This window comes from Vibrio aestuarianus, assembly GCF_012395185.1.
Taxonomy (GTDB): domain Bacteria; phylum Pseudomonadota; class Gammaproteobacteria; order Enterobacterales; family Vibrionaceae; genus Vibrio; species Vibrio aestuarianus.
The window spans coordinates 57,672-110,246 of the sequence record NZ_JAAZTU010000013.1 but is presented as its reverse complement, the minus strand read 5'-3'; the positions used below and the strand labels follow the sequence as shown (position 1 = coordinate 110,246).

At 42.2% G+C, this 52,575-nt stretch carries 40 protein-coding genes, 2 pseudogenes and 1 riboswitch; of the genes and pseudogenes, 12 read left to right on the top strand and 30 right to left on the bottom strand.

Annotated features, from left to right (window positions below; genetic code table 11):
* Nucleotides 1–340, top strand: a 340-nt coding sequence (locus HGG78_RS18860; protein WP_216835508.1) for a hypothetical protein, incomplete at its 5' end; no start/stop codon positions are given.
* Between the two features lie 241 nt (nt 341–581).
* Here HGG78_RS18860 and HGG78_RS08440 read toward each other — a convergent pair.
* Entirely contained in the window at nt 582–3,020 is a 2,439-nt protein-coding gene (locus HGG78_RS08440; protein WP_172532619.1) for a hypothetical protein, read from the bottom strand.
* 439 nt (nt 3,021–3,459) lie between these two features.
* On the opposite strand from HGG78_RS08440, the pseudogene HGG78_RS08435 reads away from it, so the two are divergent.
* Together HGG78_RS08435 and HGG78_RS08430 are read left to right on the top strand one after the other, a co-directional pair.
* Nucleotides 3,460–3,584 (top strand): annotated as a pseudogene (locus HGG78_RS08435) (transposase); the annotation flags it as partial.
* Between the two features lie 528 nt (nt 3,585–4,112).
* A complete protein-coding gene (locus tag HGG78_RS08430; protein ID WP_172532618.1) occupies nt 4,113–5,903 on the top strand; it encodes a lytic polysaccharide monooxygenase in 1,791 nt (596 codons plus the stop codon).
* Nucleotides 5,904–6,000: 97 nt separating this feature from the next.
* On the opposite strand, the gene HGG78_RS08425 is transcribed toward HGG78_RS08430, so the two are convergent.
* The 3 genes from HGG78_RS08425 to HGG78_RS08415 form a co-directional block, all read right to left on the bottom strand.
* Complete coding sequence (locus tag HGG78_RS08425) at nt 6,001–7,209, bottom strand: MFS transporter (protein WP_172532617.1); 1,209 nt, start codon at nt 7,207–7,209, stop codon at nt 6,001–6,003.
* Nucleotides 7,210–7,262: 53 nt separating this feature from the next.
* Nucleotides 7,263–7,463 (bottom strand): hypothetical protein, encoded by a 201-nt coding sequence (locus HGG78_RS08420; protein WP_172532616.1) that lies wholly within the window; start codon nt 7,461–7,463, stop codon nt 7,263–7,265.
* Nucleotides 7,464–7,628: 165 nt separating this feature from the next.
* The gene (locus HGG78_RS08415; RefSeq protein WP_172532615.1) at nt 7,629–8,024 is read right to left on the bottom strand and encodes a rhodanese-like domain-containing protein; all 396 of its coding nucleotides are present in this window, start codon (nt 8,022–8,024) and stop codon (nt 7,629–7,631) included.
* Nucleotides 8,025–8,304: 280 nt separating this feature from the next.
* On the opposite strand from HGG78_RS08415, the gene HGG78_RS08410 reads away from it, so the two are divergent.
* Nucleotides 8,305–9,240, top strand: a complete 936-nt coding sequence (locus HGG78_RS08410) for a helix-turn-helix domain-containing protein (RefSeq protein ID WP_172532614.1) — start codon at nt 8,305–8,307, stop codon at nt 9,238–9,240.
* A 35-nt stretch (nt 9,241–9,275) separates the two neighbouring features.
* Here the strand turns inward: HGG78_RS08410 and HGG78_RS08405 are convergent, their stop codons facing one another.
* On the bottom strand, nt 9,276–9,914 hold the full coding sequence (locus HGG78_RS08405; protein WP_172532613.1) for an NAD(P)-dependent oxidoreductase: 639 nt from the start codon (nt 9,912–9,914) through the stop codon (nt 9,276–9,278).
* A gap of 125 nt (nt 9,915–10,039) precedes the next feature.
* On the opposite strand from HGG78_RS08405, the gene HGG78_RS08400 reads away from it, so the two are divergent.
* Entirely contained in the window at nt 10,040–10,942 is a 903-nt protein-coding gene (locus tag HGG78_RS08400) for a LysR family transcriptional regulator (RefSeq protein ID WP_172532612.1), read from the top strand.
* 43 nt (nt 10,943–10,985) lie between these two features.
* On the opposite strand, the gene ribB is transcribed toward HGG78_RS08400, so the two are convergent.
* The 11 genes from ribB to HGG78_RS08345 all read right to left on the bottom strand — a co-directional run bounded on the left by ribB (nt 10,986) and on the right by HGG78_RS08345 (nt 26,457).
* A complete protein-coding gene (gene ribB, locus HGG78_RS08395) occupies nt 10,986–11,642 on the bottom strand; it encodes a 3,4-dihydroxy-2-butanone-4-phosphate synthase (RefSeq protein ID WP_172532611.1) in 657 nt (218 codons plus the stop codon).
* Nucleotides 11,643–11,734: 92 nt separating this feature from the next.
* A riboswitch (FMN riboswitch) is annotated at nt 11,735–11,896 on the bottom strand.
* A 175-nt stretch (nt 11,897–12,071) separates the two neighbouring features.
* Nucleotides 12,072–14,051: a methyl-accepting chemotaxis protein gene (locus tag HGG78_RS08390; protein ID WP_172532610.1), complete on the bottom strand. Its 1,980-nt coding sequence runs from the start codon at nt 14,049–14,051 to the stop codon at nt 12,072–12,074.
* 536 nt (nt 14,052–14,587) lie between these two features.
* Nucleotides 14,588–15,070 carry a YehS family protein gene (locus HGG78_RS08385; protein WP_172532609.1) on the bottom strand — a complete coding sequence of 161 codons (483 nt, stop codon included), beginning with the start codon at nt 15,068–15,070 and terminating at the stop codon, nt 14,588–14,590.
* 189 nt (nt 15,071–15,259) lie between these two features.
* Entirely contained in the window at nt 15,260–16,711 is a 1,452-nt protein-coding gene (locus tag HGG78_RS08380; protein ID WP_172532608.1) for a coniferyl aldehyde dehydrogenase, read from the bottom strand.
* A 16-nt stretch (nt 16,712–16,727) separates the two neighbouring features.
* Nucleotides 16,728–17,207, bottom strand: coding sequence for an Lrp/AsnC family transcriptional regulator (locus HGG78_RS08375; protein WP_172532607.1), 480 nt, complete (start codon nt 17,205–17,207; stop codon nt 16,728–16,730).
* A gap of 181 nt (nt 17,208–17,388) precedes the next feature.
* On the bottom strand, nt 17,389–19,278 hold the full coding sequence (locus HGG78_RS08370; protein ID WP_172532606.1) for a methyl-accepting chemotaxis protein: 1,890 nt from the start codon (nt 19,276–19,278) through the stop codon (nt 17,389–17,391).
* 260 nt (nt 19,279–19,538) lie between these two features.
* Complete coding sequence (locus HGG78_RS08365; RefSeq protein ID WP_080996275.1) at nt 19,539–19,766, bottom strand: hypothetical protein; 228 nt, start codon at nt 19,764–19,766, stop codon at nt 19,539–19,541.
* Between the two features lie 210 nt (nt 19,767–19,976).
* Complete coding sequence (gene putP, locus HGG78_RS08360; RefSeq protein WP_053308965.1) at nt 19,977–21,467, bottom strand: sodium/proline symporter PutP; 1,491 nt, start codon at nt 21,465–21,467, stop codon at nt 19,977–19,979.
* A gap of 68 nt (nt 21,468–21,535) precedes the next feature.
* Nucleotides 21,536–22,234 carry a 1-pyrroline-5-carboxylate dehydrogenase gene (locus HGG78_RS08355; protein ID WP_172532605.1) on the bottom strand — a complete coding sequence of 233 codons (699 nt, stop codon included), beginning with the start codon at nt 22,232–22,234 and terminating at the stop codon, nt 21,536–21,538.
* 21 nt (nt 22,235–22,255) lie between these two features.
* Nucleotides 22,256–25,378: a bifunctional proline dehydrogenase/L-glutamate gamma-semialdehyde dehydrogenase PutA gene (gene putA / locus HGG78_RS08350; RefSeq protein WP_172532604.1), complete on the bottom strand. Its 3,123-nt coding sequence runs from the start codon at nt 25,376–25,378 to the stop codon at nt 22,256–22,258.
* Between the two features lie 254 nt (nt 25,379–25,632).
* On the bottom strand, nt 25,633–26,457 hold the full coding sequence (locus tag HGG78_RS08345) for an AraC family transcriptional regulator (RefSeq protein WP_053308962.1): 825 nt from the start codon (nt 26,455–26,457) through the stop codon (nt 25,633–25,635).
* Nucleotides 26,458–26,882: 425 nt separating this feature from the next.
* On the opposite strand from HGG78_RS08345, the gene HGG78_RS08340 reads away from it, so the two are divergent.
* From HGG78_RS08340 to HGG78_RS08330, 3 genes are all read left to right on the top strand, one after another.
* Entirely contained in the window at nt 26,883–27,986 is a 1,104-nt protein-coding gene (locus tag HGG78_RS08340; protein ID WP_053309054.1) for a PEGA domain-containing protein, read from the top strand.
* A 157-nt stretch (nt 27,987–28,143) separates the two neighbouring features.
* The gene (locus HGG78_RS08335; protein ID WP_172532603.1) at nt 28,144–29,964 is read left to right on the top strand and encodes an SUMF1/EgtB/PvdO family nonheme iron enzyme; all 1,821 of its coding nucleotides are present in this window, start codon (nt 28,144–28,146) and stop codon (nt 29,962–29,964) included.
* Nucleotides 29,965–30,256: 292 nt separating this feature from the next.
* Nucleotides 30,257–30,973: a PAS domain-containing protein gene (locus HGG78_RS08330; protein ID WP_171979864.1), complete on the top strand. Its 717-nt coding sequence runs from the start codon at nt 30,257–30,259 to the stop codon at nt 30,971–30,973.
* 29 nt (nt 30,974–31,002) lie between these two features.
* Here HGG78_RS08330 and pdxH read toward each other — a convergent pair whose 3' ends face one another.
* A complete protein-coding gene (gene pdxH / locus HGG78_RS08325) occupies nt 31,003–31,638 on the bottom strand; it encodes a pyridoxamine 5'-phosphate oxidase (RefSeq protein ID WP_053308959.1) in 636 nt (211 codons plus the stop codon).
* A gap of 238 nt (nt 31,639–31,876) precedes the next feature.
* Here pdxH and HGG78_RS08320 point away from each other — a divergent pair.
* From HGG78_RS08320 to HGG78_RS08305, 4 genes and pseudogenes are all read left to right on the top strand, one after another.
* A pseudogene (locus HGG78_RS08320) lies at nt 31,877–33,268 on the top strand (HlyD family type I secretion periplasmic adaptor subunit).
* Between the two features lie 45 nt (nt 33,269–33,313).
* Nucleotides 33,314–33,976 (top strand): transglutaminase-like cysteine peptidase, encoded by a 663-nt coding sequence (locus HGG78_RS08315; RefSeq protein WP_171979863.1) that lies wholly within the window; start codon nt 33,314–33,316, stop codon nt 33,974–33,976.
* A gap of 5 nt (nt 33,977–33,981) precedes the next feature.
* On the top strand, nt 33,982–35,892 hold the full coding sequence (locus HGG78_RS08310; protein ID WP_172532602.1) for a bifunctional diguanylate cyclase/phosphodiesterase: 1,911 nt from the start codon (nt 33,982–33,984) through the stop codon (nt 35,890–35,892).
* Between the two features lie 17 nt (nt 35,893–35,909).
* Complete coding sequence (locus HGG78_RS08305) at nt 35,910–38,024, top strand: type I secretion system permease/ATPase (protein WP_172532601.1); 2,115 nt, start codon at nt 35,910–35,912, stop codon at nt 38,022–38,024.
* A gap of 78 nt (nt 38,025–38,102) precedes the next feature.
* On the opposite strand, the gene HGG78_RS08300 is transcribed toward HGG78_RS08305, so the two are convergent.
* The 13 genes from HGG78_RS08300 to HGG78_RS08240 form a co-directional block, all read right to left on the bottom strand.
* Nucleotides 38,103–39,779, bottom strand: coding sequence for a DUF342 domain-containing protein (locus HGG78_RS08300; protein WP_172532600.1), 1,677 nt, complete (start codon nt 39,777–39,779; stop codon nt 38,103–38,105).
* 223 nt (nt 39,780–40,002) lie between these two features.
* On the bottom strand, nt 40,003–41,676 hold the full coding sequence (locus tag HGG78_RS08295; protein ID WP_254068172.1) for an ATP-binding SpoIIE family protein phosphatase: 1,674 nt from the start codon (nt 41,674–41,676) through the stop codon (nt 40,003–40,005).
* Between the two features lie 19 nt (nt 41,677–41,695).
* Nucleotides 41,696–41,995: an STAS domain-containing protein gene (locus HGG78_RS08290; protein ID WP_053308952.1), complete on the bottom strand. Its 300-nt coding sequence runs from the start codon at nt 41,993–41,995 to the stop codon at nt 41,696–41,698.
* Nucleotides 41,996–42,006: 11 nt separating this feature from the next.
* Complete coding sequence (locus HGG78_RS08285; RefSeq protein WP_172532599.1) at nt 42,007–43,182, bottom strand: methyl-accepting chemotaxis protein; 1,176 nt, start codon at nt 43,180–43,182, stop codon at nt 42,007–42,009.
* Between the two features lie 31 nt (nt 43,183–43,213).
* Nucleotides 43,214–44,254 carry a protein-glutamate methylesterase/protein-glutamine glutaminase gene (locus HGG78_RS08280; protein ID WP_172532598.1) on the bottom strand — a complete coding sequence of 347 codons (1,041 nt, stop codon included), beginning with the start codon at nt 44,252–44,254 and terminating at the stop codon, nt 43,214–43,216.
* The gene (locus tag HGG78_RS08275) at nt 44,251–44,889 is read right to left on the bottom strand and encodes a chemotaxis protein CheD (protein WP_172532597.1); all 639 of its coding nucleotides are present in this window, start codon (nt 44,887–44,889) and stop codon (nt 44,251–44,253) included. Before HGG78_RS08275 ends, HGG78_RS08280 begins: the two co-directional genes overlap by 4 nt.
* Before the next feature lie 11 nt (nt 44,890–44,900).
* Nucleotides 44,901–45,755: a CheR family methyltransferase gene (locus HGG78_RS08270; protein WP_172532596.1), complete on the bottom strand. Its 855-nt coding sequence runs from the start codon at nt 45,753–45,755 to the stop codon at nt 44,901–44,903.
* On the bottom strand, nt 45,740–48,133 hold the full coding sequence (gene aer2 / locus HGG78_RS08265) for an aerotaxis transducer Aer2 (RefSeq protein WP_172532595.1): 2,394 nt from the start codon (nt 48,131–48,133) through the stop codon (nt 45,740–45,742). The genes HGG78_RS08270 and aer2 overlap by 16 nt, the downstream gene beginning before the upstream one ends.
* Before the next feature lie 10 nt (nt 48,134–48,143).
* Nucleotides 48,144–48,608 (bottom strand): chemotaxis protein CheW, encoded by a 465-nt coding sequence (locus HGG78_RS08260; protein ID WP_053308946.1) that lies wholly within the window; start codon nt 48,606–48,608, stop codon nt 48,144–48,146.
* Between the two features lie 3 nt (nt 48,609–48,611).
* The gene (locus tag HGG78_RS08255) at nt 48,612–49,139 is read right to left on the bottom strand and encodes a chemotaxis protein CheW (RefSeq protein ID WP_172532594.1); all 528 of its coding nucleotides are present in this window, start codon (nt 49,137–49,139) and stop codon (nt 48,612–48,614) included.
* 148 nt (nt 49,140–49,287) lie between these two features.
* A complete protein-coding gene (locus HGG78_RS08250) occupies nt 49,288–51,375 on the bottom strand; it encodes a chemotaxis protein CheA (RefSeq protein WP_172532593.1) in 2,088 nt (695 codons plus the stop codon).
* 60 nt (nt 51,376–51,435) lie between these two features.
* A complete protein-coding gene (locus HGG78_RS08245; protein WP_053308943.1) occupies nt 51,436–51,795 on the bottom strand; it encodes a response regulator in 360 nt (119 codons plus the stop codon).
* A 23-nt stretch (nt 51,796–51,818) separates the two neighbouring features.
* Nucleotides 51,819–52,082, bottom strand: a complete 264-nt coding sequence (locus tag HGG78_RS08240; protein WP_053308942.1) for an STAS domain-containing protein — start codon at nt 52,080–52,082, stop codon at nt 51,819–51,821.
* Nucleotides 52,083–52,575: the final 493 nt, after the last annotated feature.

Below are 52,575 nucleotides of genomic sequence, written 5' to 3'. Positions count from 1 at the left end.
TATCAAAACAGATAATGATGGAAACATTATTCAAAATATTATTTTAAAAGATGAAAGTATGAATTCACATAGTGCTTTTACTTTATCATTCAAAATAATTTATTGCTTCTTAAATAGATGCTACTTTTGGTTAAGAGAAGGTCGTAGTGCACTTAAGTCAAAAATAGAAAAATCCGTTTCTCATAGCGAATACATTTCATTATTAAGATATTATAATGATAGCACTGCATTCAACTTTGAAATCGGTTACGTTGATATATTATTTTCTGATGAGGAAAAGCTATATTATAAAGTTTACTATCATAATATGACAACGTATCAATTATATAGCAAGTTATAATTAATAAAAGCATACGAAATAGATTCGGGCTTTTTTTAGGCCGAATTACGCAACAAAACCTAAAATTTACCTGTTTCTATGTTATTTAAAAGGGCGTTGTTTCACAAATAATTAAACTAATCAACAACGCCCTTGATACATGCCGAAAATCGAACAATTATGCTTTCAAAAGATATAGATACTACCTTATTTAGCGGTACCTGATGGATATTAGAAAGTCAATGAATCGATTATAAGAAGGTTACCTAACATCTCCAATTTTTATCAGTGATAATCTTAGAGTTGCGCCACCATCACCATCTTCTTCTGTGCTAGAAAAAACCTCTTCTCTTCCATTGGGACTCAAACTCCAGGTGTAATCCATGTTTCCAATCATATCGTCACTGCCGCTGTCCTCTTCCATTATTTTGTTTTTGGTTTCTATCGTAATATCATCTGAGTACGATAAGAATTGCACTTTAAATGGAACTCTAAAGGTAGTATTCTCATTTACCGCCATCTTCCCCTGTGCAACACTCCATATAGGATAGCGAGTATCATTTATTAATACATAAATGTCACCATACGGTTCAATTTGATCACCCGCTCCATCTATTGTATTGAATGTTAGCTCACCTCGTAATTCATATTCTGCCTGACCAGCTATAGGTTCCTCTAATGCGCCGGTACGATGAATAGTTACGTAGCTGTTGGACTGTGGAAATTCACAGCGAGTAATTTCTGCGCTGTCTGATGCAGAGAAATCTAGGGTTTCGAAGCCAAAAATCTTTCCTTTAGCAAGGCAGTCATCTACCTCGAACATATCGATCTCACTATCACTGTAGTCCGCATCTGTTAACGTAGCAAAAACCATTAATTTATTCTTGTTAACATTAAAGCTTCCAGTTTTAAAGCCGTTAGCGTTTTCTCCGTCCATGTGAAACTCCGATGTTCTAGTTTCTAGACGGCTTCTATCGTAAAGAGGGATAGCGGGTCCCACAAGATAAGGGACAGTAATATTATCGAAAACCTCCACCAAATCATCGGGAAGTAGGTTTGCTATATTACCTATAAGCCTAGTGGCAGTAATCATTTGGGAGTCCGGCATAACATATAATTGACCAAACAACTCTGCTCCGGGAGATATCATGTCTTTATTTGATGGATCTGCGAAAAAACCATCGTTAAAGAAATCCCAATATCCACTATGAGTTACATACTTTTTATTTTCTGCTTCTAGATATTTGTCTTCTAATTTGTGTACGCTCGCACCTAGCATGAATACACCTGAGGCGTCGTTAAGGTAGGAATAGATAAGAGCCGCCGCCACTACTGGATCCATATCTTCCCAGTCTTCTCCTAAGGCCGAAAGTATCGAATCAATAACTTCTTCCATATCTCTATCACCATCACTGGTGCTTAGTTTATGGTAGCCTGACCTCGCTACAAGAGCCGCTAATACTCCGGGAATGTTGCCGTTATTATCGATTGTAGGGTCTACCAAGTACTTTAAGTCGTTATTATCTTGAATAGGAAGCATTGATAATAATGCAGAAATGGTTTCATCATCAATTTCAGGGTCTACCAAGTACTTTAAGTCGTTATAATCTTGAATAGGAAACATTGATAATAATGCAGAAATGGTTTCATCATCCATCTCAGAGTCTACCAAGTACTTTAAGTCGTTATTTTTTAACGGATGCTCATCATTGTCTATCGCATACTCTTCTACCCCATTACAGATGCTTGGCCTAGATAGGTCATCCAAAATGCCATCCACTTCATCATTAAGGTTGCACTCAATCTTCAATCTCGATGGTGGATTATCTCCCTCTGGAAGGGTAAATTGGACCGAGACTAATTGAGGTGACATAAAAGCTTGAGATTGTGGCCTATTGGAAGAGTCGTATACCGTTATAACTTTGTTTTCTTCCAAAGCATTCTCAGGGAGACGAATTTTAATTGTCCCCGATATTTCAGAATTCTGGAGGTACCCGTGCCCCTGCTGGTATAACTTCTCAGGATGCTCTAATAAATCTACATATGCTTCCGGAGGGGTTCCTACTCGCAACCCATCAAAGTTGGCAAATAGTAAAGCGGCATTAAATTGATACGTGGTTGCTTCCTCGGATACTGCTGGAGATACTTCAGGTTTCCAAAACACATAAACCCACTCATCATCGTCTATCTCGTCTTCAAACTTACATTTAGCTCTATTGTGGGCGTATAAAATGTATTTACCCTCAGTATTACTATCACAAACACTTTCTTGCTGTTGAATTGAGTAAGTATTCATCGTACCTTGACCATTAAATCTTATTCTTACGCTCCCGAAAGCGCTCGACTCATCATGATCTATTAAAGTGTAGTTTAGGGTAATCATCCCTTCGGCATTTATATCCTTAAATCTATGCTGCTCTCCCATTATCATCGTTCCCTCTGCGGTATTAGCCGGGATAGTCAAAACTTCTTCCTGCCAGAATCTAGTATCTACCATGTCAACAGTAACCCTAACATACCTCTCATAATCTACTGGTGCGGGAGCATATACAGCACCTGTAACAGCTGCATCTCCTGAGGGAAGTTTTTGCTGAGCAAAACTAGGGGTTGCACCAAGCATCCCCAAAAATAGCGAACAAAACAATACACTTATTTTACGCATATCCATTTTCCTATAAATTTGTTTAGAAAAAATTTTCATAACTCGACATTCCGCTAGGTCGAGCATATGAATTTTGATATTTAAACAAAATAAATAAACATATTAATTAATATTATTGATATATTTGACAATATAAATAAATATATTTAACAGTTAAGGATTCCAAGTGAAAAATCAAGTGCAATTAATTATTATTTAATGACCAAAGAAAAATTTGGTTATAGAGATTTAGTTTCTAATCAAGGGATAGCATTATCAAAAAATCCTATTCGACTATGCATGGAGCCTTACTACCGGAACAAAAATAAAGCATACATAGTCTTAGATTCGTACTGGAGAGTTTATTGCTAGGTGAAGAAGCTATATTAGCAATACCTAAGTATGGTTATAAAACATGAATGGACATTATTAATAAAGATAATATTTGAATAAGTATTATAGAAACATCATATTTTGTCTTTTCTTTATTTCCTAAATCATCAACTCTATTTTTAAGTTCGCTCAGCTACCGTTGTCACACTCTCATTATTCATGCATTAGCAAGCGAGCCAAAACGGTCAACGTCTCGTTCAAGAAACTAAGACTAAAGGAGTAACCAAGCATGAACGCAAGGATACTGTAATGACTAAGAGTAAATGGAGTTATCTTTTTTTGCTTTCAGATATCAGCAACTACCGCTCTTTGCAACAAAGTCGACCAACCTACAAAACTTATACTGATAATCCAAGATGTAATAATTATTCACAATTGGTCTCGTGATAATCCCAAATAGAAGTATTATTCATAATTAGCCTTGTGAAGACGATGTGAAAACGGTGTAAAAACAGAAAAGGAAATAGTGTAATGGCACCATTCAATAACAGGGCATCAACTCAATAAAAATCCAAGCAAGGAGCTAAATCTGAATATAGGTAAATCAAGCGATTAACATACAGTTCAATCTGAACTCACGAATACAGGTGATTAAATTATTTATTTAATCACCGTTTAAAATGATAACTATACCCAAACTAATTGAAGTTGCAGGTAGGTGGCAAGTTATTTCATCGCCATGAGCATAGAAAAACTATGTGATTAGGGTGAACGGATATAGTCAACATCGCTGTAGTTTCAAACAGGAAGTTAATAATAATGAATAAATATAAAAAAATCTTACCAGTGATTTTATTTTCAATAATAGGAATTCACTCATTACCGGCATATAGCCACGGTTACGTGAATAAACCCGCAGCACGACAAATAATGTGCAAATATCAAGGTGGGGGGAATTTTTGGAATGGGGGGCTAAATAATGCGGCCTGTAAACAAATACAAGGTAGTGCTTTTTTTACTACACCTCATGGTGTAAATCATAATGTGACTTCATATGATAATTTGAATAGTGTAAAAGCTAGTATCCCTAGAGGCACATTATGTTCTGCAAATAATGGAGCTTACACAGGCCTAGATACACCTCATCCAGATTGGATTAAAACCAAAGTCGAACCTGGTTCTACTTTACAATATGAGTTTATGGCAACGGTGCCTCATGATCCAAGTTTTTGGGAGTTTTATATTACAAAACCAAACTTTAATTCAGCAACAGATACTCTTGGTTGGGAGGACTTAGAATTAATTCATCAGGAAAGCTCACTTCGAGCGACGAACGGCATTTATAGAACACAATTTCAGCTACCCAGTAATCTAAGTGGTAATGCCATTCTTTATACACGTTGGCAACGTAAAGACATTGCTGGGGAAGGTTTTTACAATTGTAGTGATTTAGATTTTGGTGGAGATACTTCTAATAATCAGGACACATGGATACCGATAAATCAAAGTTTTGTAAGTATTGATGATCAAAGTTTAACTCTAGGTGATCGAGTTACGTTTCGAGTTTTTGATAACACAGGACATGAAATAATCACCGAGGAAGTGTTAATAAATTCAGCTAATATGATGGGATTAACATGGGCTAAAACCATTGCGGAAAATATCAACTCTCAGTCTGAGCACATTTCTGTGGGTATACTGAGTAATGGTACTGTTCAACTAAATATTCATGATGTTCTCTCAAATAAAGTTTACTCAAATGATACGTCTATCTCGAGAGCTGTAATGGAAGTTACTCCTCATGATACTTCGGGAGAGAATAGAGCTCCGATAGCTGATGCTGGAAGAAATAAAAGAAACATTATGTCACCAACGGAACAAAGCATTACGTTATCTGGACGGAAATCTTCAGATCCTGATAGGGACACATTAAGTTATAGCTGGCGACAAATTGCCGGTAACGCTGTAACACTCAAAAATAGAAATAAAAAAAATGCTCAAGTAGACATCCCTGCATTGAGTGAAGACCAGACATTTACATTTGAATTAATGGTAAGTGATGGCCAAATTACAGATACAGATACTGTTCAGATTAAAGCCCTAGCATCGAACTCTATCGTTGGTGAAAAACCTGAAGCGATTATTAATATAGTTGGAAAAACGATCAATAAAAGAACCAAATTTGATGGTAGTTCATCATCTGATAGCGATGGAAATATTATATCGTATAAGTGGTCATTAACTGGTCCTACTGGAGAAAATTTAACATCACAGATTAATAATCAAAATAGCCAAGCCACTTACTTTAAAGCAAAAGTTGCTGGTGAGTATAAAGTGTCATTAAAAGTAACAGATGACAGTGATAATGTATCATCAAAAGTTAAAACGTTTACTATTAAAGACAATAATGATGGCGGTGAGCTAGAAGGGCTACAACATTACCCCGATGGTTTAGAATCTTATACTTTTGGTACTAAAGTGATAGGCACTGATGGTTATAATTACCAATGTCAGCCATTTCCTCATGGCGGTTGGTGTAAACAGTCCCCACTTTACTACGCACCAGGGACAGGCCTTGCGTGGCAAGATGCATGGGTGAAAATTAATTAATCAGCCAACTAAGGCTTTGCTGCAGCGCTCAATATAGCAAGTCTTTTGATACAGCTAAACAGCTCGGTGGCTTTTAAGCATACCGAGCTGCTGTTATTTAGCTCGCAACGGCCAAGCGAGGCATGGGTTTGTCGTTAATTGGCAGATGTATCAAAGCGGCAAGCAATGCTAGCACCACCGTCGACCACCAAATAGGCTCATAAGAACCATAGTAATCATAAATACGACCACCAACCCATGCTCCTAGAAAGCTGCCCACTTGGTGGGTAAAGAATACTAAACCGTAAAGGGTAGAAAGGTAACGAGCACCGAAAATTTGACTTACCAAGCCTGAGGTTAATGGTACAGTCCCTAGCCAACAAAAACCAATCGCTGCGCCGAATATGGCTGCGGTTTGCTCAGTCACGGGTAATGTCACAAACCCGCCAATCACCACAGTTCGCATCAAATAAAGCGCAGTCATCACATAACGTTTATTAAAACGATCGCCCATGACTCCCCAAAAATAAGAACCAAAGATATTGAAGATACCCACATAGGCTAAGGCCATAGCCGCACTTGAGGCAGGTAACTGTTTGTCTGCCAAATAACTTGGTAAATGAGTAGCAATAAACATCACGTGGAAACCACATACAAAGAATCCAGCATGAATTAACCAATAACCTCGATGCGCAAATGCCTCTATTAAAGCTTGTTTCAATGTTTGTTGCTTGACCAAACTCTGTATTGAATTGGTTGGCGGATCTACTTTTTTCATAAATAGCGCAAAGGCAATCATAGCACTACATAACATCGCAAATATTTGCAAAGTGCCTTGCCATCCAGCATCAGCCAATAAAGTTTGCGCTCCGGGGATCATCACAAACATACCAAATGAGCCCGCGGCGGTGGTGAGTCCAAATGCTTTTGCCGCATGTTCTGCAGGAACCACTTTAGCTACTGCACCAAGCACAATGACATAGCTAGTCGCACTGAGCCCTAAACCGACCAAGCCCCCTAACGTCAGGTACAGTAAACTAGGTGTTGCCGCAATAGAGGTCAAATACAAACCTAGCGCATAACTAATAGCCCCAAGGATAATAATGCGCTTTGCCCCCCAACGGTCAGCAGCCATTCCAACAAAAGGCTGGAACACACCAAACAGTAAGTTTTGTAAGGCGATAGCAAAACTGAAGAACTCTCGTCCCATCGAAAAATGTTCCGAGATAGGCAGCATAAAAATGCCGAAAGATTGCCTAATACCAAGACAGATGATTAGGATGCCGATCCCTAACCAGACTAAAAGGGGAAATCTAAAAATACTCATAAGTTGTTCTCGTAAGTAGTGTTGAGCAAAACACGACCTATATAAAGGATTCGTTAGTGGTGTGTAGAGTGTGCACTATGGCTATGGTGAGCAACGTTATGATGTGAATGCTCACTTTGTTGGTGACAAACACTATTCATAGCTTGCTCAGCTAGCAGTTGTAATAACCTTGGTGAATGGTGAACCACGACCAATGACAACACCAACAACAGAGTCATCCTCATCAATTGAGCCCAAATAGATTGCGATGACATACGCCCGAACCTCGTTTTAAATAGTCCAAATCGATAACCTAACTCATAGGGTTAACGAAAAAATGAGCACGCATCTTAGAGACAAGTTCACCATCAAGCTAATGACGATTAGTGAATAATACTATGTGTTTTTTGCATAGTATTCCGAGCCAATACACCCCAAGCTCATTCACTCCTCAAACTAAAACCCTCATCCACCCAACCAGTGACACCACCAATCATTTTTTTCACCGGACGACTTAATTTTGCCAAACGAATCGCGGCCTTTTCAGTGGCATTACAATGAGGGCCAGCGCAATAAACAACAATTAAGCGATCAATTGGCAAACTAGCCAACGTCTTTTCATTTAATCGGCCATAAGGAATATTAAGCGCACCAGCAATGTGGCCTTGCTGGTAGAGAGCCTCACCTCTTACATCAAGTAATACAAAGTCTTGCAAACTATTACTTAAAGCATGATGGACGTCCCAACAGTCGGTTTCAAATTGCAAAAGCGCTTCAAAATGCTCAAGCGCCTTTTGACAAGAAGCAGCGGGAATACGAGATACAGCACTAGTCATAAATAATCCTTATTCAAATATCCTCAGCGATTTCATGCTGAAAGTAAGTATGTATCTCATTATTACCAACAAATGCATCGTCTAACATTGGCTAAAAAGACATCTATCGTTAAGATTAAGCCAACATCATGCTAACCGGTTTTCTACTCTCTGGAATCCGGCACAATGCTTTGGCAGCGATTTTGTGCATTACTGTTCTGTATGAAAAATTTGAATGCCACACGCTTTAAAGCTAATAACCGTGACCGCAGTCAATTACGAAAAAGAGACCGGATAAGATATGTTAAAAGTTGCGATTTTGTCTCATGCACACGCATCACTGTTTGAGTTAGCCTGTGCTGTTGAGCTGTTTGCGTTGCCCCGGCCAGAGTTTAAAAATTGGTATCAAACAGATGTTATTAACCTAGAAAACCAAACGTTTGAAAGTACGGGAGGCGTGTTAATCCAAACACAGTATGTGACTTCAATTCAAGATTACGACGTGCTTGTCGTGCCAAGCTGGCCAGTAAAACCGATGAGCATCCCTGTAATGATTGCGCAACAAGTTTTGCAATTCGTTCATTCAGGCAAACGGGTGATCACGTTCTGTTCAGGTGCTTTCCTACTGGCTGAATTGGGCATACTCGATGGAAAACAAGCCACAACCCATTGGGCATTCGCACAAGACTTCCAAGCACGTTTCCCTAAGGTTAACTATGCAGCAGATGTGCTGTATGTATTTGATGGGCATATCGGTTGCTCGGCAGGCAGCGCCGCAGGGTTAGATTTAGGACTGGCAGTAATTCGTCGCGATTTTGGCTACCAAGTAGCAAACCAAGTAGCTAAGCGACTGGTTGTGTCCGCCCACCGAAGCGGCGGACAATCTCAGTTTGTTGATTCACCGATGCTAGAAGTACCTAACCAATTCTCGCAGGCGCTAGATTGGGCCCAGAAAAACATCGACCAAGCTATCAACATTGAGACCATGGCGGCCAAAGCAAATATGTCGCGCCGTACATTTGACCGAAAATTTCGCGCTAGTTTTAACCTTTCACCTAAAGCATGGCTTATCCAGCAACGAATCGAACGAGCAAAAGGTTTACTCGAAACTGAATCGGTGAATATGGAAACACTCGCCCAACTTGCTGGTTTTGATAACGCCACAACTTTGCGTCATCATTTTCGACGCTTAATCGGCGTATCACCTAAACAATATCGACAACAATTTTCCGGTTAATGTTATTTAGGTGAAAAAAGCAGAAGCAATACGCCCTAGTAAGCGACACCTATACGCTGGCTAGGGTGAGCCGCACTTTCGAGCTCATCAATCATTGCTACGGCGTAATCGCTTACGGAAATTCGGCTATTGCCTTGCTCATCAGACAACAAAGCATCACTACCAATTCGATAAGCACCTTGCTTATCTCCAGGGAAAATTTCTGCTGCTGGGCTAATAAAAGTCCAGTTAACCGCACTATCGCTCGTGCGCAATACTTCTAACGCTTCACCCTGAGCTAATGCTTCCCCTTTGTAAGCCTCAGGGAAACCTTCGACAGTGACTAATTTGACACCTGGCGCTACCTCTAGTGAGCCCGCACCGCCGACCCATAACATACGCTCAATGCCGACCTGCGGTAACTCAGACATAAGTTTTTGCGCAGTTGTAACAACAATGTCGTGGTTTCCAGATGCGCGACCACCGATCGATGCGATTACAGCCTCGACATCAGATAAAGCTGACGCCACTTGAATCAAAGGTTGCTGTAAATCAAAAGTATGTGTTTCCACCCCCTCAGCCGTCACTTTGCTTGGGTCACGAGCCAATGCGACAACTTCATGCCCACGAGCTTTAGCTTCATTAACGATATGACTACCAATCCAACCTGACGCGCCTAATACTGCAATTTTCATAACTTGTTTCCTCATTCATTTACTGTTTTTCGACAACTATTGCAGTCTAATAGCTAACCTAAACAGGAAAAACAGATGAAAATGATGTAGATTGTATCAATATAGGTAACCAATAGAGATTCTCGATGGATAGACTCACCGCCATGCGCAGCTTCATTGAAGTGGCTAATACCGCCAGCTTTACTAAAGCTGCCGATAATTTGAACCTAAGCCGCTTGCAAGTATCGCGACACGTGCAAGAAGTGGAGGATTGGTTGAAGCAACGTTTGTTACATAGGACGACTCGAAAAGTTAGCCTTACGACCGCAGGTGAGGATGCTCTGACACGTTGTGAGCAAATACTTCACCAAACCGCAGAGTTAGAATTGAGGGCATTAGAACAATCTCAGCAACTTTCTGGAACCATTCGCATAGCCGCCCCAATTGGCCTTGCGCAAAATATGCTGTTAGATGTTGTACAAGCCTTTATTAGCCTTCACCCGCAGGTCATGATTGATATGGTGGCCTCTGATCGATTATCACAGCTGGTTGATGAACGAGTCGATATTGCCTTGCGCTTCACTCAACAACCGGATGAAACCTTAATTGCGCGTCGCTTAATAGGCGTAGATACGGTTGTCTGTGCTTCGAAAAATTATCTTGAACAACATGAAGTCATTACCCACCCAAGTGATTTATCTCAGCACAACTGCTTTGTGCACTTAAATAGTGATAAGTGGAATTTTGTGCGAGACAATCAGCATTATTCAGTGCAAGTCAGCGGCAATCTTCGGGCCAATGATATGGGTATATTAAGCCAAACGGCTATCAATCATCATGGCGTTGTGCGTTTACCCTGTGACCTTGCCAATCCACTCATTGCAAAAGGACTGCTTGAGGTTGTGCTACCAGAGTACCACTCTCCTAGCAATGCACTGTGGGCAGTGTACTTATCTCGTAGCTATCAAACTCCAGTAGTAAGACGGTTCATAGATTTTATCGCGGAAAGTTGGAAAGAGGATATGACTGCCGAGAAGGCTTATATGTAAAAGAGGATGAGTAAGGGCGCATAGAGCGCCCTTGAGTCGATGATTAAGCCAATTTCAAATCATACTGATTACGATACAATACCATGTCTTCGATGGTTAGAACTGGCATATTATGCACGCGCCCAAATTCGATAATTTCCGGAGTTTTTGCCATAGAGCCATCCGGATTAGTCAATTCACACAGAACTCCCGCAGGCATTAAACCCGCCATTTGCATCAGATCAACCGTACCTTCTGTATGGCCACGGCGGGCTAAAACACCACCAGCACGTGCACGCAATGGGAATACATGCCCCGGACGAGCAAGGTCATCAGGTTTGGCATCCAAACGCGCTGCCGTTTTAATCGTGATCACACGGTCTTGGGCAGATACACCCGTCGTGACGCCTTCTTTCGCTTCAATGGATACGGTAAACGCGGTTTGGTTTGCGCTGTTATTGTTTACCACCATCGGTGGTAGTTCTAGTTTGTTCGCTTGTGCATCGGTCAAACATAAACAAACAATGCCACTGCATTCACGGATCATCAGTGCCATTTGCTCGGTTGTCAGTGATTCTACCGCATAGATAATATCGCCTTCGTTTTCACGATCTTCATCATCGAGCAGTAAAACACCCCGACCTTGCTTAAGGGCTGATAATGCGTTTTCAACGCGAGTAATTGGGTCGCCGAATTCGGCAAGCAGTGATAACTGATTCATGGTTCTACTCCTAAAAATCACCAGAATCAGGGCGTAATATGAGGGATCAAATCCAAAACGAATTACACCAGTTAATCGAATAACTGGTGTTTTTTCATTCTCTCTCATCCGGACTATAACCGTCGGCTCTGGCCTCTCACCAGATCTGCTGACCTCGAAAAATCGAGCGCTCGCGGGCTCATCAACTCCAACCATCAAAGAGTGTAAGTCAACATACCGCCGGTGGGGAATTACACCCCGCCCTGAGAATTAAAAAAATATGTGCGCTTAAAAAGCTCGAGCATGTTAGTGGTTTTGAACCAAGATGAAAAGTGACGAATGCAGCAACGTTAAAACTTAATCGCGTTGTAGTATCGGAAATCGTATCAGAGGCATAACCACCGCTGATAACCGAAACCCGCCCATCAAAGCAATACTCGTATTTCTAAACTAACTCTTAAACGTATTCGCAATATTTTTCAACGAGCTAGCTAACTCTGCTTGCTCTTTGGCTGTAGTCGCTATTTGTGTTGCCCCAGTTGTCGCTTCTGTTGATTTCTCTTCAACTGAAATGACATTTTGCGCGATGTCTTGTGTCACTACGGCTTGTTCTTCGGTAGCCGTTGCTATTTGAGCCGCCATACTAAAGATTTCACCCACTGATTTCGAAATCCCTTCCAGCGTTTCTTCTACATTTTTAGAACTTTCCACTGATAATTCCGCTTTTTTCTGGCTACTGTCAATAACACTGAATGCTGCATCTACATCAGATTGAAGCGACGCAATAAAACCTTCAATCTCTGAAGTGGATTTTTGGGTACGCTGTGCAAGAGTTCTGACTTCATCCGCCACTACCGCAAAACCTCGGCCTTGCTCACCAGCTCGAGCAGCTTCGATAGCTGCATTTAAAGCAAGTAAATTGGTTTGTTCGGCAACAGACTTAATAACATCAATAACATTATTGATGTTATTGCTGCTCTCATGTAAATGAGTGATTTTTGATGCCAAACCATCAATTTCGTTTGCTAGGCTTTCTATCGAGTGATATGAGTTTTGAACAGTAACTAGGCCACCTTGTGCTTGCTCATCTGCTAGTCTAGACAATTCCGCAGTGTGCTGAGCTTTATTAGCCACTTCGTTCACCGTAGCCGAAAGCTCTTCGGTTGCTGTTGCAATCAAGCCAATTTGCTCTTGCTGATCAACCATTGAACGTGAGTTATGCTGACAAGTCTGAGAGGTTTCTTCGGCAGCTGAAGCCAATGTCATACTTGAATGGGAGAGATTATCTATGACCTTAGCGAATTTTTCTAAAGTCGAATTTAGCGACGAAGAAATAATCCCTAATTCACTTTGATCAACATACCTAGCACGTAGCGTTAAATCATTATCACTTATGACACGCGCCATTACCGTAGTCAGATCTTTCACTCTTGCCGCTAAATCTTTAAAGGTGTAGAACGAGATAAAAGCCGCGATAACGGTAATCAATGAAAAAATAAAAATATTGATTAGCATCGATGTTTGAGCCGCTTGCGATTTTTGTTCGGTCAGCTTAATCAAAGACTGAGCAATGTGGCTTTCCACTTTTTTCAACAGTGATATACGACCTGTTGATTGGCTAAACCAATGCACCGGATCAACATTAAATTGACTTGATTTCGACAAAGCTAATTGGCGCAGTTTTTCTACTTCAACAACAAAATTATTTTGTAATTGTTGCTCATAAAATTGTTTGTTTTCATCACTGCTCAGTACATTAAAATTTCTAAAGTACGTATTTTGCTCAGTCATTAATGAGATAAACTTAATTAGCATTCCCGGTGAGAACTCATCCTTTGAAAAAGCATTATTTAAAACCGCACGTTCAATACCCGCACGCTCTTTGCCTTGTAGAAAACTGTAGTAGGCAACGGTCTGTTGGGTGATTTTTGCATCGGTGCTCAATTCAGCAATTAAGCCCGAAACACTCAGTAACTGAGCATTTAATTGAGTGTAATAAGCTAGTGCATCAGAAAGAACAATTGATTGCGTATCTACTTGACGCCTAATCGAATCAATTTGATTTAAGCTCTGATTGATTGACTGATTCAGTTGATTGATGGTTTGAAGAGTAATGTTCTCAGCCTGCCAGTAGTCATTGCGAGATTTATTTTTGTCATCGGAAGCTCGGCGCTGGGCTTTGAGTTCATTAGCAAACTTACTACCTTTTGAACCAAGGTAGCCAGCCGTCATTCCTCGTTCCTTTTGTAGTTCATGGACAAGTTCACTATACACAACAGATAAGTGCGTTAATTGATTTAACGAAGACATCTCCTTGGTTGTCGAAATGCTTTGAGAGATTGAAGACGCACTTAACCACAAAAAACCTAGAATAGGGAATGTAAGCAGAATGATAATTTTTTGCTTAACAGAAAAATTCGATATATTCATTGTTGTTTCCTAGCTACAGCAGGTTGACGTTGACCTTAACCTTTTATTTTTTGGGTTATAGGTGTTAACAAAAATATTGAACAAAAAAATAATTTCAATTACCCATAGTGGGTATAACTTTACTTATGCCTAGTAAAAGGAAAATCTTATAGTTTTTGTGGATGATTAAGTGACATTAATCATATTTAAAGCCCGACAATATTCTTCCATATATACCCAAACCACCTGAAGTTGCAGATAGGCGGCAAGTAGGAAGGATATACCTACATTAAACAAACGAGCATCTTCCTCCCAGATAATTGTAGATCATTTTTGCACATCGGTATTTTTACTTTATTTTGTTGAAAAGCTGCGAATTGTAGATGGGTACAAAGAGCAAATGACGATTGACTTTCAGCCAGAACGTAAAGGCTAGACAAATGATACGAGGAGTTAATATTGATGAGATGGGTTGCTATTTACAGTGTAAAATTAGCTAGGTAATACGCTAAACTTGGATCGAAAAAAGCCACAATATCTGTGGCTCAATGTAATGATTAATTTACCGATTCTTGATATTCACGCTTATCTTCAGGGCGCAATTGACGTTGCACACCCATTAAGAAGTTACGCAAAATTTGATCTTTACAGTCACGATAATGTTTATTGTCGGGCTTACGGAAAAAAGCATTTAACTCATGCTTACTTAAACTGAAATCGACAACGGCTAAAGTATCTAAAATATCTTCGGCCTTCATATCTAAAGCAATACGTAATTTCATAAAAATCATATTGTTAGTTAAACGATTCTCTGGCTGTGGTTGCTCACCTTCGCGCTTACCACGCTTGGTGTTGATTAACCCATTAAGAAATATCGCCAGCTCGGTGTCACTAAACGCAGCGTCTGTTTCTTTGCTCAACCAAGCAGAAATTTGCTCTTGAGTCACTTGACTATCAGCGGCAGCGAAAATTTCAACCATAGTTGAGTCTTTAAAATCGAAGGTGTAGCGGATGCGGCGTAAAATATCGTTATTGGTCAAAATAGATCCTAGGGTTAGATTTAACCAGTGCCGTCAACATGACAGACTGTGAAGAAATAGCGCGCCACTGTAGCAGAATAGCTATAAGCTACCTATTGATTTCATACCAAGAAGGGGAAATGCTGGCTGGAAAATGTCAGGTACACCAATTGGCGGGGGACCCGACATCAAAAACGCATGATCCATTGACTAGCGTATAAACCAGCGTCTCAATATCGGTAAAAACGCTTTGCGATAGCGCAATAACCAATAACTACGCGATAACCACTGCGGAGAAGCGAGCACTGTTTTCGTATGTGAAAAGGTCTTAAACCCTTCGATACCATGATAGTGCCCCATCCCCGACTCGCCGATGCCACCGAAAGGAGCATCATCTGCTGCGACGTGCAGTAACGTATCGTTCACCGCTACGCCACCACTGTGGGTATTGGTTGTGATCTGCTGCACTATAGAAGTGTCGTTGGTCATTAAATATAACGCCAGAGGACGTGGACGAGCATTCACATAAGCAATCGCCTCATCCAGTTTTTGATAACCAATAACTGGTAAAATTGGGCCAAAAATCTCTTGTTGTGTCACCAACATAGACTCATCAACTTGTGTTATGAGATGAGGTAAAAACTGACGTCCTACACCTGAGCCATTAGTGTTTTGCAAAGGGTGAATGTGCGCCCCTTTTCGCTCAGCATCCTCGAGATATGATTGCAAGCGCTCAAATTGAGCCTGGTTAATAATATGAGAAGTATCAAAAAACCCACTCTTAAGCGTAAAACTCTTTTTAAAACGTTTGAGATAAAGCTCAGTGAAGGTTGAAACTTTAGCTTGTGGGACTAAGACATAATCTGGTGCGACACAAATTTGCCCGGCGTTCACCGCTTTACCTAGCATGATGTTATCGACACTACGTTTTAAATCGGCATCATCGGCAATGATGACTGGAGACTTACCTCCTAACTCCAATGTTATCGGGGTTAAGTTTTTCGCCGCCGCTTGCGCTACTAATTTGCCAACCGGTGTTGAGCCAGTGAAAAGCAAATGATCAAACGCTAAGGCACTAAATTTTGCGGCTACATTAGCATCGCCTTGCACAGTGGTAATCGCTTCTTCCACAACCGAAAAAATACGCGCCAAAACCTGATTAGTCTGTGGTGTGTATTCGCTCAATTTTACCATGACTCGATTGCCAGCCGCCAAAGCAGTGACTATTGGAGCGACACTCAGAACAATAGGGAAATTCCACGGCACAATAACCCCGACAACACCTAGTGGTTGGTAGTGAACCTTTACTTTTGAAGGAAATAGCAGTAATCCATTGTGGCGCGGGCTTGGTTTCAACCACGATTTAAGATGCTTTAAGGTGTAGTTGATATGCGAGACCGCAGGAAGAAGGTCACAAATAGTGCTGTCAAAATCGCTTCGATAGCCATAGTCGTCACTTAATGCTTGAGTAAGCGCTTGCTGTTCATGGATTAGGGACTTTTTAAGAGCGATTAACCATAGACGACGTTGGTCAACACTCGGATATGGCGCACTATTTGCCATCTGCCTAAGCTGCACAAATTGCGCCGAAATATCCGTTTCACTTAATGAGGTGGCAGGTGATTCTACCTGATCTCTCTGACTCACTTCCGCTTGCAACATACGCCCTTCTTTTTAATTACAACAGGTTTGAAATGAGTTCAGGATTGATACCAAAACTGGCTTTATGCTCTTCAATCACAAACTCACTACGTGTCTGAATAACTCCTGGTAACGTTCCAAGTTTGCCAGACATAAAACCTTGGTAAGCCTTCATGTCTTTCACTCGTACTTTGATCATGGTGTCAAAATCACCAGACAACGAATAACACGCTTCAATTTCAGGAATATCGGCGACCGCTTCAGCAAAACGCTCAAAAATAGAGAAGCTTGTTTGATCTAATCGAATATGAATGAACACTTGCACATCTAAACCCAATTTTTCTGGGCAAAGTTCTGCATGATAACCTTTGATATACCCTTCTTTTTCTAGCCGCTTCACACGATCAGAACAAGGAGAAGTAGTTAAATTGACTAGTTTTGCAAGCTCAACGACAGGTAAACGCCCTTTGTTATGCAAAATACGTAAAATTTGTTGATCAATTCGGTCTAAGTTCATGGCGCTCTATGTGAGTTAACAAATCATCATGTGCCATACAATAATGGCTTATGTCACTATGCCTAGATACCTTAGCAAGGCATTGTGATAACGGTCACATTGAAGCTAAAAAGATAGCCAGTCAGCGAAACTGACTGGCTATCAATAAAAAACGTCTTTATTTTCACATCAACGAGGTTTGCTAAAGTTTGAAGCGAGAAATTTCCTTATCAAGTTCACTCGCAAGGCCGCGTAATTCACGCGCTTGTTCAACAGCGCCCTGTGCATCATGAGCTAATTGATCACTCACCTCACGTACTGACTCAGTATTACCGTTAATATCTGCCGTCACTAATGATTGCTCTTCAGCTGCGGAAGCAATTTGCGTCGCCATATCGCTGATCATTTGAATCGCTTCACTGATCGCATTTAAGCTCTCCCCCGTTTGATTAACGTCTTGTACACTGGTCTCTACCAATTTATGACTTTCGGTCATCACAGAAACTGCATTAGCCGTTACCTTCTGCAAACCTGCAATTTTAGACTGAATTTCTTCAGTTGATGCATGAGTTCGCTGAGACAAAACTCGCACCTCATCTGCGACCACAGCAAAACCACGCCCTTGCTCACCAGCGCGAGCCGCTTCAATCGCCGCATTCAACGCCAACAGATTCGTTTGCTCAGCAATAGAGCGGATAGTCGAAAGAATGGTCGAAATTTCATTCCCATGAACTTCAAGCTCGCCAATAATACCCACCGCATTGTTTAGCTCTTGTGCTAATTGATCAATCGACTGTTTGCTTTGTTGCATTTGTTGGTAACCTTGCGCACCAAGCTCAACCGATTCATTAGCATTTTTAGCCGTGTTATCAGCATTACCAGCAATTTCTGCCGTTGCGGAAGCCATTTCGGTTACCGCCGTTGCAACCATGGTGATCTCATCTTGCTGAGTACGAATTCGCTCACTACGTTGAGTGGCTGCGCTAGCAGCTTGGTTCGCTCCTTGGTTAAGAGACTCGGACACCTCTTTTACATTTTTCACCATCACATGCAAGCGATCGACAAATTTATTGAATTTGTCCGCAACCAATCCAACCTCATCTTGGCTATGCACTTCCAAGCGACGAGTTAAATCACCATCACCTTCCGCAATATCAGAGAGTGCCTGAGCAATATTACCAAGCTCCGTTAATTGTCGCGCCACAAACCACGCGGTGGTCAACGCAAGGACAATCAAAATCGCCAACGCAATCAAACTTTGACTAAGTAACATCTCATTCAGTGGTGCTTCCAGAACAGCCTTATCCATGATCATCACTAACAGCCAATCAGTGTGTTCAATACTCTGCGCCATCAATACTTTGGCATAACCACCAATATCCATAAATAGTGGTTTGCTTGAATTAGCCGTTGCTAGCAAGCTGCTTATTGTCAAATCTGGTGCAATGTCCTGAGTGGGTTTTAAGATCAACTCTTGATTTGAATGCGCGACGATCAAACCTTTCTGATTCACTAAAATAGCTTGACCTTGCCCTGGAACTTCAATCGCCAAGACATCCTTCATTAATTTGTCTAACGCTAGGTTTGACGCTGCCACCCCAATAATTTGACCATTTTGACGAACCGGTTCAGCCAAAGTCACCACTAACGCTTGCATCGTAACGCTAACATAAGGTGCAGTGGTGATCGCCTTACCTGCTGCTTTAGCTTCTTTATACCATCCACGAGCTCGCGGATCATAACCCGCCTTATTGAGTGATGGATCATGGCGGTACATCTCACCTTGCTCATTACCGTAGTAACTTAGTCCAAAAGCACCGGATTTCAGTGTTTGACGTAAGTGAGGAACAATATCTAAATTGGGGTTGAGTTCAATTTCTTCTTTTAAACCATTTAATGAATGCTGTTTACTTTCGAACCAATCACCGATTCCTTTAGCATTAGCCTGTAATACGTTTCGACTTTCGCTTTCTATGGCTCGCCAACTGTCTGCTTTGGAGGATTGATACCCCACCATCACCAATGCAACAGCCGTGAGCGCAATGGCAATAACAACAGAGAAAACCATTTTTCTCTTTAAACTAATTTGCATTGAACTGCTCCTTAATGATGAATCAATTTAATTGATACTCACTAGAGAATATGACAAATATCAGATGGTTTTTTGCTTTAAGTAGCAATACAAGATTTTGGTGCCATGACTAAAGTAATAAACGTGCATTAAGTCATGTTTAGGGTAGAGAAAATGAGGATTAATATCAGCCGAAGATAATTGAATACTAAAAGATGAAATTCAGAAGGTGTCTGGCTACAACCATAGACTTGATGCAGCCAGTAAACAAATGATGAGTGTTAAATCACACGAACACGGGAAAAGTCAGTTTGGTTGAGTGTCGATTGATGATTACAGACTCGACAAAAACCTTGCTTTTCCATTTTGTAATAAGCTTCGCCTTGGAATACTAACGAGAGAAATTTTTGAACCCCTTGCCATGTCGAACACGGCTCAGTCTGGCAACGCTTCATCACTACTTTGTGCGGTGTTTGTTTACGACAGCAGTTGCAATACGCCTTTGGCATGGTTCATCCTCGCTTATACCGTTATTGACAATTGACGTATTTTGCGCCAATTAGTTCATTCACCTCAAACTTTAGTTTTAATTTCGTGACATTAATTCACAAAATTAGCCATAAATATCGCCATATTTTGGCTAGAAATCACAAATATCCTGCAAAAAATAAAAAAGCCCCACAACGTGAGGCTTAAAATCAATAAGAGAAGATGATCAATTAATCAAGTTCAACCAACTGTTTTTTAAATGTGGCATGTTGCGCTTTAACTGACGCTTCTGGCTCACCGGTCATTAAGCTCACAATAACAATCGCTGCCGTTGAAAGAATAATCCCTGGGACAATCTCATACACATCATACCAACCGCCAGAAAGTTGCTTCCAAACCACAATTGTGATGCCACCGACAATGATACCAGCTAAAGCACCATTACGATTCATACGAGACCAATACAGACTCAACACTACCGCAGGGCCAAATGCTGCACCAAAACCAGCCCACGCATAAGAGACCAAACCAAGTACGGAGCTGTCAGGTGTCATTGCTAAAACCAGAGCAACGATAGAAATCAGGATAACAGCAAAGCGACCAACACGGACGATCTCCTCTGATGTCGCATCTTGCTTGATCACTTGTTTGTAGAAATCTTCAGCTAAAGCTGAAGAAGAAACCAATAGCTGTGAGTCCGCGGTACTCATGATCGCGGCTAAAATCGCGGCCAACAAGATACCAGCTACCACCGGATGGAAGATAGCATTGACCAACAACATAAAGATTTTTTCGCCATCGGCCAATTCAACTGAAGCCGTATTGGTGACATAAATGAGACCAACCAAACCAACTAACAGTGCGCCAGCCATAGACAATGCTGTCCAGATAACCGCAATGCGGCGCGCTGTGGTTAAGTCTTTATTTGAACGAGACGCTTTGAAACGAGCCAAAATATGTGGCTGACCAAAGTAACCAAGGCCCCATGCCACCAACGAAATGATCGCGACCGCAGAAAGAGGTTCACCTTTTACATCATTCCACATGGTCAATAATTCAGGGTTGATGGCAGATAAATCACTGTTCAACTGACCAAAACCGCCGTTCATTGCAGCAATAGGAACAATCATCAGTGCAGCTGCCATTAACAAACCTTGCACTAGATCTGTCCAAGATACCGCTAAGAAACCACCAAATAACGTATACGACACCACACAAACCGTACCAATAATTACCGCTGTTGAGTAATCTAAACCAAATACCGTTTCAAATAATTTGCCGCCAGCCACCAAGCCAGAACTGGTATAAAAGAGGAAGAATAAAAGGATAAAGAACGCTGAAATGGTTTGGATCAGTTTTGATTTATCATTGAAACGACGTGATAAAAATTCAGGAAGGGTCAATGAGTCGGTGGTGATACTGTACGTACGCAGACGTTTAGCATTGACCAACCAGTTAGCCCAAGTACCGAGTAATAAGCCACCTGCCAACCAGAAGGCTTCGATACCAGCAGCATACGCGTAACCCGGTAAACCCAGCAGCAACCAACCACTCATATCAGAAGCACCAGCAGACAATGCTGCAGGCCAAGGTCCTAGTGAACGGCCACCAAGAAAGTAATCAGATGAGTTTTTCGTTCGTTGATAAGCGATAACACCAATAGCCAGCATCAAAATAAGATACAGGATAAAGGTGCTTGTAATAGCAAAGCTATTTTCCATTGTGTTTGTCCTCTTTAAAAGATCGCCTTCCATGCCCCTCCCGAAGGAGGGGAATAAAACAGAAAGGATTAGTGGGTTTCGCTACCAAGTTCAAGCAAGGTCGCATTACCACCCACTGCTGTTATATTTATTGTGCGAGTACGCTCGGTAATAAAGCGCAACGATAAATGTGGATCATGTGCTACCGGAATAGCGTTCAAATCCGTTTCAGACACTAGGCTGACAATCGCACCAGTGCGACTTGCTAGCTGACGGTTGAGCGTACGTTCAACCGAGGTGTGGCCAACATAACCTAGACATCTTACGTCTGATTCCATCAACTGGTGATAGGCATCAAAAGATGAAAATTGAATCACGTTAGCCGGTAAAGAAGATTGCTCAAAAGCAGCCTGCAGAGCTTGGGTTAACTCAATATCGTCACTACAAAAGACAACGCTATTACCCGCGACAAGCGCGGCGCAAAGTTGAGCAACCGAAGCTTGTTTCGCTTTATCGCTATTCTCACCTTGAATGATGAGGGCAACCCCACGCCCAGCGGTATAAAGCTCATTGGTTTCTCCAGTGGGTCCGATAAGCTGATGCGGTTGCGCCAACAAAGCAGAAGCCTGATGAAGATGATAAGACATGACTTTAGCCAACTGTGGAATAGAACTTTGTAATAAACCTTTAAATGAAAGTAAGCACTCACATTTAGAGTCAAAGTCGGTAATGTTCCAGTTTTCCCATGCTGAAAAAGCGTCGGAAAAACGAGTCACTTGATGAACCATAATACTTCTCCTTCGCTTGAATTAATGAGCAAATACAGTTTGCGTAAAACGATACAGGTAATGAGGCCCACCCGCTTTAGGTCCAGTGCCTGAAAGCCCTTGGCCACCAAATGGTTGAACACCGACCACTGCACCGACTTGGTCACGGTTGATGTAACAGTTGCCAACACGAGCATGTTTCTCTACCCAGCGATACGTTGTTTCATTACGGCTATGAATGCCCATGGTTAAGCCAAAGCCTGTTTGATTAATTTGCTCAACGACATCGGTTAACTCACGCGCTTTAAAGCGAACAATGTGTAAAATTGGACCAAACTGCTCTTCCGTTAAACAAGAAATATCCGAGATTTCAAAAGCAGTAGGAGGCACAAAGTCACCCAGATCACACGCCTCACTGAGGGTCAATTGAGCTACTTTTTTTTGTGTTTGCGTCATATGTTCAATGTGAGCAAGCAATTTTTGCTTGGCTTTATCATCAATCACAGGACCCACATCCGTGCTGTGTAAATGGGGAATACCGACGCTAAGCTCGTTCATCGCACCTTGGATCAAATTAATAATACGATCAGCGATATCTTGTTGAACAAACAACACCCGTAATGCCGAACAACGTTGCCCTGCGGAGGCAAATGCCGAGCGAATAACATCTCGCACGACCTGCTCTGGTAACGCGGTGCTATCAACGATCATCGCATTTTGGCCACCAGTCTCGGCAATAAATGGTACTGGGGCTGCATCGCGTTCCGCCAACGTCTTATTAATACGTTGCGCCGTTGCCGTCGAACCGGTAAACACTACTCCCGCAATTGCTGGATGAGAGGTCAATGCACTACCAATTTCAGCGCCACGTCCAGGGAGGAGTTGAATCACACCTGTTGGGAAGCCAGCTTCTAGCATCAGCTCTACAGCTCGCGCTGCAATTAAACTGGTTTGCTCCGCAGGTTTTGCCACAACCGTATTACCAGCGACCAGCGCCGCAGCAATTTGACCAAGGAAAATTGCCAGTGGGAAATTCCACGGGCTGATACACACAAAGACACCCCGCCCCTCACGACAAACTTGACGTGTTTCGCCATCAAAACTTTCTACTTCAAATGGTTTTAATGTTGCGACTTGCTTAGCGTAATAGCGACAAAAATCCACCGCTTCACGAACTTCATCAATACTATCGTGAATTGTTTTACCCGCCTCTTGATGGCAAAGCGCAACTAATTCAGCAAGATTCTCTTCCAATAAATCAGCAAGTTTGTCTAATTTTTCAGCGCGTTGCGTTGAAGGTTGCAGATTCCACGCTTCAAAGGCTTGCGCAGCCACCTCAATAGCAGCGGAAGCATGATCAAGGTTAGCAAACATCACCTGACCAACTTCAACTCGGCGATCATAAGGTGCGGAGACTACTTCAGGCTCAACGCCTTGGTTCACCATGCTTTGGTAGTGGTCAGTACCACCGATAACTGGTGCAGCACGCCATTGCTTGCTTAACCACGCTTCCACTTTCTCTGCAAAAGGTTTTGCTTCACTTTCGATATCAATATTAACTCCGTACGAGTTCGCTCGCTCAGGGAAGATATTCGAAGGTAATGGAATTTTGTTGTTGTACAGTGTGTCGTACGCTAGCAGCATATCAACCGGGTGTTGAGTTAGGCTGCTGATAGGACAACGAGCATCCACCAAGCGGTGAACAAACGAACTATTTGCCCCATTTTCTAGTAAACGGCGTACCAAGTACGGTAGCAAGTCTTTGTGGCTGCCAACAGGTGCATAAATACGCACAGACTGCTTGTAGGCGCTCATTGCATGGTGGTAGAGAGCGTCACCCATTCCATGTAAGCGTTGGAATTCAAAATCTTTGTGCTGCGCCATCACTGCAATTGCCGTCACGGTTTGCGCATTATGGCTAGCAAATTGTGGAAAAATATTACCGCGAACATTCTCACTAAGTAGGAAGCGGGCGCACGCAAGGTAGGCAACATCAGTCGCTTCTTTACGAGTATAGACTGGGTAATTGCTATAGCCTGCTTGCTGTGACCATTTGACTTCACTGTCCCAGTAAGCCCCTTTGACTAGACGCAGCGGAATTAAATCTCCTTGAGCTTTAGCAAGTCCATTTAGCCACATCAAAACAGGTAAAGCACGTTTAGAGTAAGCTTGCACCACTAACCCAAACTTACCCCATCCTTTCACTAAATCGCTGCGATAGACTTTCTCAAAAAGCTTAAGCGATAGCTCAAGGCGATCAGCCTCTTCCGCATCAATTGTAATCGCCACATTTAGTTCAACTGCACGTTCCAAAAGCGAGAGTAATGTGCCGTAAAGTTCGGTGAGAACGCGTTCTTCATTTGCCACTTCATAACGAGGATGTAATGCGGAAAGCTTAATGGAAACCGAGGGGGCTGGGCTTGTTTCCAAACCATATTGGTCACGACCAACTGCCTCAATCGCCATCAAATAGTCTTTGAAATACTTGTTAGCATCGGCTGTTGTCAGCGCTGCTTCACCGAGCATATCAAATGAATAGGTGTAACCCTTATCACGCATCGGGCGGCCATTCTTCTGTGCTTCAGCAATGGTGCGCCCCAAAACAAATTGATGGCCCATTACTTTCATTGCTTGGTGCATCGCTTTGCGAATAACGGGTTCTGAAAGTTTGTTGACTAATCGATTCAATGCTTGTGCTGGACTGGCAGTTTCCGAGTCTGATAAACCAACAACTTTACCCGTTAACATTAAACCCCATGTTGAGGCATTAACAAAAACTGATTCAGAATTCTTAAGGTGAGATTTCCAGTCCGCCACGCTGAGACGATCTTTGATAAAGGCATCAGCCGTTTCAGTATCAGGGATACGCATCAATGCTTCAGCTAAGCACATCAGCAAAATGCCTTCTTGTGTATCTAAGCTGTACTCAAGTAACAGGGCATCAATCATCTGAACTGACTTTTTGTCAGCTCGTATCGCTTCAATTAATAATGTGGTTTTGCTCGACATTGCCGACTTTTCAGGCTCCGTCGGAGTTGCTAATGGAAGCAATTGTTTTAGCCATTGGGATTCGTCCACCATATAAAGTGGCGAGATCAGCGGCCAAAGCTTATCAAGCGGTTGCTCGACAAACTCAGCTTTCAACACATCTGTTGCTGTAAACATGCGTTTTCCTCAATCTCACACCCGAAAAGGTCGGGTTTCCTGCAATGGCTAGCAGTGTATTTTGAGCCCGAGAAGAATACTTGTCAAAAACTCCGAGCTTTTTGCTAAAAACTCTGGCTATTAACAAAATAAAAACACAATCACATCAAAGAAAGCCACACGTTATGCCGTAAATTGCTACCTTGTTGCTAGAATTTAACTAAACTGAAGACACAGAAAAAACAAGCTTAGAAAAGAAATAGGAAAAAATGTCCTCAACTGCGACACATTTTCTTGTACTGGGAAGGAGAAACACCTTGTAGGCGAGTAAATGAATGAGTAAAAGTACTTTGTCCGGAAAACCCTGTCAGTTCAGCAATTTGACCAAAACTTAAACGTCCTTGCTCAATCAATGTTTTCGCCATATCAATTCTCTTACCGAGTAGATATTGATGCGGTGTAATGCCCATCTGTTCTTTAAATAACATATGAAACTGACTTTCACCCAGAAATACACTGCCTGCTAATTGAGCGACCGAAATCTTATGGCTTAAATGCAATTCGATATAGCGATCGATCACTTCAAGATCAAAGCGAGACTCTTTACGGTGAGTGTCAAACACCGAGATATGGCGTTGTAGCAAAGCGATAACGGTATCATTACATGCGCGACTCAGCAGTAGGTCATCAGGGTTTGACTGCATTTCCTTGACCAGTAGATGGATCAATTTTTGAATTTGACCATCAAGCTTAAAATAAGTATCCGCACTCGATATCTCATTGATTTTTTGTAGTAATAAAGGATCATCGTTACTGGGCAAGGCCATGTTCAATACTAAAATATCAGACTGCCCCACCACGCCACCGAAAGCATGATCAGAGCCAGATGTCACCACACACCCCTGCCCAGGGCCGACTAAGTTACCCACGCCTTGAACTTCAAATTCAGCCTGACCTTTAAGTCCAATGACAATTTGCGTATAGCTATGCTCATGACAATCCATATACGAGGGTAACGTCACCAACTCCGCAGGTTTTGGCGACAAAACTTTGTCATTTAGCTGGTAGTTAACTCGCTTAATCGGCGCAATATCACTCATTTTCGAACATCACATTGGATTGATTGCCAAATGTTATAACAAAACTATCAAGAGCCAAAATAAAGCCGTCCTTTTTAACCATATAATCATCAAAGCACATATAAAAAAAATGTCCATGGGTGAAATTAGTTTCGATTCTCAAATCGGAACAATGATCAAGTGCACATAAATTACGGTCAATGCGTGTTCAATCCCAAAACCCCTAAGTAGATCGAAAATAGAGGCTTGCATATTTCGTCATTAGGCTCAAAATGAGGATGCGCACTTATAAAATTTAAAAAATCAGTCACCTATTGGCAGATTTCAATAAATTTAGGTGTTATTCGGAATAGAATTTGCATTACGAAAACAGCTTATCTACTACAGCTGTCAAAAGTTTGTCTTTCCCACTTTTGTGGTTAAACGTTAATTTGTTGCAGGGACCTATGATCACACGTCACATCCCAGCGCTATTGCTTGCGCTAAGCCCTATTTGGGTATCTGCATCGGTGTACGCGGAAGAAGTTACTCAGGTTGATCCTGTCACCGCTATCGATGAAAAAATGACTACTAAACAGAGTGAAATCGACGCGATTTCTTCAGAATATGAAGCAGAGGGAGCCAAGCTTCAACAACTCAAAAATGAACAAGCTCGCCTTCAGCGTGAAGGTGAAGAGCTTAATGCTAAGCGAAATCGCGCTAAGTCTGCATTGGACAAACAATATGGCCGTCTTTTAGATGATCCAGATACAGATTTAGTCTCATTTCAAAAGAGGTACCAAGAAACTTGGTCTGCAGTAAAACAGAACCAAGCTGAGAAGCTCGAGAACAATCAAACCATGACCGAAAGTGAAATGCGTTTGTCTCAAATTAAACAAAAGCAAGCTCGCTTGAGTAATGAATACTCAAACCTTGCAGAATCACGCATTGAAGCAAGAGTAAAACGCTTAGAAGCAGAACTGCGTGAAAGCAGTGTTCTCGAAACAAGCTATAAAACGGCTTGTTCTACTACGATGACGCTAGGTGAATGTTCTAATCAAGGACAACATCTAACAAAACAAAAAGCAGTGAAGTCATTCCGTGCTAAATTGCTTGATAACTTGACTGAATCGGTTATTGCCAAGCAAAACCTCAAAGGTGTTGAGCTCAATATCTTTGTGCAAGAAAGTCAGATCATCCGCAGTGGTTTCGAAGGTAACAATGAATATTTCACGCAAATGCAAGCCCAGCTTCAGGCAAAACCAGAAGCCGTTGCTGCTTGTAAGTTGTTGAATGTTTCTTCTAGATATTGCTTAAAAGGCGGAACATCGGAAGGCACAAAAAAGAATGACAAACAGTGGGCAAATGTTACTGTCCGTTCAGACCAGTACAATGACGCTGTGACGATCAATGGCATTAACTATGGTAGTACACCGGTTGAAATCGTCCTACCAAGTGGCCGCCACCAAGTAACGGTATCGAAAGATGGTTACGAAACCTACAATCGTGTGCTCACGATTAACGGCAACGATACGGTTTGGGTCAAACTTAGACCAAACAAAGATAGCTAAATAGTCCGCAGATAACGCAGTTTTTCTGTCGTAATTCACAAAGATGCGGTTAAAACGCCATTTTGTCACTAAGTTATTGAAAGATGACTTCAGACAAAATGGCGTTTTCGTTTAGAATAGTCACAATGAACTAATAACCTAACTGAAGTAGATAACAATGCGACAAGGTTTACCCGCTCTCTTATTAGCACTTTCGCCTTGCTTAGTGGCAACGTCGACGATGGCAGAAGGAACGCCTTCCTCAGTTATTGCCATTGATGACGCGTTGTTTACTAAACAGTCCGAGTTACAAGCAGCCCAAACGGCAGCCAATGATCAGCAGGTGATGGTCAATAATCACCAAAGCGAACTAGATAGGCTTAATCAACAGACCCAAAGCTTAGATGCCGCGCTCACTAAAGCGAAAGCCGATTTAGAACGCGACTACATGAAAATGATCGATGACCCTGATCTGGACATCATGCCATCTCAAAATGCCTATCAGTCGGCTTGGGCCAATGTAAAGCAAAACCAGAAAGCACGTTTAGAAGCAGAGCAAAAACTCCAAGAGCTCGAAGCCCTACTGGCTGAAAAAAAAGCGGCTCAACATACCGTCGAAAAAGGCATTGCTGAATTAGAGCAACATAAGTTGCGTGCACGCGTTGAACGTTTAAAAGGTGAGCTCAGACAAAACGGTGAGCAAACGGTCAGCTTTACTAATGCATGTAGTGCAGACATGACACTCGCTCAATGCGCAAAACAAACTAACGATTTAGCCTTACAAAAAGCCGTTAACCAATACCAAAGTCACTTAATCGATCAAACTACTGAATCTAACCTAGTGAAGCAGCACTTAGCGAATGTGTCACTCAACATTCATGTGCTACGTCATAAAGCCGTAGAATCGGGATTTTACAGTGGCAACAAGTTCAAAACCGTACTGGATGTACAACTGGACGCAAGACCTAGTGAAAATACTCCCTGCAAACTACTGAATGTCGATTCACAATACTGTTTCGCCCCTGGAGAATACTCGCCAAACGGTGAAAAGCAGAAAGAGGTAGCCTGGGTCACACTCTCTATTCGTTCTAACCAATACAGTGACAAAGTCACCATTGATAGCGTTCACTACGGCAGTACCCCCGTTGAGGTGATGCTTCCTGTTGGACCTCATGTCGTAACAATAGAAAAAGAAGGTTATCACTCTTTCCATCAAGAGCTCAAAATCACATCAGACAATACGTTGCGAGCCGTTTTGCGTGAAAAAGACAATATATTAAAAGCTGGCCATAAGTTTGCCGACACATTAAAGGGGGATATTAAAGCCCCAGAGCTTGTCACATTAATTTCCGGTGAATACTTAATTGGTGAACATGCGTCAAAACAGATTCGCCTTGATCATGCTTTCGCAATTGGAACAACACCAATCACGGTTGGTCAATTTGAAACCTTTATTAATCAAACGACTTATCAAACGGATGCTGAGTTACAAAAACTTTGTACCACAGTCTCTGAGTCTGAGATCACTCCGATTGCCGGAAGCTACTGGCGCGATCCCGGCTTTAAACAATTAAGCCAATCTCCGGTCGTGTGCATCAGCCAAAATGACGCTAAAGCTTATACTCGTTGGCTAAGTAAACAGACTGGCTATACCTACCGCCTTCCAACCGAAGACGAATGGGAAATAGCGGCGAGAGCTGGGGCACAAACCGATTACTGGTGGGGCAATGACTTTGGTACAGGAAAAGCCAATACAGGCTGGAGTGGCACTCCTTGGTCAAATAAAAGCACCTCACCAGTTAAGTCATTTGCACCTAATAACTTGGGTATCTATGACGTCGTAGGTAATGTTTGGGAATGGACCAATGACCCTGTAGGTAAAGCAAAAGGTGGAGCATGGAGCTTTTCTCCATCGACAGCGGCCGCTCATGGCAAACTCTTTATCGCTCCTGCTACATCTGCTAACTATGTTGGTTTTAGAGTAGTTAGAGAACTTTAAGCATAATCAAAGCAGAAAAGGGGGGAATTCCCCCCTTTTTTCGTGCTGTATAGATCGAATATAGTAGCGACGATTATTAAACAAGTTTAATAATTTATATCCATGTGGTATATCCGTGAATTCAGCGAGACCCTAGCAGAATTCACAGAACCTCTTCTACACGTCGACAAGATTCATTTCTTGTTTTTATGCCAGCCCCTCTTCAGGCTGGCTTTTTTTATTCATGATTTTGCATGATTACAACTGTGAATGCTCTTGGTATCATATCGGTCTGATATCTAGGGGATCTATCGTGAGTAACTTTCTCAGTGACGAACAAATTTCGTTATTTAAGCAACTACCTGGCTACTGGGGGTGCAAAGACCTTAACTCAGTATTTGTTTACGCGAATGATGCTTATGGTAGGTTAATCGGTGTTGAGGATGCAAAACAGTGTATCGGTCTTACCGATTTCGAGATGCCTAGCCCAACCACAACGTGTGCAACTGAATTTCAGCAACAAGATCACTACGTCATCACCACTCAAAAACAGTTAAAAGTACTCGATATCCACCCTTATCCCGATGGCTCTTGGCGAGCACATATCTTTACCAAAACACCGTGGTTCAATGTTCAAGGAGAAGTTCAAGGCACGATTTTCTTTGGTCAAGAGTTAACCGATACCGCTATCTTGGAGGTAGGACATTGGATATGCAGAGCAACGGGACTGACGACAGCTCAGCATGCCACCAGCCTTCACGAGACGTTGAAAAACACATTAACAACCAGAGAATCCGAAGTGTTATTTTTGCTTCTCTATGGTAAAAAGCCCAAACACATTGCTCGGGTAATGAACATTTCAACTAAAACCGTCGAGGGTTATGAAGCAAAGCTAAGAACTAAGTTTGGCGCACACAGCAAAGAGCAGTTAATCGATATGGCACTCGACCAAGGTTATGGTTCTCATATCCCTAAGACACTACTCAAAACACAGTTATCAATCGTCTTAAATAACGAATGCCCCGCATAAATCGGGGCATTTTTATCAAGTCATAGTCACTATGGAGCTAGGCGTTCAATATCCCATGCTTGATCATGATGAGTAAATATAAATCGGTCATGCAAACGGTGCTCGCCCCCTTGCCAAAACTCTATCGACTCAGGCTTGATGCGATATCCCCCCCAAAAACTGGGAACTGGAATATCACCTTTCTCGAACTTCTTCTTCAATTCTAAATACTTACCTTCTAAGATGCCTCGAGCAGAGATGCGGCTACTTTGACGACTCGCAATGGCGGCTATTTGGCTCTCTTTAGGACGAGATGTGAAATATTTCATATTTTCAAAAGCTGACAGCTTTTCAACGATACCAGTAATGTGCACTTGCCTCTCAATAGGATGCCAAGGGAAATGCAGACTAATTTTGTTATTGTGCTCAATATGCTGCGCTTTGCGGCTGCCTAAATTGGTATAAAAGACAAATCCCTCTTTTTCGACATTTTTCAACAAGACGATTCGCTGAAAAGGTTGGCCATGCTCGTCAACGGTTGCCACTGTCATGGCGGTAGGATCGGTAAGACCGGCATCAATAGCTTGTTGAAGCCAAAGATTAAATTGATCGATCGGATTGGCCAGCAAATCTTTGCGTCTCAACCCACCTTGAATATATTCACGGCGAATGTCTGAAAGTTCCATTGCGACTCCTGTGAGTTTTTTGGTGATTGTGCGCTTATCAGTGAGAGAACTCAAGCGTGTGGCAACACCACAAAATCAATAATTAACAGCTAAACTGTAATAGAAACTGAAATTGAAAGCATCTATTGATTAAAATACTGAATACAAGCCTAATGATGAGTAGCAAAACCTTAACATTTTGCCAGACAAGTAATAAAATCAAGCAAATACACAATATAACTAGGCACAAGGATAACCCATGAGCAATAAGAGTTATAACAAACTCTCCACCACTGAATTAGAGTATGTGGACGATAAAACTGCCGCTCTACTGCTCAATACACCAAATAGTGCGCGTATTATGCTTTGGGTTATGGTCTGCTTCTTTATTTTGGCGATATTTTGGGCTTCATGGGCAGAAATAGATAAAGTCACCGTCGGACAAGGCAAGGTGGTTCCCTCTTCGCAAATTCAAGTGGTGCAGAACTTGGAAGGCGGCTTGGTAAAACAAATAATGGTTCGCGAAGGTGAAAAAGTCCAAAAAGGGCAACAACTGCTGCTTATTGACGATACTCGTTTTCGTTCTGATTACCGAGAACGCGAACAACAAGTCTCCAACTTAACGGCTAGCGTTTTACAGCTCTCGGCTTCAATTACTAGTGTAGTGATTGACGAAAATTTCGATGAAAATCAATGGCAAAACAGCGTAAGAATTGATTTTAACAAACTGGCTTTTCCTCCCATATTAAAAGATACTCAGCCGCTGTTAGTTGAAAGACAGAAAGCCGAATATCGTCAAGATTTGAATAATCTTCGCAACCAACTCTCCTTACTTGATCAACAAGTTAAACAGAAATAGCAAGATCTCGTTGAAATAGAAGCTAGGGTAAAGAACCTCCGCCAAAGTTATAACTTCGCTCAAAAAGAGTTGGAAATCACCCAGCCTTTAGCTGATGAAGGCGTTGTGCCTCGAATTGAATTACTCAAATTACAACGCCAAGTTAATGATACGCGTCGCGAGATGACATCCAGTGAACTGAAAATTCCGGTACTGAAATCAACCATTCGGGAAGCGATGCTTAACCGCATTAGTGCCGCGCAAACATTCCGCTCTGAGCAGCAAGAAAAGCTGAATGATGCTCAAGACAAGCTCTCCTCTATTACAGAGTCGGCGGTAGGCCTTGAAGATAAAGTAAATCGTACCGTGGTTGTCTCTCCTGTGACTGGCACAATCAAAACACTTTATGTCAACACCGTTGGCGGTGTTATCCAACCAGGAATGGATATTGTCGAAGTAGTGCCCACCGAAGATACGCTAGTCGTCGAAGCGCAAATAGCCCCTCAAGACATTGCTTTTCTGCATCCAGAACTACCTGCTATTGTTAAATTTAGCGCCTATGATTTTACTAAATATGGTGGCTTAGAAGGACGACTTGAACACATCAGCGCTGATACTACGCAAGATGAAGAAGGTAAAAGTTATTATCTGGTTCGTATCAGAACCAACGAAACCAGTTTAGGTCATGATGCAAATTTACCGATTATTCCAGGAATGACGGCATCAGTAGATATCATTACTGGTAAACGCACAGTAATGGATTACTTACTAAAACCAATATTAGGCGCGCAAAAAAATGCACTTAGGGAATAGCCTTCACCCAATGAACGTTAAACAAAACGTTGGTCATAACTACCAATGAAGTTTTGGCCTGCGTTGTTTTTATTGATATTGACGACATCCGCACCACAAGCGCTCAACACCAAAGAGCAACAGTGGGTGGATGCGGCGACTCGCACTTATGGAACTCGAGCAGGCAAGCGAGTTGAAACGTGGCGCAAAGAAATCGCCAAGTACCAAAATGCGTCGGAACAGCAACAACTCACAAAAATAAATAGTTTTTTCAATCAATTATATTTCGTTAACGATATTGATTTGTGGGGGAAAAATGACTATTGGGCAACACCTCTTGAATTTCTCGGCAGCAATGCCGGAGACTGTGAAGATTTCACTATTGCCAAGTACTTCTCACTGCTTGAATTAGGTATCGATGATAAAAAGCTACGTCTTGTATATGTTAAAGCAATAGAGCTAAACCAGTTTCACATGGTACTTGCCTATTATTCAACACCGAATGCCGAGCCTTTAATTTTAGACAATATAAATCCTGAAATTAAGCCAGCATCGGTACGTCGCGATTTACTGCCGATATACAGTTTTAACGGTAAGAATTTGTGGCTAATGAAATCGAAAAATGGCCAGCTCGCTGGAGATTCTTCACGGTTGAGTCTTTGGAATGACTTACGAGCTCGTGAGCGTTCGCTAAAATTAAATAAACCAATAATAAGTTACGATGAGTAGGTAATATGACGCTATATAAACAACTTGTCGCGGGAATGATTGCAGTCTTTATAATGCTGATGGCTTCAGTATTTATCATTGAGTTCAATACCACCCGCAACAGCTTAGAGCAGCAGCAACGCTCTGAAGTCAGTAACACCATCAACACCGTAGGGCTAGCGCTGGCACCGTATCTAGAAAAAAAAGATAAGATTGCCGTTGAATCAGTCATCAACGCGTTATTTGATGGCAGTTCATACTCTGTCGTGCGGCTGATTTTTTTGGACGATGAAGAGGAGATTTTACGCTCTTATCCAATAAAACCAAGTGATGTACCGCAATGGTTTACCGATCTACACCTGTTTGCTCCTATTCATGACCAGCGCGTAGTGACGAGTGGCTGGATGCAGCTCGCTGAAGTGGAAATCGTCAGCCACCCAGGCGAAGCTTATGCCCAACTTTGGCAAGCTTTACTTCGCTTGCTCACCGCTTTTAGCGCCATTTTTATTATTGGTTTAGCCGCGATTGCTTTCATCCTAAAACGCGCTTTGCGTCCGCTACAAATGATCGTCGAAAAAATGGAGCAAGTGGCGCGTAACCAATTCGGTGAACCGCTTCCTCGCCCCGCAACTAAAGATCTCATCTATGTCGTTGATGGCATCAATAGTATGTCGGCGCAAGTTGAAAAATCATTCAAAGCACAAGCGCAAGAAGCGCAGCAATTGCGTGAACGGGCTTATATCGACCCGGTTTCTCACTTAGGTAATCGCGCCTACTACATGAGCCAACTCAATAGCTGGCTAACAGAAAGCGCACTTGGTGGGGTTGCAATTCTTCAAGCTGAATTCGTTAAAGAGCTGTATGAAGATAAAGGATATGAAGCTGGAGATGGCATGGTTCGACACTTGGCAGACCACCTCAAAGTCTCGATGACATCTCCAGAAGTGACTCTAGCGCGAATTTCAACCGAAGAGTTTGGTTTCATTTTGCCAAACATGGATGAAAGTGAACTAAAAATTATTGCCGACAGTATCATGAACTTTGTGCAAGATGTCAGCGCCGATCCAACGGGTATGGCATCAGCTAAAGTTTCTCTAGGGGTCGTTTATAATAAAGAACCTAAATCTTCGACGCAGATGCTGTCACTGCTCGATAATGCACTGGCACTCGCCACCGCCAACCCAGATCTCTCTTATGGCTTTGTGAGTAGTGAAACCGATCAAGTTGTGATGGGTAAACAACAGTGGAAAAATCTAGTTGAAGAAGCGATCCATAACGACTGGTTTAGCTTCCGCCTACAAGCGGCGAATAACAGCTGGGGACAAACTTTCCATCGAGAAGTGTTTTCCGCAATTGAACATGATGGCCAACGTTACAGTGCTAATCAGTACCTGTTCGCACTCGATCAACTCAATGCAAGTCATATCTTTGACGAGTATGTTATACAGTCGATGATCAAAAAATTAGAAAGTTCAGAAATTAACGAACCTTTAGCTATTAACATTGCTCAAAGCAGTATTTCTCAGCCAAGCTTTATTCGTTGGATAACCCAAACTCTCACTAAACACCGATCCATTTGTGCAAATTTGCATTTTGAAATACCAGAAGCATGCTTTATCAATGCCCCGCATCACACGGCACTATTTTGTAATGCCGTGCGTACCGCTGGCGCTGATTTTGGGGTTGATAACTATGGGCGAAACTTCCAGTCTTTAGATTACATCAATGAATTCCGTCCAAAATACGTGAAGTTAGATTACCTATTTACCCATCATTTAGATGATGAAAAACAGAAGTTCACTTTAACGTCAATTTCTCGTACTGCGCATAATTTAGGTATCACCACTATTGCATCAAGGGTTGAGACTCAAACACAGCTTGATTTTCTTTCCGAGCATTTTATTGAAGTCTTCCAAGGCTTTATTGTTGATAAATAAGAAGAAGGTCAGATGTAATGCAAGACACGCTACTTAATTCGCTTATCTATGTGAGCCGTTATTACGGATTGGCGAATTCTCCTGAAGCGCTTATTAACGGTCTACCATTATCCGATGGCAAACTGACGCCTTTTCTATTCCCTCGCGCCGCTGAACGGGCTGGCTTAGTCGCGAAAGAAAATCGCTCAACACTACTGCAAATACCCAAATTAGTCTTTCCCGTAGTACTGCTACTGAAAGGTGGCGAGGCATGTGTACTCAATAGTATTAACGAGGAAAGTCAGGAAGCTGAAATTGTTACCGCTGAATCAGGATTAATTCCTGTTGCCTTGCCATTAGAGGAGCTTACCGAGCGATACATTGGTCGCTACTTTATGGTCAAAAAGCAGTTTCGTTATGACGAACGCTCGCCTGAAGTCTTAAAAACTCGGGATGGCCACTGGTTTTGGGGTACATTATGGCAGTCAAAGCATATCTATCGTGACGTACTAATTGCGTCGATATTAATCAACCTGTTTGCTATTGCTGCGCCCATGTTTAGCCGCTTGGTTTACGATAAAGTCGTACCAAACCTCGCCTTTGAAACATTGTGGGTACTCGCAAGTGGTATTTTCGTTATCTTCTTATTTGATTTATTGCTCAAACTACTTCGTAGCTACTTTATTGATGTGGCCGGAAAGAAATCAGATATTCTCATCTCCTCAAAACTGTTTAGTAAAGTGATGGGAATCCGCATGGAATCACGTCCTCCATCGGTAGGCGCATTTGCTCGCCACTTACAGGAATTTGAGTCGATTCGTGAATTTTTTACTTCAGCGACTATTTCATCATTGATCGACCTACCGTTCGCGCTGCTATTTCTTATCCTAATTTGGTTTATGGCTGGCAATCTAGTGTTTGTTCCGATTGCGGGCGTGCTTATCATTGCTATCTATTCTCTTCTCATTCAAGCGCCGTTACGACGAGCAATTGAAGAGGGTTCTCGCCTCGCCTCACAAAAATACGCAAACTTAATAGAGAGCTTGGCAGGGTTAGAAACCGTAAAATTATTTGGTGCTCAAAGTCAGTTCCAATACCGCTGGGAAGAAGCGGTCGCACATATGGCCAATTGGAATATAAAAAGCCGTCGTATTACCGATGGCATCCAAAATACCGCAGGCTTTGTTCAACAAGCGGCAAATGTGGGGATGATCATTTTTGGCGTGTATTTGATTTCTTCCGGTGATCTCACTATGGGTGGCCTTATTGCCGCTACCATGTTGAGTGGACGTGCCATTGGGCCAATGGTCCAACTTTCACTGCTTTCTACCCGTTATAATCAAGCGAAATCCTCCCTAAAAATCATTGAACAAGTAATGCAAATGCCTGATGAACAAGAACAAGGTAAGCGTTATATTCACCGTCCAATAGTGCAAGGGAAGATTGAACTTGATAACGTCACCTTCCATTACCCTGATTCGCCAGTCGCTTCTATTCGCAATTTGAGTATCACGATCACTCCTGGAGAGAAGGTTGCTATCATTGGCCGTATCGGTTCGGGGAAAACGACGTTAGAACGCCTGATCATGGGGCTGTACCAACCAACAGAAGGCCATGTACGCATCGATGACACCGATATTGCACAACTTCATCACATTGATGTACGCCGTAATATTGGCTGTGTGCCACAAGATAGCAACCTGTTCTATGGCTCTATTCGAGACAACATCACCCTAGGTCGACCTTTAGTCGATGACAGAGATGTTATGGATGCAGCGAACCGAGCTGGAGTGACAGTATTTACTCAGCAAGATCCTGCAGGATTAGAGCGCCAAGTCGGTGAAGGGGGTTTACTTCTCTCAGGTGGGCAACGACAAGCGATTGCTATCGCTCGCGCTCTTTTAGGCAGACCACCTGTGCTTTTACTGGATGAACCCACCAGCGCAATGGATAACCGTTCTGAAATGCACATAAAGCATCAGTTATCCCAACTAACACCAAGTGAAACCTTGATATTGATTACACATAAAACATCAATGTTGGATATCGTTGATCGCGTGATTGTGATGGAAAAAGGTTGCGTCATCGCCGATGGTCCAAAATCTATGGTGTTGAATGACCTCAAGCAAGGTAAGGTTCGCGCAGTACAGTAATACCGATTACTTATTGTAATTAGTACAAAAACGGGGAGCACTACACTCCCCGTTTTTTTAAATCATAAGTGAGGTTAGTTATATCCCTCCAACATCCTCTTCTTCAAGCATAGATGCACACTTAATATCGTACTGGTTGAACGAAAATATACTTGCGCCATGTACCCGCTTGGTGACGACACGTTCATCACCAAATTGCACAGTGACATGAGTGTATACTTTATTTTTGGCTTCTATTGTGTTGATCTCAAGTAACTGTTCAAACTCATCCGTGAGTATCTCTAACGCTGTTTTGGCTTTTTCTAAGCGTTCATTTGACTGTTGCTTAAATTGTTCAATTTTAAGCTGCTGCTCTTCGGTCCTTTCAGCTTTCGGCTTTTTCTTAAACTCAATTTCTTGGCGAATCACGTCCATAGTGGCTTCTTGGGCTTGGGTATACTGATCTTTGTGTTTGGCTATGCGATCTTTATACATGGCATAGCGAGCAAAAGCCTGCACATGAGTAGCGGTATCCCCTTCAACCCCCAGATTAAAGCAGACAACCTTGCCACCAACTTTGGCATGACCGCCGCTCAATGTGCCTTGTTTTTCTTTACTATCAATAACTTTCAGCTCATTGCCACAACGCAACTCATTACTCATACTATGTACCGCTAGATTAATATCTTCCGCGGCTTGTAGTTCACTAAATTGAGCATAATTTGCTGTAATCGAACCACCTGATTTGACAATACAGCTCTTGGGTTCACCTTCCGATACCGTATGACCAATAATACCTTTTCCAACTTCAATGTTATCTTGTGCCTGAACATCAGCAGACTCAATAAACCCACCGATGGTGATTGAGCCGGTAGCACGCACAATCATGCCTGGTTCAACATCCCCAGTGATCACAACACAGCCTTTAAACTTCACGTGACCGGTAGCAACACTAACATTGTTTAAGCATAGTGCATTATCTACATCCACCGTTTTGCTCTTGAGTATTGGCATGCCAGCCTGGCTAGACAGCAATAAATTAGGATCATTAGGTGATATATAAGAACCTTTACCAGCAACCAATGCTGAATCTGTACCCGGCTTAGGTGGAATAATTTTGCCTTGAACGGTGTAGCCAGGCGTACCTTTAGTGGCTGGAATACGACGCATCACTGCGTCATCTTGGCCAACGGTGATCGTTTCACCGAGGTTACGCATATCGACTTTATCTTGGCCTGGCTTTTTGGCTGGAGCTAAAACACGCTTAGTAACATCCTCAACTAAAGCAATAAACTGCGTATCTTTACCCTGAATTGGCTCTTTTCCTTGTGCTACTGGTTGGTTGAAGGTTTCGCCACCTTTTAAAGTGTGGCTCACCATTAGCACTTTTTTTAACGCTAATTTATTAATACCTTTCGTTACATGAGACTGTGCTAACGCGTGCACTACCTCACTTCCTCGTAACGCTCTTCCGCCGTAAGCTCCCGTAACAACCATGCTTGCAAGCATGTCATTATCACTCAATACCACTTCGACGGTTGCATGCTTCATGCAGGCAATAGCAATACCGGAAAAGGCTTCACCTTTTCCTTCTTTGGCACAATTAATAAAACGTGTGATTTCAGCTTCATCTAAAAAGTAATTCGCAGCACCAAGCTCCAATAATGCTTCTTTCAAGCCAGTCTGATCAAAACGCTTATCGACAGACTCCGTTCCTGGAAGCTGCGCTATCACTTGTATTTTGTCTTGTGAAAACGAGATAAAGCTTGTCCACATATTACTCAACCCACACGTTCAATCATCCTTTACTTGGCAGTGTATACAATTTAATGAGCGGGCTAAATATATCGACAATCAAACTAAGGGATACATCACTTAGTGATGACCAAACTCACCCAATACTGTCTAAAGAATAGGATGGATTGAGATAAATGGGCACTTTTGATATATAATAAGTCACTTTGTAACTATTCACTGGCATGCTTGATAGCGTATTCTACTACGCGTTGAGTGAATAAATAGCCTTCACACATCGTCCATGTTTTGAGTATTCAAATGATTCACAAAGCTCAGACACTAGTATCACTCCTCGACCATGCGTTTTATCGTTATTCTGGTCAACTAGGTTCTTATAATCAAACCCATCACCATTATGCTCAAGTAAAAAAGTCACTTGCGAGCGATCAGGGTCGTAGTCCACGTCCAAATTAACCCAATAACTTTCATCCAACTCGCTCATTCGCTTCTCTCGTAGCTCATAAAAAGCAAAGAACCCTTCCGGGTCATCCTTTAATGCAGAGTCCAATTTCAGTAGGCCATGCTCAATGGCATTAGCGAACAACTCAGAAAGTACAGAACAGGCTAAATCAAGATGAGCACCACTGCTGACAATGCCTCGCATAATATTGCGAACTTCATTCATGATCGCTGTCTTTTTGAGGATACTGGCGGGAAAATGCAAATGACTTTGCATTGGAATAGAGCAAAGGACCGTTTTCTTCTGCGGCGCAAGCACATCATTACGATTTGTGATAGGAAAGGTCATAGAAAGGATCGACAAATCATCACCACGTCCCCGATTGGCAAATTGACGCACTTCCTCATATAGATCTGCGATAAGATCTTGGCGACTTCTTTGTAACACTTGCTCTAAACGTTGCTGGCCAAACTGCTCTCCTTTTTCGTTCATTGCTTCGGTAATACCATCGGTGTAGCAAATAATTCTTTGATTAGGTTCTAGCTTAAAATGCACCAAATTCACTTCGAATTCATCAGGTTCAAGCACTCCCAATGGCATATGCGAGGAGACTAAGCGTCGAACAATTTGTCCGTCACTGTCGAGCAAATAACCATCGGGTAATCCCCCTCCCCACCATGATACTTCTAATCCATTCGCTCTAATCTCAAACACACTAGCGGCAAGCATCATGCCTATCGGCAGAAATTTCACGAGTGCATTATTCACTTCTTCGACAATTTCTCCAAGCGACATCCCTTTCTCTGTCATAGTAAAAAAAGTTCGTGTCGCAGGAATGGTTGATATAGCGGCAGGCAAACCATGCCCGGTAGCATCCGCAACCATCACATACACACCGCCGTATGGTCGATTTGCTACTACAATGAGATCACCATTAAAAATAGTAGAAGGTGTCGAGATATAATTTATCCCATAAATGTTACTCACCTTAGTGCTCATCTCATCCATTAGGTTAGTAAAAATGGACTCGGCAATAGCGTAGTCATATTGCACCTGCTCATTAAAATGATGGAGTTCATCTCTTTGCAAAGTGACTTCATTATGCATTTTTACAATGCGGTAGTGTGCTTGAACTTTTGCAATCAACACACTCCGCTCAACCGGTTTCAGAATAAAATCATCACCTAGAGATAAGCAACGTTCATAAGAATCGTGGTCGTCTAAGACAGTCAGGAAAATGATCGGGATATGGTGGTAAGGAAATGCTTGGCGTATCTCCTTGGCCGTTGCAAAGCCGTTCTTAATTGGCATCATTACATCAAGCAAAATAATGTCAGGCAACTCGTCCATTGCTAGCATTGCCTCAACGACACCTTCGCCATTTTCAAAGGTATCGATATGCTCGACGATATGAGACAAGATAAATCGACACAGTTCTCTATTCGTCGCATGGTCATCAACGATCATTACTCGCATAACCTGCTCCTTTTAAGTTTTATTCAATGGAAAACTTTTTATCAAACCGCGAAATAAGCAAAATTTTCTTGACTTGAGGTAAGGTGTTTATAATGCGGATCATCCCATCACTCTGTTCAAGATATTTATGCATATTCAGTAACATGCCAAGGCCAGCACTATCAATGTAATCGACTTTACGCAAATCAATGGTGAATCGATAATCTCGGTAGGGGGAATAACTACTACGAAAATCTTTTACTAAACCAAATCCAAAAGCACCTTCTATTGCAATGGTGATATGTTTGGTGTTGTTATCCACTTCGCTTTCAATACTCATGTACCTTTCTCCTAAAACAGCTCAACGTCACCTTCATCCATACTGGTTTGGTTGGCAGCCGGTGCATTTCGGTTGCGCAATCGTTCCGTCAATTGCTGAAGCTGTTCAGCTAATAAGTCTTTCGACATATTCTGACTGTGGACCGCTTTCAAAAGCTCGATAGCTTCTTGCATATACATGATCGATGTTTGCGCATACTCACCTTGCTGCACAACTATGTCGGCAAACTGGAGTGAGCGAACACCATTTCCCACTTGCGTTGTTAACTCATATCCTAACTCTTGAATCTTTTGTACTTCTTGTTCAATTTCGGTATTTATTTGTTGTACACCACGCAGCATATGATCTACTTTTTCTTTAGATTCAATGACATGAGTCATATCTATCGAGGCCATATCACCAACCGTTTGGTTTGCTTGTTGAACCGTTTGTAATGCCACATTAATTTCCGATTCTATTTTGCCATTAAGATCTCGAGCTTTTACCGACAGTTCACGAACCTCTTGAGCAACAACAGCAAACCCTCGCCCAGCCTCCCCAGCCCTCGCCGCCTCTATCGCTGCATTGAGTGCTAGCAGGTTCGTTTGCTCTGATAAACCTCGTACTTGCGCCAGTAATTTAAACACCATATCGAGTTTTTCGGACATATCATGGATACTGTGTACTGCGGAAATACTTTTCTCAGAAATATCAATTAGCGTTTGCACAAAACTATCAATGATCGCCTCAGTACGTGGCAAAACTGTGGTTAAATCATATTCACTACCTTGGTTAGCAAGTAAATTGTTAACCAAGGTACTAGAGATTAAACTTTGCTTTTCACTGACACTTTGTAAACCGAAAAAGCTGTCATTGAGCGTTTCGATAGACTCATCAATAACAGTGCGTTGCATTGCCAAAGGTTCACTGACTTTCGGTAATGTTTCTGTAAATAACTGCTCTATTTTTTGGATATATTTCATTGAATCAAGGGAAGTATTTCCTTGAACTGTGGAGGATGATGGCGAAATTTTGCTGTTACTTTTAAGGCTTAGCGGCAAGACAAACCAGGGAATACATGCCGCAAAAACCCATAGACCAATATGCCAACTCGAATCAGAATAAAACATAGCAACTAACAATGCGCTTACCTGCACAACTAAAGCCAATATGTATTTTGCTTTCTGGGTGATTGTTTTATTACTCATTGCCCATTCCTTGAAAGTAAATGTTTGCCAATTACGGATAAAGCTCATCACATATCCATTGAGGAATCGTACTCAGCGCTTTGATATGCTGAACAGCACCGATATCTACCGCCGCTTTTGGCATTCCCCATACAATAGAACTCTGCTCGTCCTGAGCGATAGTAAAAGCACCATATTGCTTCATCTTTAACATGCCTTGCGCTCCATCTTTACCCATTCCAGTCAAGAGAACGCCGATGGCTTTATCACCAACCGCTTCTGCAACAGAATCAAACATGACGTCAACAGAAGGCTTATGTCGATTGACCGCAGGGCGATCATCAAGCTGGCAATATAAATGAGCTCCTTTTTTAACGACAATTAAATGTTTATCTCCGGGGGCAACGTAAGCACATCCATTGACTAATGGCGCTTGATGAGTAGAAAGCTCACGAACCTCAATGGCGCTGTTTTTATTTAAACGTTCAGCAAATGGACGAGTAAACATTGCACTAATATGCTGAGTAATCACTATCGGCGGCAAGCCCGATGGCAATGCAGACAATACGTTTTTCACAGCCTCCGTTCCCCCGGTAGACGCACCAATAGCAATCAATTGATAACGAGTCTGAGCGTGGCTGCTGACCAATTTTTCAGCAACATTAGCATGATGATTTGGCTGAGCGATGTTTGCACCTGCGGCCATTTTGATCTTTTCATTCACCAGTTGCTTATAACTGACCATTTCGGCCGTATTTTCAATGGCAGGTTTGGGAAAATAATCGACAGCTCCCGCCTCCAAAGCTTCTAAAGTGGCTTCAGCGCCGTGCTGCGCGAGTGTTGAGATCATCACCACAGGCATCGGTCTAAGACGCATCAAATTTTTTAAAAACTGCACACCGTTCATTTTTGGCATTTCAATATCTAGCGTCAGCACGTCGGGATTACGCTTTTTTATCAACTCTCTAGCCTGATAAGGATCTTCTGCCATTGCCACGACTTCCAGTATCGGGTCTGCATTGATCAACTCAGATAATAAGGCTCTGAAAACAGGGGAATCATCTACGACCAACACTTTGATCTTCTTACTCATTCAAATAACTCCACATCATTCTGTTTGTTATGAGTTTCATGTTCCAACTGTGTGGCATATCTCTTTTCTTGATTACTGAGCAAAATAGCGTCACTAAATGGAATCCTTTTTAACCATGCTCTGCCTGTTAATGGATCAAACATCACTTTTCTTGGTTCACAGCCACCAAGGTCTTTCGCTGCAACAATGAGCCGTTCTTGTTTTGCGTAACTGGTTATAAAGTCGATATTTTTTTGACCAATCATAATCTTCAAACCGAGCATTTGAGCACCACCAAATAATTTAACTCTTAATCGCTGGCGATCTGCCCCCATTTTGATTAACTGATTAATCAGCAACTCCATCGCATAACAACCGTACCTTGAAGCCGTTGATGCAACTTCATCAGGTTTCCAGTGATCGATTTGTGAATAATTATCAAATGGCAGTAGGAAGTGGTTCATTCCTCCAACTTTCGCTTCAGGGTCCCACATACACGCAGCCACGCACGATCCCAAACCAGTACAGATAATTTCTTGACGATTAGTGCAGTAGATACCTCCGGGCAACACTTTCACCCAATCCACTTTCTTTTGTGGGTGGTGAAACCGATTGAAATGCCGGTTATCCTCTGAGTGAATCGCTAACGATGCCATGTATAGTTACCTTATAACTTCACATAAATGGTGTGGCCAAGATGATGGAATAGATCAGCACATCGCCCGACACTTTCTGAGTGACCAAGAAATAAAATCCCATTTGGTTTTAACCAATCATAAAATCGTTTAAGCAAAGCCTCCTGCGTAGGTTTATCAAAATAAATCATGACATTACGGCATGAAATCAGGTCTAGATTATTAGGTACTGCCCACCGAGATAACAAATTAAGTTGCTGAAAATGAATATGACTTTGTAATTTACTGGCTATCTTCATCTTCCCATTCTGCGTACCGACGCCTTTTAAAAAACACTTTTTTAAATACGGTTCCGGGATTGTCGCGGCTGCTTCAGCTGAATAAATTCCAGCTTGCGCATGCGCCAACACTTGAGTATCTAAATCGGTCGCATAAATATCGACATCCTTGGCAAAATCAAATAAGCCTGAGCAATAAAGTGACGCAATAAAGCTGTATGGTTCTTCACCAGTAGAGCAACCTGCTGACCAAATTTTAGGGTGGCTAACCTGCTGAGCTTTCCACTCTGCCAACAACACTTTTTCTAAGAACTCAAAATGATGATACTCACGAAAAAACTGTGTTTTATTAGTCGTTAGTGTATTAATAAAGTGAATACGCTCTTGCTCATTTTGCTCAATGAGCTGCTTATAATCACTAAACCGTTGCACGCCACGCTTACGCATCTGGCGACTGATCCGCCCATAAACCATGGCTCGCTTCGCGTCTGAGAGATAAATACCCACCGTTTTATGCATGAACCACTGAATGAATTTGAAGTCGGTATCCGTTAACTCAAACTCTTGGTTAATGTTCATCGCAGTCGCACCGGTTAGAACTCTTCCCATTCATCTCCGTCCTCAGCAAGATTGAGCTTTGAATTCACCACTTTCGTTGGTGATCGAATATCACTCACATTCGCTTTAGTGGTTTGAGCAACTCTATGTGGCTTTTTCGATTCGAAAGTGGTGATATTGCTATCAGTTGCAAAGTAATTCATTAAGTTGAGTAGCTCTTTACCTTCATCTTTCAATGACTGGCTTGCTGCCGACGTTTGTTCAACTAGGGAAGCATTTTGCTGTGTCATCTCATCCATTGCGGAGACAGCTCGATTAATTTCATCAATACCGGTTGACTGTTCAATACTAGAAGAGGCTATTTGGGCAATAAGATCAGAAACTCGCGCTACAGCATCGACAATTTCTTTCAACGTCGCGCCAGATTCATCCACCAAACGCGAACCTTCTTCGACCTTCTCAACACTGTCTTTGATAAGCCCTTTAATTTCTTTGGCTGCTGCTGCACTGCGCTGCGCTAAGTTACGCACTTCTCCTGCCACAACTGCAAAACCACGGCCTTGCTCTCCAGCTCGCGCTGCTTCAACGGCGGCATTTAGGGCGAGTAAGTTTGTCTGGAAGGCAATTTCATCTATCACACCAATAATGTCTGCAATCTTTTTACTGGCACTGTTAATTTCAGCCATCGCAGAGATCGCTTCGCCAACCACTTCCCCACCTTTGCCTGCTTTTTTGGCGGCATCATCAGCTAATTCATTCGCGCCTTTGGCATTATCGGCGTTTTGACGAACAGTTGCGGTCATCTCTTCCATACTAGCGGCGGTTTGTTCTAGATTCGAAGCTTGTGCTTCTACTCGCTGGCTTAAATCATTATTACCATCGGCAATTTCGGTTGATGCTGTCGCGACACGCGCAGACGAAACCGTAATTTTATCGACCATATTGCGTAAATTGGTAATGGACGTATTGACTGCATCAGTAAGACGACCAAACTCACCTTGGCTACCTTCTTCCATTTTGGTATTAAGGTCACCTTCCGCCACTTTACTCATCACATCAATACATTGGCCTAGAGGTGCCACGAGAGTATCAAGTAAATTATTGATTCCTTCGCCTAATTCACGCATGAACCCACTGTATACTGTGGTATCGATTCGCTCATTCAGCTCGCCAGCAATCGCCTTTTGTATCAAGCTTTCAACTTGGCGCTGGCCGTCTTGCTGCTCGGTAATATCGACCCACTGCAATGCCGGACCAATATACTCACCCTTGCTATTGCGCATCGCGATACAAGTTAAGTTAAATTCTAATGTTCCCACTTTAATATTCGATGAAAATGGCAGGCGATCTGGGTCTGAAATAATGCTGCGCTGGTGGCCCGGATTTTTATGGAACACATCAATGTTCTTTCCTACTAGGTTACTGGCATCAAAACTCGATAATACTTTACGTAAATCGCTTTCTCGGCTGTGCATCAACTTAGATAACGATGGATTGAGATACTGAATAATGCCATTTTTATCCGCCATCATCAGGTTGGTGGTCATACCCTCGACGGCAGACGCCAAGCGACCAATTTGTTGCTCTTTAGCTCGCTCCTCTGTGACGTCTCGCCACTCCAATGTATTGCCAATGTACTGGCCATTTAAGTCATGAATTGCCGCAACGTTTAGTTCAATTTTGAGATCACCAATCGAAATGTCCGTGCTGTAAGGCAAATTAGTAGGGTCGCTGAGCAATTTTCGTTGATGCGCAGGGTGTTGGTGGAACTCATCAATACAGCGCCCTAACAACCATTCAGCAGAAGCAGTAAAGCCTGACCAAACGGTGCGCATGGTGCTTTCATGCTTAGCAAATAATGCCAATGTTTGTTGGTTAATGTAGGTAATAAGAAGGTCACGATCGATCATAACCATCGCGGTTTGAGCCTGGTCAACCGCGGCGCGCAAACGCGCCACTTCATCTTCTTGCCGGCGTATGGCGGTGACATCTCGCCACTCTAATGTATTGCCAGTATAAGCCCCATTTTCATCGATGATCGCCCCAACGTTCAGTTCTATTTTCACCCCTTTAATATCAATGACGGTCGTAAACGGTAGGTTTGCCGGTGTAGAGAGCATTTGACGTTGGTGCTGTGGGTTAACATGAAAACCATCAATGCAATAACCCATTAAAAATGATTCGTCAGCTCGAAAGCCAGGCCAAACACTTTGAAACAGAGCTTCATGCTGTTTAAGCAAAGTCAATGATTGTTTATTGAGATAGGTTATTTGAAAATCTCTATCAATCATCATCAATGCGGTTTTTGCCGCATTGAGTGCAGAGAGAAGTTGCTGGTTTGACATCCCTTCATTTTCATCGACTAGCGGATCATTTACCGGTGGAACAAATTGCGTTGTGGTTGCTGGTTTTCTATTCCAAAATGCCATGAGTATTCCCTCACATAATAGCTTCTTCTACAAACGTCTGGTTTAGCCCTGTTACATCAAAAAGGGCCTCGATATTAATTAAGATCAAATGACCATTAGCTACAGAGGCGATCCCTTTCATAAAACGCTGATCGACCGATGACGATAAGGCTGGGACTGGTTTAATTTGCTCTAAACTCAGGTCATAAACCTCGGAAACACCATCGACAATGACCCCTAATGGATTGTTGTGACTATCATTGAGGACAATGACAACCGTTGTGGCGCCTATTTGTGCAGGTGACAAATGAAAACGTAACCGCAAGTCAACAATCGGAACGTATTCACCGCGGATATCAAGCAACCCAAGCAAATAGTCGGGGGCATTGGGTACCGCACGAACGTCATTCCAACCTCGCACTTCACGTACGTCTAAAATGGGTACCGCGTACTCATCACCATCAAGCACAAAACTGAGAAATTCTTGTGTTGGCATAAGCTACTCTCCACCTAAAATGCGCTGCATATCGAGAAGCTCATGGGTATCAAGCAGTGACATCACTTCATCACCAACATTGAGTAAACCAAGTAAGTAAGATGCCGCGGTAGTTTCACCAATCGCAGGAAAGAGCACATTCTCACCTTGAGCAATAACATCACTGACAGCGTCAACAACCAACCCCATGACTCTTTGTTGTTCCTCTTGTTGACAGTGCAATACCAATACGACCGTAGTTGGTAAGTACTCACAAGGTGAAACCCCAAAGCGAATGCGTAGATCAATAATAGGGACGATCATGCCTCGCATATTAATGACCCCTTTAACAAATTCAGGAGCATGAGGAATTGGCGTGGGTTGTTCCCATACTCTAATCTCTTCCACATCCTGAATAGCGACGCCATAAAGTTCTTTAGCAAGACGGAAACTTAGAAAATCAGCGGCGCTACTGCGTTCTTCGTACAATGCATTCAACACGCTTTGCGCTTGAGCCGTATTTTGATGAGTTGATGAATATTCTGCTTCCATTCCTTCTTCCTTTTCATCTTTATACCCTTCCTACTTGAAGTTGCAGCGGTGTTGGCTACATTCGCTCACCCCAATCACATAGTTTATCTATGCTCATGGGGATGAACTCACTTGCCGCCTACCTGCAACTTCAAGTTGTTTGGGTATATTAGGCTGCAATAATTTTGGATGAGGGATTTGAACGGCGATTTGAGTACGCTGAAATTAAACCTTGAATATCTAATATCAGAGAAACTGAGCCGTCGCCTAAAATCGTAGCGCCCGAGATACCGGATACTTTGCTGTAGTTGGAATCTAAGCTTTTAATCACAACTTGCTGCTGATCCAATAACTCATCGACCAATAGCCCGACTCGGTTGCCTGCCGCCTCGACAAAGCAAATAATCCTATCGCTTAACTCTCCACTTTCCCCCATCTCAAGCTCATCTTGCAGACGTAAGATAGGGATGTTTTCTTCCCGTAAGCGGTACAGTTCAACCCCACCAGCGGCATATTTGATGTTGGCATGATTAATTTGAATAGATTCGATGATCGTCAGAAGAGGAATGATATAAACTTCACCGCCTACTTTAACCAATTGCCCATCCAAAATGGCTAAGGTGAGCGGTAAGCTAATGGTGAAATGACTGCCTTTACCAAGCGTTGATTCCACTTCAATATGGCCACCGAGCTCTTCAATGTTTCGTTTCACCACATCCATGCCGACACCTCGACCAGAGATATCTGAAACTTGCTCTGCTGTTGAAAAACCGGGGGCGAAAATGAGGTTAAGTATCTGTTTATCAGAGATGTCTTCACGCCGAGAGTCTTTAGGAAGCACACCTTTTTCTATGGCTTTTTGCCATATTCTTTCACAATCAATACCTGCACCATCATCTTTTACTTCAACAATAATTGAACCACCTTGATGGTAAGCATGGAGTTCTATCGTACCGGTTTCCGCCTTGCCTTGATCAAGGCGAAATTGCGGCTGTTCAATACCGTGATCAATGCCATTTCGCACTAGGTGCACTAGTGGATCAACAATGCGTTCCAATACCGTTTTATCTAACTCGGTGTTTTCTCCGACAATATTCAGTTCAACTTTCTTTTCAAGCCGACCGCACAAATCTCGAACTAAGCGAGGAAAACGGCTAAAAGCAAAACTCATGGGTAACATTCTGATATTGAGTACATTTTCTTGTAGATCTTTACTATTTTGCAGCAGTTGAGCGAGGCCAGCTTTAAGTTTTTCCAGCTTATCCATACTGAAATCATTACCAATTTCAGTCAGCATTGATTGCGTAATGACTAACTCCCCCACCAGGTTAATTAAGCTATCAACTTTATCGATATCAACCCGAATTGAGCTAACACTCGATTCGGGTTTCGCCGCTTTAGTTGCTTTAGGAGAAAGGTCAGAAGTTGGTATCGTCACAACAGATAAGACGTCTTCCTGCCTATTGCTCGATTCTACTGTCGGTTGATCTGCATGAGGAGGTGTCATTTGAACGCCGATCTCTAGCCGTGAAATCGCCAAGTCACATTGATCTTCAACCCATTCGAAAATCTCACGAATATCATTTTCATCAATGCAACCATTTAAGGTAATCGTCCAACCTAAATAGCAAAGTTCAGCCTCGATTTCAGCAAGCTCGGGGAGAGTATCTTGCTGAACCTCTATAGTGCATTGCTCATCGAGTTCTTTGAGTTCGCGTAAGAGTCTCAATGGATCATTACCGCTAAAAAACAGTTCTTGATGAGGCGAAAAGACGATCTCCCAACGGGTGTTTGCATTATGATTTTCGAGAGGGCTCTTTAATTCAGCGTTTGGTTGCTGAGCATTATCCAGTACTTGCTCTTCATTACTTATCGACAATAACGCTTGCAAAGAATGGCTAACTTTTTGTTTAAGATCATGATCAACATCGATACCACTTTCGTATCCTTCGAGCATGTTTCGGATGCAATCGCCACCTTTAAGGAGAATATCAACACTTTGAGCAGTTAACGTTGCTTGTTCATTTCGCACCAAATCCAAATACGCTTCAACCGAATGAGTGAACTCACTGATATCAAGTAAGTTAAACGTAGCGGCTCCACCTTTTATCGAATGAGCGGCACGAAAAATAGTATTAATGGTCTCGTTGTCAACCTCGAGAGGATCAAGGTTAAGTAGTACACTTTCAAGTACTTCAAGATTTTCACGACATTCTTCGTAAAACATCTTGCGCAACATTTCCATGTCTAGAGCCATAGATATTCCTGCCAATTGATATTGTTATTTATGATGGTGTTTTTTTATATGGTTCTATTTTTAAATAACGCGTTTCAGTGTTTTTAATAAAGTGTCAGGGTTAAATGGCTTGACCAACCACCCCGTTGCTCCTGCTGATTTTCCCTCTTGCTTTTTTTCCATACTGGTTTCAGTCGTTAGCATTAAAATGGGGATGAATTTGTACTGTGGTTTCCCTCTTATTGCTCTTACCAAATCAAACCCGCCCATGATAGGCATATTGACGTCAGAGATAACAACGTCAAACTTTGTCTGCTGCGCCTTGCGCAACGCATCACTTCCATCATTGGCTGTTTCAACCTCATAGCCCGCATCTTTCAATGTGTGACTAAGCATTTGGCGGATTGAAACAGAATCGTCAACAGCGAGAATCTTTGTCATAGATTTTTCCTTACAAAACCCGATTACTCTGCGAACAGGCCTTCTAAAGCCAGCACTGTAATCCCTTCAGTGAGTGTATTTGTTGCGTTTACTAAGCTGATATCGATGTTGGCATGCCTCGCTGTCATAAAGAATGAAGCGAGTAATTGAATTCCTGCGGCATCAACATGTGCCACGAGAGAGGCATCAATGCGCAGAGGGGAATTTTGTTTAAGCCATTCTAGATATTGAGCTTTGGAATCCAACACCGTTGAAATTTCCAAAGACTCAGCCAACGTTAAATCCATACCAACCCTTATGTATTATTATTTTTCTAATTATTTTGTTTTAAGCCTGATTTTGAGTGTAGAAGGTAATACTTAATTAGCAAGCGGCTGCATAACAACAAAAAGAGAAGATAAAAAAGCAAACAATACAGAAAAAAGTTGTAACTCATTAATAATTAAAATTTTTAATCAGAGATAGTAAGACTAAAAATAATATGAAACATGACTTGGGGAACTTCATTTCAATAAATTATTTACAGTGTAAACTTTATTTATGATCCAACATTTTTGAGGTGAAAAGCTATAATTTTAAAGAATATAAACATCGGTAGATGGGTGTTTATGTTACCCAACGTTAGCAAATAACTTAAATACTATTCACAAGATTAGTTTGGAATGATTCAACGAAAATATGCTAGTTCAGGCAGGAAACGAAGACTAATATTGTTGATATTTACACTACACCCAAACAACTTGAAGTCGCAGGTAGGCAACAAGTGAGTTCATCCCCATG

Bases quoted from the DNA above. Each gene is read 5' to 3' on its own strand.
- HGG78_RS08440 (WP_172532619.1), bottom strand. From the start codon at position 3,020: ATGAAAATTTTTTCTAAACAAATTTATAGGAAAATGGATATGCGTAAA.
- HGG78_RS08430 (WP_172532618.1), top strand. From the start codon at position 4,113: ATGAATAAATATAAAAAAATCTTACCAGTGATTTTATTTTCAATAATA.
- HGG78_RS08425 (WP_172532617.1), bottom strand. From the start codon at position 7,209: ATGAGTATTTTTAGATTTCCCCTTTTAGTCTGGTTAGGGATCGGCATC.
- HGG78_RS08420 (WP_172532616.1), bottom strand. From the start codon at position 7,463: ATGTCATCGCAATCTATTTGGGCTCAATTGATGAGGATGACTCTGTTG.
- HGG78_RS08415 (WP_172532615.1), bottom strand. From the start codon at position 8,024: ATGACTAGTGCTGTATCTCGTATTCCCGCTGCTTCTTGTCAAAAGGCG.
- HGG78_RS08410 (WP_172532614.1), top strand. From the start codon at position 8,305: ATGTTAAAAGTTGCGATTTTGTCTCATGCACACGCATCACTGTTTGAG.
- HGG78_RS08405 (WP_172532613.1), bottom strand. From the start codon at position 9,914: ATGAAAATTGCAGTATTAGGCGCGTCAGGTTGGATTGGTAGTCATATC.
- HGG78_RS08400 (WP_172532612.1), top strand. From the start codon at position 10,040: ATGGATAGACTCACCGCCATGCGCAGCTTCATTGAAGTGGCTAATACC.
- ribB (WP_172532611.1), bottom strand. From the start codon at position 11,642: ATGAATCAGTTATCACTGCTTGCCGAATTCGGCGACCCAATTACTCGC.
- HGG78_RS08390 (WP_172532610.1), bottom strand. From the start codon at position 14,051: ATGAATATATCGAATTTTTCTGTTAAGCAAAAAATTATCATTCTGCTT.
- HGG78_RS08380 (WP_172532608.1), bottom strand. From the start codon at position 16,711: ATGTTGCAAGCGGAAGTGAGTCAGAGAGATCAGGTAGAATCACCTGCC.
- HGG78_RS08375 (WP_172532607.1), bottom strand. From the start codon at position 17,207: ATGAACTTAGACCGAATTGATCAACAAATTTTACGTATTTTGCATAAC.
- HGG78_RS08370 (WP_172532606.1), bottom strand. From the start codon at position 19,278: ATGCAAATTAGTTTAAAGAGAAAAATGGTTTTCTCTGTTGTTATTGCC.
- HGG78_RS08365 (WP_080996275.1), bottom strand. From the start codon at position 19,766: ATGCCAAAGGCGTATTGCAACTGCTGTCGTAAACAAACACCGCACAAA.
- putP (WP_053308965.1), bottom strand. From the start codon at position 21,467: ATGGAAAATAGCTTTGCTATTACAAGCACCTTTATCCTGTATCTTATT.
- HGG78_RS08355 (WP_172532605.1), bottom strand. From the start codon at position 22,234: ATGGTTCATCAAGTGACTCGTTTTTCCGACGCTTTTTCAGCATGGGAA.
- putA (WP_172532604.1), bottom strand. From the start codon at position 25,378: ATGTTTACAGCAACAGATGTGTTGAAAGCTGAGTTTGTCGAGCAACCG.
- HGG78_RS08345 (WP_053308962.1), bottom strand. From the start codon at position 26,457: ATGAGTGATATTGCGCCGATTAAGCGAGTTAACTACCAGCTAAATGAC.
- HGG78_RS08340 (WP_053309054.1), top strand. From the start codon at position 26,883: ATGATCACACGTCACATCCCAGCGCTATTGCTTGCGCTAAGCCCTATT.
- HGG78_RS08335 (WP_172532603.1), top strand. From the start codon at position 28,144: ATGCGACAAGGTTTACCCGCTCTCTTATTAGCACTTTCGCCTTGCTTA.
- pdxH (WP_053308959.1), bottom strand. From the start codon at position 31,638: ATGGAACTTTCAGACATTCGCCGTGAATATATTCAAGGTGGGTTGAGA.
- HGG78_RS08315 (WP_171979863.1), top strand. From the start codon at position 33,314: ATGAAGTTTTGGCCTGCGTTGTTTTTATTGATATTGACGACATCCGCA.
- HGG78_RS08310 (WP_172532602.1), top strand. From the start codon at position 33,982: ATGACGCTATATAAACAACTTGTCGCGGGAATGATTGCAGTCTTTATA.
- HGG78_RS08305 (WP_172532601.1), top strand. From the start codon at position 35,910: ATGCAAGACACGCTACTTAATTCGCTTATCTATGTGAGCCGTTATTAC.
- HGG78_RS08300 (WP_172532600.1), bottom strand. From the start codon at position 39,779: ATGTGGACAAGCTTTATCTCGTTTTCACAAGACAAAATACAAGTGATA.
- HGG78_RS08295 (WP_254068172.1), bottom strand. From the start codon at position 41,676: ATGCGAGTAATGATCGTTGATGACCATGCGACGAATAGAGAACTGTGT.
- HGG78_RS08290 (WP_053308952.1), bottom strand. From the start codon at position 41,995: ATGAGTATTGAAAGCGAAGTGGATAACAACACCAAACATATCACCATT.
- HGG78_RS08285 (WP_172532599.1), bottom strand. From the start codon at position 43,182: ATGAGTAATAAAACAATCACCCAGAAAGCAAAATACATATTGGCTTTA.
- HGG78_RS08280 (WP_172532598.1), bottom strand. From the start codon at position 44,254: ATGAGTAAGAAGATCAAAGTGTTGGTCGTAGATGATTCCCCTGTTTTC.
- HGG78_RS08275 (WP_172532597.1), bottom strand. From the start codon at position 44,889: ATGGCATCGTTAGCGATTCACTCAGAGGATAACCGGCATTTCAATCGG.
- HGG78_RS08270 (WP_172532596.1), bottom strand. From the start codon at position 45,755: ATGGGAAGAGTTCTAACCGGTGCGACTGCGATGAACATTAACCAAGAG.
- aer2 (WP_172532595.1), bottom strand. From the start codon at position 48,133: ATGGCATTTTGGAATAGAAAACCAGCAACCACAACGCAATTTGTTCCA.
- HGG78_RS08260 (WP_053308946.1), bottom strand. From the start codon at position 48,608: ATGCCAACACAAGAATTTCTCAGTTTTGTGCTTGATGGTGATGAGTAC.
- HGG78_RS08255 (WP_172532594.1), bottom strand. From the start codon at position 49,139: ATGGAAGCAGAATATTCATCAACTCATCAAAATACGGCTCAAGCGCAA.
- HGG78_RS08250 (WP_172532593.1), bottom strand. From the start codon at position 51,375: ATGGCTCTAGACATGGAAATGTTGCGCAAGATGTTTTACGAAGAATGT.
- HGG78_RS08245 (WP_053308943.1), bottom strand. From the start codon at position 51,795: ATGACAAAGATTCTCGCTGTTGACGATTCTGTTTCAATCCGCCAAATG.
- HGG78_RS08240 (WP_053308942.1), bottom strand. From the start codon at position 52,082: ATGGATTTAACGTTGGCTGAGTCTTTGGAAATTTCAACGGTGTTGGAT.